Origin of the sequence: Sporosarcina trichiuri, assembly GCF_030406775.1 — a bacterium.
GTDB classification, from domain to species: Bacteria; Bacillota; Bacilli; order Bacillales_A; family Planococcaceae; genus Sporosarcina; species Sporosarcina trichiuri.
In genome coordinates this window covers 446,219-502,724 of sequence record NZ_CP129119.1, presented here as the reverse complement: position 1 = coordinate 502,724, position 56,506 = coordinate 446,219, and the positions used below count along the sequence as shown (strand labels likewise).

General features: G+C 53.4%; 60 protein-coding genes, 1 pseudogene and 1 other annotated feature (2 of these 62 cut by a window edge). Of the genes and pseudogenes, 21 read left to right on the top strand and 40 right to left on the bottom strand.

The annotated features are described in order from the left end of the window. From ytpR to QWT68_RS02860, 4 genes are all read right to left on the bottom strand, one after another. A protein-coding gene (gene ytpR, locus QWT68_RS02875) for a YtpR family tRNA-binding protein (protein WP_040286162.1) crosses the window boundary here: on the bottom strand, positions 1–78 show its 5' portion. Its footprint begins 528 nt before the window's first position; 78 of the gene's 606 nt are visible here — the first part of the coding sequence; it begins with the start codon at positions 76–78; its stop codon lies beyond the left edge, outside the window. Continuing rightward, the gene (locus tag QWT68_RS02870; RefSeq protein ID WP_040286161.1) at positions 75–893 is read right to left on the bottom strand and encodes a DUF1444 family protein; all 819 of its coding nucleotides are present in this window, start codon (positions 891–893) and stop codon (positions 75–77) included. The genes ytpR and QWT68_RS02870 overlap by 4 nt, the downstream gene beginning before the upstream one ends. Before the next feature lie 25 nt (positions 894–918). Beyond that, a complete protein-coding gene (locus QWT68_RS02865) occupies positions 919–1,437 on the bottom strand; it encodes a hypothetical protein (RefSeq protein WP_040286160.1) in 519 nt (172 codons plus the stop codon). A 147-nt stretch (positions 1,438–1,584) separates the two neighbouring features. Continuing rightward, entirely contained in the window at positions 1,585–2,658 is a 1,074-nt protein-coding gene (locus QWT68_RS02860; RefSeq protein ID WP_290149417.1) for a M42 family metallopeptidase, read from the bottom strand. Positions 2,659–2,866: 208 nt separating this feature from the next. Here QWT68_RS02860 and QWT68_RS02855 point away from each other — a divergent pair, with 208 nt between their 5' ends. Then, complete coding sequence (locus QWT68_RS02855) at positions 2,867–3,181, top strand: PepSY domain-containing protein (protein ID WP_040286158.1); 315 nt, start codon at positions 2,867–2,869, stop codon at positions 3,179–3,181. A 91-nt stretch (positions 3,182–3,272) separates the two neighbouring features. On the opposite strand, the gene QWT68_RS02850 is transcribed toward QWT68_RS02855, so the two are convergent. Genes QWT68_RS02850 through dat form a run of 4 tightly spaced genes read right to left on the bottom strand, consistent with a single transcriptional unit; the run spans position 3,273 to position 6,700 of the window. Next, positions 3,273–4,124, bottom strand: coding sequence for a YtnP family quorum-quenching lactonase (locus QWT68_RS02850; protein WP_040287169.1), 852 nt, complete (start codon positions 4,122–4,124; stop codon positions 3,273–3,275). Between the two features lie 23 nt (positions 4,125–4,147). After that, positions 4,148–4,798, bottom strand: coding sequence for a tRNA (guanosine(46)-N7)-methyltransferase TrmB (gene trmB / locus QWT68_RS02845; protein ID WP_040286157.1), 651 nt, complete (start codon positions 4,796–4,798; stop codon positions 4,148–4,150). 38 nt (positions 4,799–4,836) lie between these two features. Continuing rightward, on the bottom strand, positions 4,837–5,817 hold the full coding sequence (locus QWT68_RS02840) for a nuclease-related domain-containing protein (protein WP_290149413.1): 981 nt from the start codon (positions 5,815–5,817) through the stop codon (positions 4,837–4,839). Positions 5,818–5,842: 25 nt separating this feature from the next. Beyond that, complete coding sequence (gene dat / locus QWT68_RS02835) at positions 5,843–6,700, bottom strand: D-amino-acid transaminase (protein WP_290149410.1); 858 nt, start codon at positions 6,698–6,700, stop codon at positions 5,843–5,845. A gap of 347 nt (positions 6,701–7,047) precedes the next feature. On the opposite strand from dat, the gene QWT68_RS02830 reads away from it, so the two are divergent. Then, complete coding sequence (locus QWT68_RS02830) at positions 7,048–7,269, top strand: DeoR family transcriptional regulator (protein ID WP_040286154.1); 222 nt, start codon at positions 7,048–7,050, stop codon at positions 7,267–7,269. Positions 7,270–7,323: 54 nt separating this feature from the next. Here the strand turns inward: QWT68_RS02830 and QWT68_RS02825 are convergent, their stop codons facing one another. Continuing rightward, positions 7,324–8,043, bottom strand: coding sequence for a pseudouridine synthase (locus QWT68_RS02825; protein ID WP_290149407.1), 720 nt, complete (start codon positions 8,041–8,043; stop codon positions 7,324–7,326). Further along, a complete protein-coding gene (locus tag QWT68_RS02820) occupies positions 8,044–9,663 on the bottom strand; it encodes a putative polysaccharide biosynthesis protein (protein WP_290149405.1) in 1,620 nt (539 codons plus the stop codon). A 117-nt stretch (positions 9,664–9,780) separates the two neighbouring features. Between QWT68_RS02820 and QWT68_RS02815 the strand changes: the two genes are divergently transcribed. Continuing rightward, on the top strand, positions 9,781–11,055 hold the full coding sequence (locus QWT68_RS02815) for a BaiN/RdsA family NAD(P)/FAD-dependent oxidoreductase (protein ID WP_290149404.1): 1,275 nt from the start codon (positions 9,781–9,783) through the stop codon (positions 11,053–11,055). Between the two features lie 229 nt (positions 11,056–11,284). Here QWT68_RS02815 and leuS read toward each other — a convergent pair whose 3' ends face one another. From leuS to QWT68_RS02795, 4 genes are all read right to left on the bottom strand, one after another. After that, entirely contained in the window at positions 11,285–13,702 is a 2,418-nt protein-coding gene (gene leuS / locus QWT68_RS02810; protein ID WP_290149402.1) for a leucine--tRNA ligase, read from the bottom strand. Between the two features lie 53 nt (positions 13,703–13,755). Further along, positions 13,756–13,969: a binding site (T-box leader), on the bottom strand. Positions 13,970–14,028: 59 nt separating this feature from the next. Beyond that, positions 14,029–14,676 carry a 3-oxoacid CoA-transferase subunit B gene (locus QWT68_RS02805; RefSeq protein WP_040286149.1) on the bottom strand — a complete coding sequence of 216 codons (648 nt, stop codon included), beginning with the start codon at positions 14,674–14,676 and terminating at the stop codon, positions 14,029–14,031. A 17-nt stretch (positions 14,677–14,693) separates the two neighbouring features. Beyond that, positions 14,694–15,380 carry a CoA transferase subunit A gene (locus QWT68_RS02800; RefSeq protein ID WP_040286148.1) on the bottom strand — a complete coding sequence of 229 codons (687 nt, stop codon included), beginning with the start codon at positions 15,378–15,380 and terminating at the stop codon, positions 14,694–14,696. Positions 15,381–15,483: 103 nt separating this feature from the next. Next, positions 15,484–16,668: an MDR family MFS transporter gene (locus tag QWT68_RS02795; RefSeq protein ID WP_290149401.1), complete on the bottom strand. Its 1,185-nt coding sequence runs from the start codon at positions 16,666–16,668 to the stop codon at positions 15,484–15,486. A 144-nt stretch (positions 16,669–16,812) separates the two neighbouring features. Here QWT68_RS02795 and mnmL point away from each other — a divergent pair, with 144 nt between their 5' ends. Next, positions 16,813–17,772 (top strand): tRNA modification radical SAM protein MnmL/YtqA, encoded by a 960-nt coding sequence (gene mnmL / locus QWT68_RS02790; protein ID WP_040286146.1) that lies wholly within the window; start codon positions 16,813–16,815, stop codon positions 17,770–17,772. Then, positions 17,769–18,347, top strand: a complete 579-nt coding sequence (mnmM, locus tag QWT68_RS02785) for a tRNA 5-(aminomethyl)-2-thiouridylate-methyltransferase MnmM (RefSeq protein ID WP_040286145.1) — start codon at positions 17,769–17,771, stop codon at positions 18,345–18,347. Before mnmL ends, mnmM begins: the two co-directional genes overlap by 4 nt. A 56-nt stretch (positions 18,348–18,403) precedes the next feature. On the opposite strand, the gene QWT68_RS02780 is transcribed toward mnmM, so the two are convergent. Both QWT68_RS02780 and QWT68_RS02775 read right to left on the bottom strand, forming a co-directional pair. Beyond that, entirely contained in the window at positions 18,404–19,120 is a 717-nt protein-coding gene (locus QWT68_RS02780) for an SDR family NAD(P)-dependent oxidoreductase (RefSeq protein WP_290149399.1), read from the bottom strand. A gap of 86 nt (positions 19,121–19,206) precedes the next feature. Continuing rightward, on the bottom strand, positions 19,207–19,791 hold the full coding sequence (locus QWT68_RS02775; protein WP_040286143.1) for a 3D domain-containing protein: 585 nt from the start codon (positions 19,789–19,791) through the stop codon (positions 19,207–19,209). Between the two features lie 196 nt (positions 19,792–19,987). Between QWT68_RS02775 and QWT68_RS02770 the strand changes: the two genes are divergently transcribed. After that, positions 19,988–20,647, top strand: coding sequence for a GntR family transcriptional regulator (locus QWT68_RS02770; RefSeq protein ID WP_040286142.1), 660 nt, complete (start codon positions 19,988–19,990; stop codon positions 20,645–20,647). Positions 20,648–20,728: 81 nt separating this feature from the next. Here QWT68_RS02770 and brnQ read toward each other — a convergent pair whose 3' ends face one another. The 3 genes from brnQ to QWT68_RS02755 form a co-directional block, all read right to left on the bottom strand. Beyond that, positions 20,729–22,114 carry a branched-chain amino acid transport system II carrier protein gene (brnQ, locus tag QWT68_RS02765; protein ID WP_290149398.1) on the bottom strand — a complete coding sequence of 462 codons (1,386 nt, stop codon included), beginning with the start codon at positions 22,112–22,114 and terminating at the stop codon, positions 20,729–20,731. 107 nt (positions 22,115–22,221) lie between these two features. Continuing rightward, positions 22,222–25,299 (bottom strand): AAA family ATPase, encoded by a 3,078-nt coding sequence (locus QWT68_RS02760; protein WP_290149397.1) that lies wholly within the window; start codon positions 25,297–25,299, stop codon positions 22,222–22,224. Continuing rightward, positions 25,296–26,456 (bottom strand): exonuclease SbcCD subunit D, encoded by a 1,161-nt coding sequence (locus QWT68_RS02755; RefSeq protein WP_040286139.1) that lies wholly within the window; start codon positions 26,454–26,456, stop codon positions 25,296–25,298. Before QWT68_RS02755 ends, QWT68_RS02760 begins: the two co-directional genes overlap by 4 nt. A gap of 360 nt (positions 26,457–26,816) precedes the next feature. On the opposite strand from QWT68_RS02755, the gene QWT68_RS02750 reads away from it, so the two are divergent. The 5 genes from QWT68_RS02750 (at position 26,817) to QWT68_RS02730 (ending at position 30,998) form a co-directional block, all read left to right on the top strand. Then, a complete protein-coding gene (locus QWT68_RS02750) occupies positions 26,817–27,560 on the top strand; it encodes a metal ABC transporter ATP-binding protein (RefSeq protein ID WP_040286138.1) in 744 nt (247 codons plus the stop codon). Then, positions 27,560–28,417, top strand: coding sequence for a metal ABC transporter permease (locus tag QWT68_RS02745; protein WP_040286137.1), 858 nt, complete (start codon positions 27,560–27,562; stop codon positions 28,415–28,417). The genes QWT68_RS02750 and QWT68_RS02745 overlap by 1 nt, the downstream gene beginning before the upstream one ends. A gap of 78 nt (positions 28,418–28,495) precedes the next feature. After that, positions 28,496–29,458, top strand: coding sequence for a metal ABC transporter solute-binding protein, Zn/Mn family (locus tag QWT68_RS02740; protein ID WP_040286136.1), 963 nt, complete (start codon positions 28,496–28,498; stop codon positions 29,456–29,458). Between the two features lie 104 nt (positions 29,459–29,562). Further along, positions 29,563–30,177 carry a DUF3298 and DUF4163 domain-containing protein gene (locus QWT68_RS02735; RefSeq protein ID WP_290149393.1) on the top strand — a complete coding sequence of 205 codons (615 nt, stop codon included), beginning with the start codon at positions 29,563–29,565 and terminating at the stop codon, positions 30,175–30,177. A gap of 80 nt (positions 30,178–30,257) precedes the next feature. Beyond that, positions 30,258–30,998, top strand: a complete 741-nt coding sequence (locus QWT68_RS02730) for a metallophosphoesterase family protein (RefSeq protein WP_052461727.1) — start codon at positions 30,258–30,260, stop codon at positions 30,996–30,998. Between the two features lie 32 nt (positions 30,999–31,030). Here the strand turns inward: QWT68_RS02730 and QWT68_RS02725 are convergent, their stop codons facing one another. After that, complete coding sequence (locus QWT68_RS02725; RefSeq protein WP_040286135.1) at positions 31,031–32,596, bottom strand: BCCT family transporter; 1,566 nt, start codon at positions 32,594–32,596, stop codon at positions 31,031–31,033. Between the two features lie 148 nt (positions 32,597–32,744). Here QWT68_RS02725 and QWT68_RS02720 point away from each other — a divergent pair, with 148 nt between their 5' ends. Next, positions 32,745–33,110 carry a hypothetical protein gene (locus QWT68_RS02720; protein WP_290149390.1) on the top strand — a complete coding sequence of 122 codons (366 nt, stop codon included), beginning with the start codon at positions 32,745–32,747 and terminating at the stop codon, positions 33,108–33,110. On the opposite strand, the gene QWT68_RS02715 is transcribed toward QWT68_RS02720, so the two are convergent. The 4 genes from QWT68_RS02715 to QWT68_RS02700 all read right to left on the bottom strand — a co-directional run bounded on the left by QWT68_RS02715 (position 33,089) and on the right by QWT68_RS02700 (position 36,031). After that, positions 33,089–33,715 (bottom strand): YitT family protein, encoded by a 627-nt coding sequence (locus QWT68_RS02715; RefSeq protein WP_052461726.1) that lies wholly within the window; start codon positions 33,713–33,715, stop codon positions 33,089–33,091. The genes QWT68_RS02720 and QWT68_RS02715 overlap by 22 nt on opposite strands. Before the next feature lie 131 nt (positions 33,716–33,846). Then, complete coding sequence (locus QWT68_RS02710; RefSeq protein WP_290150445.1) at positions 33,847–35,067, bottom strand: dicarboxylate/amino acid:cation symporter; 1,221 nt, start codon at positions 35,065–35,067, stop codon at positions 33,847–33,849. Positions 35,068–35,210: 143 nt separating this feature from the next. Further along, positions 35,211–35,516 (bottom strand): DUF4870 domain-containing protein, encoded by a 306-nt coding sequence (locus tag QWT68_RS02705; protein WP_040286132.1) that lies wholly within the window; start codon positions 35,514–35,516, stop codon positions 35,211–35,213. A 65-nt stretch (positions 35,517–35,581) separates the two neighbouring features. After that, a complete protein-coding gene (locus QWT68_RS02700) occupies positions 35,582–36,031 on the bottom strand; it encodes a PaaI family thioesterase (RefSeq protein WP_431312218.1) in 450 nt (149 codons plus the stop codon). Between the two features lie 191 nt (positions 36,032–36,222). On the opposite strand from QWT68_RS02700, the gene QWT68_RS02695 reads away from it, so the two are divergent. Continuing rightward, entirely contained in the window at positions 36,223–36,675 is a 453-nt protein-coding gene (locus tag QWT68_RS02695; RefSeq protein ID WP_040286130.1) for a hypothetical protein, read from the top strand. A gap of 84 nt (positions 36,676–36,759) precedes the next feature. Next, a complete protein-coding gene (gene pepF / locus QWT68_RS02690) occupies positions 36,760–38,583 on the top strand; it encodes an oligoendopeptidase F (protein WP_290149386.1) in 1,824 nt (607 codons plus the stop codon). A 60-nt stretch (positions 38,584–38,643) separates the two neighbouring features. On the opposite strand, the gene QWT68_RS02685 is transcribed toward pepF, so the two are convergent. The 3 genes from QWT68_RS02685 to QWT68_RS02675 form a co-directional block, all read right to left on the bottom strand. Further along, positions 38,644–39,084: a hypothetical protein gene (locus tag QWT68_RS02685; protein WP_290149385.1), complete on the bottom strand. Its 441-nt coding sequence runs from the start codon at positions 39,082–39,084 to the stop codon at positions 38,644–38,646. Between the two features lie 10 nt (positions 39,085–39,094). Then, positions 39,095–39,424: an ASCH domain-containing protein gene (locus QWT68_RS02680; RefSeq protein WP_244898684.1), complete on the bottom strand. Its 330-nt coding sequence runs from the start codon at positions 39,422–39,424 to the stop codon at positions 39,095–39,097. A gap of 69 nt (positions 39,425–39,493) precedes the next feature. Then, complete coding sequence (locus QWT68_RS02675) at positions 39,494–40,273, bottom strand: FixH family protein (RefSeq protein WP_290149384.1); 780 nt, start codon at positions 40,271–40,273, stop codon at positions 39,494–39,496. Between the two features lie 174 nt (positions 40,274–40,447). On the opposite strand from QWT68_RS02675, the gene QWT68_RS02670 reads away from it, so the two are divergent. From QWT68_RS02670 to QWT68_RS02645, 6 genes are all read left to right on the top strand, one after another. Beyond that, on the top strand, positions 40,448–41,119 hold the full coding sequence (locus tag QWT68_RS02670; protein WP_040286125.1) for a response regulator transcription factor: 672 nt from the start codon (positions 40,448–40,450) through the stop codon (positions 41,117–41,119). Between the two features lie 10 nt (positions 41,120–41,129). Further along, the gene (locus tag QWT68_RS02665) at positions 41,130–42,530 is read left to right on the top strand and encodes a sensor histidine kinase (protein WP_040287165.1); all 1,401 of its coding nucleotides are present in this window, start codon (positions 41,130–41,132) and stop codon (positions 42,528–42,530) included. After that, a complete protein-coding gene (locus QWT68_RS02660; RefSeq protein WP_040286124.1) occupies positions 42,527–43,096 on the top strand; it encodes an SCO family protein in 570 nt (189 codons plus the stop codon). The genes QWT68_RS02665 and QWT68_RS02660 overlap by 4 nt, the downstream gene beginning before the upstream one ends. Positions 43,097–43,115: 19 nt before the next feature. Then, positions 43,116–43,412, top strand: coding sequence for a hypothetical protein (locus QWT68_RS02655; RefSeq protein ID WP_040286123.1), 297 nt, complete (start codon positions 43,116–43,118; stop codon positions 43,410–43,412). A gap of 129 nt (positions 43,413–43,541) precedes the next feature. Continuing rightward, positions 43,542–43,862, top strand: coding sequence for a YflT domain-containing protein (locus QWT68_RS02650; RefSeq protein WP_040286122.1), 321 nt, complete (start codon positions 43,542–43,544; stop codon positions 43,860–43,862). Between the two features lie 99 nt (positions 43,863–43,961). Further along, entirely contained in the window at positions 43,962–44,327 is a 366-nt protein-coding gene (locus QWT68_RS02645; RefSeq protein WP_040286121.1) for a hypothetical protein, read from the top strand. 40 nt (positions 44,328–44,367) lie between these two features. Here QWT68_RS02645 and rlmN read toward each other — a convergent pair whose 3' ends face one another. The 11 genes and pseudogenes from rlmN to QWT68_RS02590 all read right to left on the bottom strand — a co-directional run bounded on the left by rlmN (position 44,368) and on the right by QWT68_RS02590 (position 52,797). Beyond that, complete coding sequence (gene rlmN, locus QWT68_RS02640; protein ID WP_290149381.1) at positions 44,368–45,432, bottom strand: dual-specificity RNA methyltransferase RlmN; 1,065 nt, start codon at positions 45,430–45,432, stop codon at positions 44,368–44,370. Positions 45,433–45,549: 117 nt separating this feature from the next. Beyond that, positions 45,550–45,738 carry a hypothetical protein gene (locus tag QWT68_RS02635; RefSeq protein WP_290149380.1) on the bottom strand — a complete coding sequence of 63 codons (189 nt, stop codon included), beginning with the start codon at positions 45,736–45,738 and terminating at the stop codon, positions 45,550–45,552. 2 nt (positions 45,739–45,740) lie between these two features. Further along, the gene (locus QWT68_RS02630; protein WP_290149379.1) at positions 45,741–46,079 is read right to left on the bottom strand and encodes a zinc ribbon domain-containing protein YjdM; all 339 of its coding nucleotides are present in this window, start codon (positions 46,077–46,079) and stop codon (positions 45,741–45,743) included. 87 nt (positions 46,080–46,166) lie between these two features. Then, entirely contained in the window at positions 46,167–47,240 is a 1,074-nt protein-coding gene (gene hisC / locus QWT68_RS02625) for a histidinol-phosphate transaminase (protein ID WP_290149378.1), read from the bottom strand. Positions 47,241–47,246: 6 nt separating this feature from the next. Further along, complete coding sequence (gene hisIE, locus QWT68_RS02620) at positions 47,247–47,903, bottom strand: bifunctional phosphoribosyl-AMP cyclohydrolase/phosphoribosyl-ATP diphosphatase HisIE (protein WP_276327493.1); 657 nt, start codon at positions 47,901–47,903, stop codon at positions 47,247–47,249. Between the two features lie 6 nt (positions 47,904–47,909). After that, a pseudogene (hisF, locus tag QWT68_RS02615) lies at positions 47,910–48,602 on the bottom strand (imidazole glycerol phosphate synthase subunit HisF); the annotation flags it as partial. Then, complete coding sequence (hisA, locus tag QWT68_RS02610; RefSeq protein ID WP_290149376.1) at positions 48,599–49,312, bottom strand: 1-(5-phosphoribosyl)-5-[(5-phosphoribosylamino)methylideneamino]imidazole-4-carboxamide isomerase; 714 nt, start codon at positions 49,310–49,312, stop codon at positions 48,599–48,601. The gene hisA and the pseudogene hisF, both read right to left, overlap by 4 nt. 23 nt (positions 49,313–49,335) lie before the next feature. Beyond that, positions 49,336–49,917 carry an imidazoleglycerol-phosphate dehydratase HisB gene (gene hisB / locus QWT68_RS02605; RefSeq protein ID WP_040286115.1) on the bottom strand — a complete coding sequence of 194 codons (582 nt, stop codon included), beginning with the start codon at positions 49,915–49,917 and terminating at the stop codon, positions 49,336–49,338. Then, complete coding sequence (gene hisD, locus QWT68_RS02600; protein WP_290149372.1) at positions 49,914–51,191, bottom strand: histidinol dehydrogenase; 1,278 nt, start codon at positions 51,189–51,191, stop codon at positions 49,914–49,916. The genes hisB and hisD overlap by 4 nt, the downstream gene beginning before the upstream one ends. After that, on the bottom strand, positions 51,160–51,822 hold the full coding sequence (gene hisG, locus QWT68_RS02595; RefSeq protein WP_290149369.1) for an ATP phosphoribosyltransferase: 663 nt from the start codon (positions 51,820–51,822) through the stop codon (positions 51,160–51,162). Before hisG ends, hisD begins: the two co-directional genes overlap by 32 nt. 33 nt (positions 51,823–51,855) lie before the next feature. After that, positions 51,856–52,797, bottom strand: a complete 942-nt coding sequence (locus QWT68_RS02590; protein WP_290149366.1) for an ATP phosphoribosyltransferase regulatory subunit — start codon at positions 52,795–52,797, stop codon at positions 51,856–51,858. A gap of 98 nt (positions 52,798–52,895) precedes the next feature. On the opposite strand from QWT68_RS02590, the gene QWT68_RS02585 reads away from it, so the two are divergent. Continuing rightward, a complete protein-coding gene (locus tag QWT68_RS02585) occupies positions 52,896–53,696 on the top strand; it encodes a histidinol-phosphatase HisJ family protein (protein WP_290149363.1) in 801 nt (266 codons plus the stop codon). A gap of 284 nt (positions 53,697–53,980) precedes the next feature. Here the strand turns inward: QWT68_RS02585 and QWT68_RS02580 are convergent, their stop codons facing one another. Continuing rightward, the gene (locus QWT68_RS02580; RefSeq protein ID WP_290149362.1) at positions 53,981–55,192 is read right to left on the bottom strand and encodes an argininosuccinate synthase; all 1,212 of its coding nucleotides are present in this window, start codon (positions 55,190–55,192) and stop codon (positions 53,981–53,983) included. 137 nt (positions 55,193–55,329) lie between these two features. Next, a protein-coding gene (gene gdhA / locus QWT68_RS02575) for an NADP-specific glutamate dehydrogenase (protein WP_040286109.1) crosses the window boundary here: on the bottom strand, positions 55,330–56,506 show its 3' portion. 206 nt of this gene lie beyond the right edge of the window; the window shows 1,177 of its 1,383 coding nt (coding positions 207–1,383); its start codon lies beyond the right edge, outside the window; it ends in the stop codon at positions 55,330–55,332.

Genomic DNA, 56,506 nt, shown 5'->3' with positions numbered 1-56,506 from the left:
TGTCTGTTCCGGACGGTCTGTCGTCAGCTGCACCATCAATACATCGCCGACACCGTTTCTGTTCATGAATACATTCATTTCTTTCTCTCTCCTTTAGTAGCAGGACGATTCTTCGCCATGATGAAAATAGGTTCCAGCTGTCCTTCTGAGCAGAGGAAGGACAGGGACGTGATCGGAACGGCGCCGACCGTGAAGAAATGCATTGTCATCTGGGCCAGCACGTCGTATCCGGTGTCGTTCCGTATGTCGCCGATGATCAGCACATCCTGGTGAGGGACGGAGACGGTCATCTGCCCTTCGATCCGCTCCTCCATCCCTTTCAGGAATGCGGCGTTCAGGATCCGGCTTGCGTCGTAGCCATCGTTCCGGTTCAGGAAATAATACCTGTTCCCCGCGACCTCGTCCATTTTGACGTCAGTCGCCAGTTTACGGACGTTGAACAGGGCGGTTTCGGCAACTTCCTGTTCAGTCTTGCCGATTCCCCTCAGGATGTCCTCATCGATGAGGCGGTACGTCGTCCCCTGATCGAGCGCATAGTAGACCGCGGTCTCTGCCGTGTGCGGGCGGACTACGAACGGACTGCCCGCCTTCGACTCTTTTGGAAACGATGTGGAACGGATGACCGGCAGGATTTCCGCATCTGCACTGAATCCTTGACGCGACTCCGCTTCCATTGCCCGGAATGTCTCCCTGATCGTGTAGACGACTTCCTCGACCGCCGCTTCTTGTTTCTGTTCATACTTTGCGATGATTTCAGGGAGCGAAATATCCATTCCCCTCTTCAGTTCCGTATGCACCAAACGCACCTTATCCGCCTTCCGGTCGAATTGCCAATCGAAATCCAGCGAATCTAGCTGTTTTTTCAGTCTTTCCACGAGCTCTTCAGATTTCAAAGTATCCACCCCTTGCTGGTTCGTCTCATTCAAAAATCTGCACAGAACGTGCGATCTTCATCATCTGTTCCGCCGCTGTTTCCACGTCGTGCAGACCGACAATCGCTTTCACTTGTGCCTGGCCGGTGCCTGCAGTGATTTCTGCCAGCTGGTCCCCCCGCTTATTGATGGAGATGAAGCCGAAAGCGCCGGCATCCGAGAAGGTCTCTTCTCTCAGGACCGCTGTCTGCCCGTCCGCCTTAAGCAGATCATAGTACGAGCGGGATTCCGGTTTGGCGTTCGGATCGTATTGCATTGTCAGTGTGCGTTTGCCCTTTGTCAGGAATACCATATGCTCATTCTCATGGATATCCGCCTTCCATCCGGCAGGTATATAGAAACCGGAATCCGCTGTTTTTTCTGTCGTTTTTCCAGCATTCATTTCAAATGCATCTCTTGCATTCGATACAGCTGTGTCCGCCTCATCTTCGACAGTTTGTCCGCATCCTGCGAGCAGCAGTCCCGCAAGCGCAGCTGAGATGAAGAATTTGTTTTTGCTGATCACATTTCTTCCTCCATTTCCATGCAGTACGTTTAGTTTATCTGTCCGCCGCCATCTCTGCAACCATCTGGTCCGTATGCAATGATGGCGCTCAAGAAGAAAAGGCAGCCACCTGCTGGTGACTGCCACTGCCTGATCGATGACTGTCCGTCAGACGTTCTGCCGGATCGTTTCCATTGTAGTCCTGTCGCATGTTTTCACAAGTTTGACGAGCAGTTCTTTTGCTGCCGCATAATCGTCCGTATGGATGATCGACGAGGACGTGTGGATATAGCGTGAGCAGATCCCGATGACGGCACTCGGCACCCCCTCATTCGAGAGATGGACCTTCCCCGCATCCGTGCCGCCCTGGGATATGAAATACTGGTACGGAATGTTGTTTGTTTCCGCTGTATCCAGGATGAATTCACGGAGGCCCCGGTGGGTGATCATCGTCCGGTCGAGAATCCGGAGCAGGGTCCCCTGTCCAAGCTGGCCGAACTCCTTTTTACTCCCTGACATGTCGTTGGCAGGACTGGCATCCAGTGCGAAGAACAAGTCGGGATCGATCATATTCGCCGCCACCTGGGCACCGCGCAGGCCGACTTCTTCCATGACATTCGCGCCGGAATACAGACGGTTCGGCAGTTCCTCACCGTGCACTTCCTTCAGCAGCTCGAGTGCAAGACCGCAGCCGTACCGGTTATCCCATGCTTTTGCCATGATCTTCTTTTCGTTCGCCATCGGTGTGAACGGACAGACCGGCACGGCTGCCTGGCCGGGGCGGATGCCGATCCGTTTTGCATCGTCTTCGTCATCGGCGCCGATGTCGATGAGCATATTTTTCACATCCATCGGTTTCGCACGCTGCTCATCGGTCAGCAGGTGCGGCGGAATTGAACCGATGACTCCCGGCACGACTCCGTCCGCAGTCATGATCTCCACGCGCTGTGCCAGCATGACCTGGTTCCACCAGCCGCCGAGCGTCTGGAACCGCAGCATTCCGTTGTCCGTGATCCCTGTGATCATGAAGCCGACTTCATCCATGTGGCCGGCCACCATGATCTTCGGACCGTCTTCCGGCCCTTTTTTCACACCGAAAATACCGCCGAGATTATCCTGGATGATTTCGTCCGAATACTTCCCGAGTTCCTCACGCATATAGCGCCGTACCGCTGATTCATTGCCGGGTGCTCCCGGAAGTTCCGTCAGCGTCTTGAACATCTGTAATGTTTCGTTATTCATCTCTTCACCAGCTCCTGTTTGTCAGTATGTACATCCTGTATTGTAGAACAATTCAGTCGCAATTGCCAACAGTATAGTTAGGGTCCCGAACTATTTATCTGCAAACCAGACAATCTTACCGACCGGAGCAAAAGGCTGTGTCTCGCTTCTACAGATCGGGAATGATATGATACACTTATCAAAATGACTAACAAGGGGTGTTGTCAGTATGAAGTTCAAGGAATTTGCAGCGGGCGTGCTAACTGGGGCGGCCGCCGGACTGGTCGTCAAGGAAGCGATCGACCGTTCGAACTCAGCGGTCCCGGCTGAACAAGTGTTGAAGACGGTCAAAGATGCGTTCAAGAAAGAAGGTCCGATCGACGGGTCCTGGATTGTCATGAAGACCGAGCCGTTCACGAACAACGTTATTTCGATGAATGTCTACCGCGGCGGAATCTCCCGTATCAAGAACGGGGTCCTGGAACAATACGAATTTGCAGCGGATGCCAAAACCGGCACGGTTGTCGAATTGGTCAAGAACTGAAGCAGCAGCGCTGAAAGGCTGTCCCGCTCCTCCGCATGAAGGAGGAATGGGACAGCCTTTTCAGTTTGATGCACACAGAGCGCCTGCCGGATCATTCGTCCCGCGTCCGTCCCATCGATTCGATCACATTCCGTCCGGTATCGTCGAAACGCACGACCCGGTAGACTGCATCGTGATAGAAGAAGAACCGGTGCCCCTTGTCTTTCGCTTCGTTCATCAGCCGTTCTTTCGCGAATATGGAGTCCATCGGATAATCGTCGAACGCCAGCACCCACAGCGGATTGCTGTGGGCATGGGTCGGCATGATGTCCGCCATGTGGATCATCGTTTCGCCGCCCTGCTCCAGCCGGATGATGCTGTGCCCATCGCTGTGACCGCCCGTATGCTCCATCGTGATGCCTGGCATCGGCGAGAATTCCTTTTCGAATGGTTTCACCTGATCCTGCACCGCTTCCCAGTTCTCTTTGAAATACGTATTGCGGGACCGGATATTCGGATTTCTCATTTCATCCCACTCAATCTGGGAAACGAAGATATCAGCATTCGGAAACACCGATACGAGCCGTCCGTCCCGCCATTCCGTGAGGCCTGCGGCATGGTCGTTATGCAGATGCGTCATAAGCACCATGTCGATATCCGACGGTGTCAGACCGAGTTTCCCAAGACTCTCAGCCACACGTGTCTCTGCACGGATCCCCAGATTGCGCATTTTCTTTTCATCCAGCTTGCCTTTCCCGATGCCGGAATCGACAAGCAGATTTTTCCCCATATACCGGATCAGGATGGGATCGGTCCGGAGCTCGATCAGATTCCCGTCAGCGGGCGGGTATTTCTTTGACCACATCGCTTTTGGCACGACGCCGAACATCGTCCCTCCGTCCAGGTAATTCACCCCTCCGTCCAGCCATGTCAGTTCCATGTCATGAAACGTGTATGTATCCATTCCTTCATCCCCTTCCGCTGTTTTCAGGACCTGCCCGGAAACCAAGCTTCCAAGCGGTAGATCGGCTGTCCTTTCGCCGAGAATTTCTCTTCATACTCTGTCATCACATTATCTTCCGGCATTTCCGCATGCAGGTCGAGTGAGACACTGACCAGTTCCATGCCGTACTGCGACATCGAAACGAGTGAATACTCGAACAGCCCCCGGTTATCCGTCTTGAAATGGATCTGGCCTTCCGGTGTCATCACCTGCTCATAGAGCTGCAGGAAATCTTTGTACGTCAGTCTGCGCTTTGCGTGTTTCGACTTCGGCCACGGATCCGAGAAATTCAAATAGACCCTGGAAACTTCCCCTTCAGCAAAGATGTCTGTCAGTTCCTTGCCGTTCGCCCGCAGCAGCCTCAGATTATGCGGTATACCGGCGTCCACCGTCTTCTCAACTGCAGACACGAGGATACTGTCGAAATGCTCGATCCCTACATAGTTCACGTCCGGATTGGCCTTGGCCATCCCTACTACGAACTGCCCCTTGCCTGTTCCGACTTCCACGCAGATCGGATTCGAATTGCCGAACAGCTGCGCCCACTTGCCTTTTTTCGTCTGCGGTTCCTTGATGACAATGCCCGCATTTTCTTCCAAGTACTCTTTCGCCCACGGTTTGTGACGTAATCTCATCTTCTATACACTCTCTTCTTCGTTAATAGTCCGACCGGTCATGGCTGTTCCCCGCCTTGCTGACGGGGATCGAACAGCCTGCTTGCCGCAGTTGTCTGGCAGACCGATAATATGGTCTGCGCCGCTTTGAATTGTTTGGATTTCATCGGGACGCTGACTGCCTTCAGCTTCTCTGTCCATTTGTCGAAGTTCCGCCGGTCCACCTGTACGATATCATGTGCGGCTGATGTGAAATCGAGGTAACTGTCTTTCGTCAGCAGCACTTTCCGTATCGGGAAATCAAGTTCCGCCGCCGAAAACAGGCTGGCGATGATCTTCGTCATCCGGTTCAGCGAAATCATCGGATTCAGCAGCCTGGACTCCTTGTCACCGATCTTTTCCGCCCAGAACCGGTCTCCGCTTCCCGTGAAGACAGAGCCGTTCTTCCCGGTCATCACAGTAATGCATAGGCACTCGACCGGTGTCAGCATGATCACTTCCAGCTCCACAGGCGCTTTCTTAAGTTTCAGGACCGGATAATAGAACACGAGGAAACTGTCAGGCAGCCGGCCGAGCAGTTCTTTGAGCAGCCTGTCCCTCAAATAGCCGCCATCGACATTGGACCACTCAGTCAAAGTCGAGCTGGCCCACTTCACCTGGAAGTGGAACAGCTGATCGACATACAGTTTGCGGAGCTGCTGCACAGAGCGCGGCTGCTGGATAAGATTCGGGACGAATTCCAGCTCCTCCTCATGGGCAGGAAACCGGGCTTCCTCTTCCGGAGTCTCTTCTTTCCGGAAAGGAAGCAGCCGGGATAACGTGAAAAAGCGCTTTTTCGGCTGCGTCCCTTCCGCAGCTGCCGCGGCTTCTTCTGTCCCCTCGTCTGTCTGCTGCCAGGCTGCCAGGTCGACTCCGTTGTCCCACTGCCTCTTCATGCGTTCCCATTGTGACCGTTTCAGGCGGATGAACTGTGCCGTATAACGGGAGAGATCCTGTTCATAACGCGAGACGTAATCGAGCATTTTGACAAGCTGTGCCATCCCCCATTCACCTGCGCTTTCCGTTTCAGTTGGTTTTCTGCTGCACCTGTCCGATCGTACTCTCGAATACTGCCTGCAGCCGTGCCGTCAAGGGGCCCGGCTTGCCGTCTCCGACCTGCTCACCGTCGATCGACGTGATCGGTGTGATTTCCGAGGTCGTCGAAGTGAGGAATACTTCATCCATGGCGCGTAATTCGTCCAGCGAAAACGTTTCTTCCATGACACCGATGCTTTCCTGTGCGCAGCATTTCAGCACGACACGGCGGGTGATGCCGTTCAGGATCAGATTGGTTGCCGGATGCGTATAAAGGATCCCGTCTTTCACACCGAAAATGTTGGAAGACGAGCCTTCCGTCACAATACCATCGCGGATGAAGACGGCTTCCGCACAGCCCGCTTCCACAGCTTCCTGTTTCGCCATGACATTCGCCAGCAGATTCAGACTTTTGATATCACAGCGGAGCCAGCGGATATCGTCGACCGTCTTGACCGCAACACCCGATTCGAGTTTTGCGAGCGGACGTGGGTTTTCGATTGCATAGCCCGTGATCATCGGCTCGGTCTCCTCTCCCGGGAAGTTGTGGATACGGGGCGCGACACCGCGAGTTGCCTGGATATACACATGCCCTTCCGTGATCCCGTTATCTTCCGCTAATCTCTCTGCGATCTCTGTGAATTCCGCGACCGTGTACGGCAGAGGCATCCTGATCTTTTCTGCACTCGACAGGAACCGTGTGAAGTGCTCTTCTGCTGTATAAAGACTGCCCCCGTATACTTTAATCACTTCATAGACGCCATCCCCGAAGTAGTACCCTCTGTCGTCGATGGATACGGTCACTTCATCCTTCTGTGTATACTTACCATTCTTGAAATACAAAGTCATGTCTGATCTCCTCTCAAGCAAAAATTGCTTTCGTCTTTCCCTCTAGTGTATGCGCCGGCGGGAGACTCGGCGAACCCGTGCTGAATCCGCCCATCCTATTCATTTTCCCATGTTACCGCCGGAAAATAAAGAACAAAACCTCCTATCTGGCGGATTCAGGCGCTTAAGCAGCTTGCCCTTACTTTTTCAAGCAAATACGTTATACTAGTATTGTCAGAACAAATAGTCTGACAGAATCCAATGGAGAGGAAGTGCGGAGCCAAGGCGATTTCAAATAAGCTAACGTAACATTTCCACGTCTCAAGCCCAACTTATTTGGAAATTGATGATGAAGGAGTGGTTCACCGTTGAATCCTGCTACAGACCGAATGCTGACCCGTATCAAAGATGTCTATTTGTATATCTATGGTAACGGAACTGTCACCACAGAGAATGTAGTTGAAGAATTTAGCATCACGCCGCGCACCGCACAACGGGACTTGAACGTCCTCGAGTACAATGATCTCATCACGAGTCCGGTCCGCGGCCAATGGACAACGACAGCAAGGAAAGTGAAATTGCCTTCTTAACGCAACCCCTCAATTGCAGGAGCTCAGAAAAAGGACTGAATCGCAATATGCCATTCAGCCCTTTTTTCTTGGATCCAGTTCAGCCAGTTCCGCGTCCGACAGCGGCCGGAACGCACCCGGTTCGAGAGATGCATCCAGCCGAAGCGTCCCCATCGACAGACGTTTCAGGAACACCACTCTCTTCCCGACCGCCTCGAACATCCTCTTCACCTGATGGAATTTCCCTTCCGTGATCGTCAGCTCAATCTCCGACCGATCCCCGGCTTCCAGGATTTTCAGGATTCCCGGCTTCGTATGGAAGCCGTCCTCCAGTATCACACCTTCAGAGAATGCATGGATGTCCGTTTCCGTCACCAGGCCGTCGATGACGGCAAAATACGTTTTTGGGACATCTTTCTTAGGCGACAGCAGTTCATGTGCCAGTTTTCCGTCATTCGTCAGGACGAGCAGCCCTTCCGTATCCTTATCGAGCCGCCCGACCGGAAACGGCTCGTACCGCTGTTCCTCAGGCGACAGCAGATCGACGACAGTCCGGTCCCGGCTGTCTTCCGTCGCGGAAATGACGCCTTGCGGTTTGTTCATCATCAGATAGATGAATTCCTGATGGATGACCGGTTCGCCGAGCAGGGTGACCGTGTCTGTTTCAGGATCTATGTGGGCGCCTGGATCTTTCTCCGTGGTGCCATTCACTTTGACAGTCCCTTTGCGGATCAGCTGTTTCACGTCTTTCCGGGTGCCGAATCCATTGTTGCCGAGCAGTTTATCGAGTCTCATTCACGATCGTCCCATCTTCAATTTGTTGGTGATCCGGGTGATCCGGCTGCCGAGCAGTTTCTGTGCAAGCCCGCTCCGGAGTGACAGGAAGCCATAGACGGCTGCTCCGACGCCGCTGCAGATCAATACATACAGCAGTGCCTGCAGCTTGCCGGACGGCACATGGATGGCATAGAGGCCGGTGCGCACGAGCAGGACGGCAGCCAGCATGACCGCATTGAATGCCAGGATCAGGATGATGCGCCGGATGACGATGTGCGACTTATAATTCATCTCCCTGCGGATGACATACAGGTTGACTCCTACCGCAATTGTATAGCCGATGATCGTTGCCGCTATCGCGCCATTCACTTCGAACAGCCGGATGAGCGGGATATTGAGGATCATCTTGAACAGCAGGCCGAGCAGTGATGTGAAAACGATCCATTTGTGACGGTCGATCCCCTGCATGATAGCAGCAGTGACCGTATACATGCCGAACAGGATGGCAGCGGGTGCGTAATGCTCCAGGACGCTTGCGCCCATGCTGCTTTTCGAGTACAGGAACTGGTACGTTTCACCCGAAAGCGCCATGAGCCCGACGACCATGGGGATGGTCACGAAGAGCATGATCTGGTAGGTCTGATCGAGCGACCGGGTGATCCCTTTCTGATCCCCCTTCGAATAGTAATCGGTGATGACCGGGATGATCGCCATGGAGAATCCTGTCGCGACCATTACGGGGATCATGACGACTTTATGGGTCAGGAAGTTGAGCATTGTCAAATAGGTATCGGTCACTGATGCAAGGCCGATCGATGACATCGTTCCGTTGAAGGTGATCATGTCGACAAACTGGTAGAGCGGGTTGATGACACCTACAAGGACGAACGGCAGAATGTATTTGATGATCTCTTTGTAGATCGCCGACACCGGCAATTCCCCTGCCGGCGGACTGTTCTCGAGAAGGCGGTTCATCTCCGGAGAGTATTTGCGCCAATACAGGCCGAGCACTCCAAGACTTGCGATCGCACCGACAAAAGCGGCAAAGACAGCGAACTTGACAGCTGTTTTCGGTGAGCCGCCGAAGACATCGACCACAAGATAAGCGCCGATCAGCACGACGGCAATCCGGACAATCTGTTCGACGAGCTGTGAGACGGATGTCGGTTCGAATTTCTGATAGCCCTGCAGGAAGCCCCGCATGACACTCATGATCGGGACAGCAAGCAGCGCGTAGCTGACCCAGCGGATGACAGAGGTGATGTCCTGGATGGTGAATACTTGTTCATCATCTTTGATGACCAGATGGGCGATCGGTTCCGCCATGAAGTACAGGGCAAGAAATGACAGGACTCCGGTCACAGCCATGATGCCGACGCTCGACTTCAGCAATTTCCTGCCGGTTGCGTAGTCACCGAGCGCGTTGTATTTGGAGACAAATTTCGAAATGGCGAGCGGTGCCCCTGATATGGCGATAGACAGCGCAATGTTGTAAGGTATGTAGGCGTATTGGTAAAGGGCAATGTTTTTGTCCCCTACAATACTGTAAAACGGAATAACATAGATCAGTCCGAGGGCTTTGGATAAAAAGAGGCCGATCGTCAAAATCGCCGTGCCTTTAAGAAGATTGGATCCCATGATTTTTTTCCTTCCATTCATTGAGCTAGTATACAGTGTACTCTCAGGCGGCAGTTTTCACAATGTTTTCTGCCCGATCTGTTGTATACTGGAGAAAAACCGAAAGTGTGATTGACTATGTATGATGTAATTATAATCGGCGGCGGGCCGTCGGGTCTGATGGCGTCCATCGCAGCAGCGGAGCCGGGCAGCCGTGTGCTCCTGCTGGACAAGGGAAGGAAACTCGGCAATAAGCTCGCCATTTCAGGAGGCGGCCGGTGCAACGTGACGAACCGCCTGTCTGCGGAGGAAATCGTGAAGCACATTCCCGGCAACGGCCGGTTCCTGTATGGCCCCTTCTCCGTCTTCAACAACGAAGACATTATCGCATTCTTCGAAGGGCTCGGTGTTCCGCTGAAGGAAGAGGATCACGGCCGGATGTTCCCGGTTTCAAATAAAGCGAAAGACGTCGTCAATGCGCTCCTGTCCGAAATGGACAGACTCGGTGTCGAGATCAGGACGGAAACGAAAGTCAAAAAGTTGCTCATGGATGAATCGCAGGTGCTCGGCGTCCGTCTCACCGACGGAGAGGAGCTTCGGGCGAAGTCCGTCGTCGTGGCGGTCGGCGGCAAAGCCGTCCCGCATACCGGCAGCACCGGGGACGGCTATCCGTGGGCGGAACAGGCTGGCCATACGGTGACCGAACTGTACCCTACAGAAGTTCCGCTCCTGTCCGATGAGCCGTTCATCCGGTCGAAAGAACTGCAGGGACTCGCACTGCGTGATGCAGCGGTCTCCGTGCTGAATGCAAAAGGCAAGACGCTCGTCACCCATCGGATGGACATGCTGTTCACCCATTTCGGGCTGAGTGGACCTGCGATACTACGCTGCAGTCAGTACGTCGTCAAGGAACGCATGAAAAACGGCAATCAGCCGGTCACTGTCAAAATCGATGTACTGCCGGATGTGAATGAAGAGCAGGCGTTCCAGCAGCTGACGGCCAATTTGAAGGATGATCCGAAGAAAGCGCTCAAAAACGCCCTGAAAGGTGTCGCGCCAGAGCGCTGGCTGCTGTTCCTGTTCGAGCAGCTCGGCATGGATGCGAACGAGACGGCGAATACGTTCGCAGCTGATAAAATCCGTAAACTGGCGTCCTGCCTGAAAGCGTTCCAGATGACCGTAAACGGTACGCAGCCGATCGAAAAAGCGTTCGTTACCGGCGGCGGTGTTTCCGTGAAAGAGATTGAGCCGAAGACGATGGCGTCCCGGAAAAAAGAGGGGTTGTACTTCTGCGGGGAAATCCTCGATATCCACGGCTATACCGGCGGCTACAATATCACGTCGGCTCTCGTTACAGGCCGTCTCGCCGGAAAGAATGCGAGTGAGTATGCTGCTGCGGAATCGATTGATTAAAAAGTGATTAGCCCGGATTGTCCCTCGATAAGAGGGGCTGTCCGGGCTTTTTTCGTGCGAACGGCTGGACTTCGCGGGTTTTTTGATGGGAACGGGCCGGTCTGCCGCCGTAACGGGCGGGTTCCCTGCCAGAACGGGCGGGTCCACCGCCGAAACGGGCCGGTTTGCCGACGCCCTCACAGCCAAAAAAAGCCAGACGGAAGTTCCCGTCTGGCTTTCCTTTATCGAGTTACCCGACTGCCACAATATTGACAAGGCGTCCCGGAATTGCGATGACTTTCTTCAGTTCTTTGCCGTCAATCCATTTACGGACTTCTTCATTGGCAAGTGCCTCTTTTTCCAGCTCTTCTTTCGTGATGTCTTTGGCGACCATGATCTTCGCACGCACTTTGCCGTTGATCTGCACAGCGATTTCCACTGTGTCGTCTACAAGTTTATCCTCATCGTATTCAGGCCATGCGACGTACGTGATCGATCCGTCATGTCCGAGTTTCTGCCATAGTTCTTCAGCGAAGTGAGGAGCGATCGGCGACAGCAGTAAAACAAATCCTTCTGCATATTCAGTCGGCACGCGATCCGCTTTATAGCATTCATTGATGAACACCATCATTTGTGAGATCGCGGTGTTGTTATGCATGTGCTCAAAGTCGTCGGTCACTTTCTTCACGGTCTGGTTATACACTTTCTCAAGCGGACCGCCCGCTTCCCCGCCGATTTTGCTTCCGAGCGTTCCGTCTTCGTTCACGAACAGGCGCCAGATCCGGTCGAGGAATTTGCGTGCACCATCGAGACCGTTCGTCGACCATTCTTTCGATGCATCGAGAGGCCCCATGAACATTTCATAGACGCGCAGCGTATCGGCCCCATGCGAGTGGACGATATCATCCGGGTTGATGACGTTGCCGAGGGATTTCGACATCTTGACGTTGCCTTCCCCGAGGATCATCCCCTGGTTGAACAGTTTCTGGAACGGTTCTTTCGTCTGGACGACACCGATATCGTACAGCACTTTGTGCCAGAAGCGGGCATACAGCAAGTGGAGTACGGCATGTTCCGCACCGCCGACATAGATATCGACCGGCAGCCAGCGTTCCGCAAGTTTCGGATCGATGAGCGTCTCACTGTTTTTCGGATCGATGTAGCGCAAGTAGTACCAGCAGCTGCCTGCCCATTGCGGCATCGTGTTCGTCTCCCGGCGTCCTTTCATGCCGGTTTCAGGGTCGACGACATTGACCCACTCATCGATATTGGCGAGCGGGGATTCACCGGTCCCGCTCGGACGGATATTCGTCGTTTTCGGCAATTCAAGCGGCAGCTCGGATTCATCCACCGTTGTCATCGTGCCGTCTTCCCAATGGATGACCGGGATCGGCTCACCCCAGTAGCGCTGACGGGAGAACAGCCAGTCACGGAGACGGTATGTCACCTTCTTCTCGCCCTTGCCAGCACCCTCAAGCCACTCGATCGATTTCGTAATCGCTTCGTCTTTTCCAAGACCGTCGAGGAAGCCGGAATTCACGTGATCTCCGTCGCCCGTGTATGCCTCGTTGCTGACATCTCCGCCCGCCACCACTTCGCGGATCGGCAGGTTGAACTCCTGCGCGAACTCATAATCGCGCTCGTCGTGGGCCGGCACTGCCATGATGGCGCCTGTACCGTACGAGACGAGTACGTAGTCCGCAATCCAGATCGGCATTTTTTCGCCGCTTGCCGGGTTCACGGCATACGCACCGGTGAACACGCCGGTCTTCTCTTTTGCAAGATCGGTCCGTTCCAGGTCACTCTTCAGCTTGACTTTATCCAGATATGCCTGAACCGCTTCTTTCTGGCTGTCTGATGTAATCTTTTCGACAAGCTTATGCTCTGGTGCAAGTACGGCATACGTCGCTCCAAAAATCGTGTCAGGACGCGTGGTGAACACATCGAATGACTGATCACTTCCCTCGATATCGAACGTCACCTGCGCACCTTCCGACCGGCCGATCCAGTTGCGCTGCATATCTTTCAAACTGTCAGGCCAGTCGAGATCGTCGAGATCCTCCAGCAGACGATCCGCATATTCCGTGATCCGCAGCACCCATTGGCGCATCGGACGGCGCTCCACCGGGTGTCCGCCGCGCTCCGACTTCCCATCGATGACCTCTTCGTTCGCAAGGACCGTTCCCAGTGCCGGACACCAGTTGACCGCGACTTCATCGATGTAGGCAAGACCGCGCTTATACAGCTGAATGAAGATCCACTGTGTCCACTTGTAATACTGAGGGTCCGTCGTGTTGATCTCCCGGCTCCAGTCGTAGGAGAAGCCGAGTTCGTTCATCTGACGTTTGAATGTCGCGATATTTTTCGCGGTGAATTCAGCCGGATCATTCCCCGTGTCGAGTGCGTACTGCTCCGCAGGCAGACCGAACGCATCCCATCCCATCGGATGAAGGACGTTGTAGCCCTGCTTCCGCTTGAACTGGCTCAGGATATCCGTTGCGATGTACCCGAGCGGATGGCCGACGTGCAGGCCGGCGCCTGACGGATACGGAAACATATCCAAAGCGTAGAACTTCGGTTTCGACGGGTCATCCGTCATTTTGAAGGTTTCGTGTTCATCCCAATAATGCTGCCACTTCTTCTCGATTTCCTGGTGATTGTAGCTCATACTCGTGTTCCTCCTAAGTTGAAAAAAATAAAAAACTCCCGTCCCCACTGTAAAATAGGGACGAGAGTGAAGACAGGTTCCCGCGGTACCACCCAAATTGACGGCCATGGCCGCCCAACTTGACTCCTTAACGCGGATTATACGGCACAATACGTTCTGCTGTGCGGACTCGGAAGCGAGTTCACCGGGGCCTCCTGCTGACTCACACCGTCCGTCAGCTCTCTGTAAAGAGGCGATCCGCCTACTGATCTCCGTCGGCGTCCTTGCTATTGAAACTTATTCTACCGGAATGGCCGCCGTTTGACAAGCGGCGGCCGAACGAGCGCTCACTCTTTTACATCGATCGTCAGTTCCGCTTCAGTTGCATCCAGTATGTCCTGGACAGTATACCCCTCGAACACTTCTTTCAGTACAAGTCCGTCCGGCGTCACTTCGATCAGTCCGCGCTCTGTGATGATCTTATCGACGACCTGCTTGCCTGTCAACGGGAGGTCGCACGTCTTTTTGATCTTCGGTTCGCCTTTTTTCGAGACGTGGTCCATGATGACGATGATCTTCTTTGCGCCGTGCACGAGGTCCATTGCACCGCCCATCCCTTTGATCACTTTGCCGGGGATCATCCAGTTTGCGAGATCCCCTTTTTCCGACACTTCCATTCCGCCTAGGATGGCGACGTCGATATGCCCGCCGCGGATCATCGCGAACGATTCAGCGCTGTCGAAATACGCAGCACCCGTACTTGCGGTCACGGTTTCCTTGCCGGCATTGATGAGATCCGGGTCAACTTCCGATTCCTTCGGGTATGGCCCGATGCCGAGAAGTCCGTTTTCCGACTGGAGGACGACCGTCTTGTCCGGTGAAATATAATTTGCGACGAGCGTCGGCATGCCGATACCGAGATTTACATAATCTCCGTCCGCAATCTCCTTTTCCGCCCGCCGAGCGATCAGTTCCCGTGAATTTGCTGTTGCCATACTGTCCATCCCCTTCCTTATCGTGTCGTCAGGCGTTCGATCCGTTTCTCCTGGTCTGCCTGCAGCAGTCCCTGTACATAGATGCTCGGTGTATGGATGCAGGCCGGGTCCAGGCTTCCGGCTTCCGTGATCTCTTCCGCTTCCGCGATGGTGACCCGGCCTGCAGCCGCCATCATCGGATTGAAGTTCATCGCCGTCTTATTGTAGATGAGGTTGCCGAATGTATCCGCTTTCAAGGCGCGCACCAATGAAAAGTCCGCTGTCAGCGATTCTTCGAGGACATATTCCTTGCCATTGAATTCACGGATTTCCTTGCCTTCCGCAATTTCCGTCCCCACGCCGGCCGGGGTGAAGAATGCAGGGATCCCGGCCCCGCCTGCCCGGATCTTTTCAGCGAGTGTCCCCTGCGGCGTAAGCTCGACTTCCAGCTCACCGGACAGCGCCTGCCGTTCGAATTCCTTGTTCTCCCCTACATACGAAGCGATCATCTTCTTGATCTGCTTCTCTTTCAGCAGCAAGCCGAGACCCCAGTCATCGATACCGCAGTTGTTGGAAATGATCGTCAAGTCCTTGACGCCCTTCTCGACCAGTGCCAGAATCAGCTGCTCGGGGATCCCGACAAGGCCGAAACCGCCTACCATCAGCGTCATGCCATCCTGAATCGGCTCCACCGCTTCGCGTGCGGATGAATAGATTGTTTTCATCGGACCTACCTCCAGTAGTTCAGCATAGTTAGTTCTGTACTCATCTATAAGTTAATCAGACTGTTTCGTATTTTGCAATGAAACGAAAAGAAAACCGAAAAGCTTAATAGCTTTTCGGCTTGTAGTCCGTGCGTTTCAGCTGGATGTCGTAAAACAGAGTCGGGAAGACGGACAGACTCATGAGACCTGTCAGCACCCACAGGGCGATCTGGACGCCATAGATGTCGGCGAGGATCCCCCCTGCCATCGGTCCGATCATCTTGCCAATTGTTCCGGCCGAGTTCACGATACCCTGATAGAACCCTTCCTTCCCGCGGGGCGCCAGCTGATCGGCCAGTGCCGGAAATGCCGGCCAGGCGATCATCTCCCCGAATGTCAGAATGATCATCGCAATGACGAATACGTTGAAGACATTGGCGAAACTGACAACGATGAATGAGATGAGCATGATGCCGAGTCCGAGGAGGATCTGCAGCTTCACCCGGTTCTCGATCCGCTTGATGAGCGGCTTGATGAGCGGTTGTCCCAGGACGATGAGCAATCCGTTGATCGTCCAGATCAGACTGTATTGTGTCAGCGTGACACCTACGGACGTGGCATGGGTGGAGATCGTCGTCGACCATTGCGAATAGACGAGCTGCGTCAGCAGATAGCCGATCATGACGATAAGCAGCGCGATGAACGGCACCTTCTTCTTGATGCCCGTGTTCTCTTTCAAGATCGATGTATGCACTTCAGGTGCGATACTCATCTTCTTATAGAAGAAGAAGGCGATGAAGAAGAAAATGATATAGAACAGCAAGTTCGCCGCGAAGATGTAATTGATGTTGACGGAAGCCACGAGACCTGCGAGTGCCGGTCCGATTGCAACACCGACGTTCTGTGACAGATAGATCGAGTTGAACGACCGGCGCCCGCCTTCCGGCCAGACCGTGCCGACCATCGCGTAGAAACTCGGGAAAATGATGCCTCCGCTGAAACCGAGCACTGTCAGCAGGACAACGTAGGGCCCCCACGAGTGATTGACAACGAGAACAGCCAGCGCACCAGATGAAATGAGGATCCCCATCATCATCGATTTGTAGCCGCCGATCTTATCAAAGAAAAATCCGCCAAGCAAGTTGCCAACGACACCCGCCCCAGCGTTCGCCATCAGCACAAGACCCGCAACGGACAAGGACTTCCCTAAATAATCATGCATATATATTGTATTCAGCGGCCACAGAAATGAGTTGCCGATAACATTCACGAACATCCCGATGATCAGGAGCCAAACTTTTTTAGGCAATATGACTGCCTCCCCTCCAGCAATTCCAGTATACGATTGTATGCCTTTATTCCCTGATTGACAAGAGGAAAACGGTTATTTTGCCGCGAAAGGATTCGTTTCTCCGGAAAAGGTGGTACACTGTCTTTTTAAGGAGTGGTATCAATGGAAAACAACAACTATCCGTTCCCATCGGACGGAATGCGCTATCATACATGGTCACGGCATCTGAAAGACCGGTTCGGCTTCAAAGTGTTCAAAGTTGCGCTCGACGCAGGATTCGACTGCCCGAACCGGGACGGCACCGTCGCCTATGGCGGCTGTACGTTCTGCAGTGCTGCAGGCTCCGGGGATTTCGCCGGCGACCGGGTCGATCCGATCGATGTCCAATTCGCTGAGATCCGCGACCGCATGCATAAGAAATGGAAGAATGGAAAATACATGGCCTACTTCCAGGCGTATACGAATACGCATGCGCCTCTCGACAAACTGAAAGAGAAATTCGAGGCGGCTCTCGCCCAGGAAGGGGTCGTCGCCCTGTCCATCGCAACGCGCCCGGACTGTCTGCCGGATGACGTTGTCGAGTACTTGGCGGAACTGAACGAACGCACCTACCTGTGGGTGGAGCTGGGACTGCAGACGGTGCATGAAAAGACGGCGAAGCTCATCAATCGCGCGCACGATTTCACGCTTTATAAGGAAGGTGTCCAGAAGCTCCGTGACCGCAACATCCGGGTCTGCACCCATATCATCAACGGCCTGCCGGGCGAAGATCTGGACATGATGAAAGAGACGGCACGGGAAGTTGCAAATCTCGATGTGCAGGGCATCAAAATCCATCTGCTGCACCTCCTGAAAGGGACGCCGATGGTGAAACAGTACGAGAAGGGGCTTCTTGACTTCCTCGATCAGGAGACGTATGTAAGCCTCGTCGTCGACCAGCTCGAGATGCTGCCGCCTGAGATGATCGTCCACCGGATCACCGGGGACGGACCGATCGATCTTCTGATCGGCCCGATGTGGAGCGTGACGAAATGGGATGTCCTGAATGACATTACGCAAGAGCTGGAGCGCCGGGACAGCTGGCAGGGGAAGTATTACATGAAAGAGCCGATTGTACAGTGAAGACTCCTCGTTTCCGGACAGAACGGGTGCTGTCCTATGCAAAAACAGCGCTGAGAGGTGTCCTTCAGGAAGGTGACACCGCTGTCGACGCCACAATGGGTACTGGCCAGGATACCGAGTTCCTGGCAGAAACGGTCGGGAGTTCAGGTACCGTATTTGCATTCGATGTCCAGCCCGCTGCTGTCGATACGACCAGGGAACGGCTCGGCGTTCTCACAGATCGTACCCGGCTGATCCTCGACAGTCACGCAAATATGGCTCAGTACGTGACGGCGGGTGTATCAGCTGTCATGTTCAACCTCGGCTTCCTCCCGAATGGTGAGGACCGCTCCATCATCACAGCAGCGGAATCGACCGTCCCTGCGATCCGCACTGCACTCCGCCTGCTGAAACCAGGCGGCATGGTATCGGTCGCTGTCTACGACGGACATCCCGGCGGCGCGGCGGAACGGGATGCAGTCCTGGAACTGGTACAAGCACTGGATTCGAAAGAATTCCAGGTGATCCGGTATGAGACCGTCAACACCCGGCAGCGGCCCCCGTTTCTTCTGCTGATAGAAAAATCCGCACGCTGATTCAAGGAAGCCAAACGAAAGACCGCTGCCCGGCAACTTGCGGGCAGCGGTCTTCTTCAATTCAAGCGGCTGATGACTTCCGTCTCTGTCAGATCGGAACGGGTAATCCAGTTCAGAAGACGTTCTGCCGTGTCTTCGGGACTGCTCAGCTGGCCGGACTCTTTGTAGTCGATGAATTTTCCGAGCAGCGGGAACCCTTCCTGTTCACTGGACCGGATCGTCTTCTGCATGTCCGTGTCAATGATGCCCGGCGCAATGGATACGATGCCTGCCGGGAATTCCGCGCGCTTCTGTTCCAGGCGGACGACCTCGGAAAACCGGTCGAGTCCCGCCTTCGTTGTACAGTAGACTCCCCATCCTTCCATTGCACTGCGGCCCGCTCCGGATGAAATATTGACAATCCGCTTCTTTGCATCTGTGCGTGCCAGCACTTCGATGAACTCATTGCACAGTTCGATCGGTGCAGACAGGTTCAGCTCGATCGCCTGGCGGATACCATCAGCTGAGAGGGCGCCCACCTTTCCAACCGGCTCCACTGTTCCCGCATTGTTGATGAGTGTGAATGATTCGGCCTCATGCAAGTAAGGCGACAGGAGCCGTTCAATGGCACCCTGCCGCTGGCTGCGTTCTGTCAGATCGATTTCTTCAAAATGCTCATGACCGCCCGGGTTGCTGCGGGCGATGCCGATTGCGGTCTTCCCCTGTTGCTGTAATACTTCCATACAGGCTGCACCAATCCCTTTCGATGCGCCTGTAACGATGTAGAGTTCCATACAATCCCTCCTTATATGATTATCAGTGTACCTTTACGGGTAAAAAAAGACCAACTGCAGGTTCGCAGCTGGCCTCATTCATTTATTCAGTTCAGTACCTTCACCCGTACATTCTTGCGTCCCCACTGGATCGCCTGGCTGTGTGTCGGTACAAAGACATCGATACGGTTGCCTTTGATAGCGCCGCCGATGTCGCCGGCGACTGCATATCCATAGCCTTCCACATATACTTTCGAACCGAGCGGGATGACGTTCGGATCGACTGCAATCACTTTAAGTGAAGGATTTTTCTTAAGATTCAAGCCTGTTTTCGTGATGCCAGAGCATCCGCGGCAAGAAGCCGTATAGGCTGATGCATTGGCGATGAATTCTTTTGTCACTGTATCATCATTTGAACGTGACGGTGTTTTCGCAGGTTTCTTAGCAGGTGCTTTCGCTGCTGACGCAGTACCGCCGCTTACGACCCGTAAATTCTGATTCGGATAGATAACAGTCGATTTGAGACCGTTCCATTTCATGATATTGCCTACTGAAACGTTATACGTCCGTGAAATTTTGTATAGGGTATCTCCCTTTTTTACCTTGTAGGACGACGCTGCCGCCGAACTTTCATGTGATCCGCTGACTAATAGTGCCGTAGCTAAGATGAATGTGAAAATAAGTTTCTTCAAAAGCTCCGCTCCCTTTTTTAAGTCTGGGTATAGATTAACAGCCCAATATTACAGCGATGTTACAGGTAACCTCCATTCCGGTTACAAAAACAAACCGAATGTTACAAGCGTCAGAAACATTTGCCGATGACTGTTCAAACCGGTGTCAAAATACGGTATACTGTAGAATGAATGTCAGATCAGGATGGTGAATTCAATGCCAATACCACAAGACCATAAAAAGCCTGCAAGACAGACGGCAAAAGAAAGCGCCTTCAATCAGCTGCAGCAATGGATCATCGACGGCACGCTGAAATCTGGGGAAAAGCTCGTCGATAGTGAACTCGCCCAAGCACTCGGCGTCAGCCGCACGCCGATCCGTGAATCGCTGCAGCTGCTGGAAGTGCAGGGATTCGTCAAAATGTATCCGGGAAAGGCGACCCAAGTGACGGACGTCGAAAAGGACTCCATCACCGAGCTGCTGCCGCCGCTGGCCGCCCTTCAGGCACTTGCCGCGGAGCTCGCAGCCCCGGTCATATCGGATCAAATGATCCAAGACCTCAAACGTCTGAACAGCGAATTCGCTGAATCCGTCCGCAACGAGGATTATTTCAACGCACTGAAAATCGATGAATCATTCCACCAGCTTATCGTCGATGCAGCAGCGAATTCGTATATCTCATCGATCACAGAATCGCTGCAGGCCCATGTCCGCAGACTGTTTTTCCATAATTCGATCATCCTTACGGAAAAGTCGATCGAAGAGCATGAGACAATCATCTCCATGCTGGAGAATAAACAAGCCGAGCAGGCTTCCGCCTATATGCGCGGAAACTGGCTGCGGGCGATCAACGAATTCAAATCTTTGAAAGTCTAGTTTCCGAAGACATCAATAAACCGCATGGTCCCGATATTTATCGGGTCCATGCGGTTTGTTTGCTGTTGAATTCTTTGCCGATCAGCTTGCGGTATTCGTCTTCTCATTATTTGTATGACCGGATGTCCCGCCTGCCGCTTTGGCGATGACACCAAAAATGACGATGGCTGCGATGGAAGGGACGAGCCAGCCGAGACCGTCATTGTAAAACGGCAGGACATCGCTGTAGAAGCGGACAACGGGGGCAGTGATGGACTCGAGACGGCCACCCGGCAAAGTGTCCGCGAGTGCTGCCAGACCGTCCACGATACTGACCAGCATGGCAACAGCCGTTACTGCCACGTATACGATCCTTGCATGCCCGAACAGCGGGGATACAAACGTCAGCAGCATCAGTGTTATCGCGAGCGGATACAAGAACATCAGCACCGGTACGGAGTAGGTGATGATATTGGCCAGCCCGATATTCGAGATCACAAAGCAGAACGTTGTGAACACTGTAACGATCGTTTTGTAGGACATCCGCGGAATAAGCGTATGGAAATACTCGCCGCAAGCCGTCATAAGACCGATACTTGTCGTCAGGCACGCGAGCAGGATGACAACAGCCAGGAGTACGAGGCCGGCCTGTCCGAAATAGTGAACAGCCACTTCGGTGAGCACAGCCCCTCCTGTCTCAAGTACGCCGAGTGATGAGACACTGCTGGCTCCGAGGAATGCGATGCCCAAATAGAGGACTCCGAGACATGAAGCTGCCACGAATCCGGTTTTCATAGTGGCACCCATGAACCCCTTTTTCGACTTAACACCCATGGAACGGACAACTGTGATGACAATGATCCCGAACACGAGTGAAGCGAGCGCGTCCATCGTATTATACCCTTCCGTGAATCCGGTGCCGAACGCACCGGAAGCATACGCTTCACCCGGCTGCTGGAACGAGCCCATCGGCTTCCACAAGGCAGCCGCCAGCAGGAAGAGCAGCAGGACGATGATCGCCGGTGAGAGGAACTTGCCGACTCGATCGGCGATCTTCTGCGGATTCAGAGACAGCCAGATTGTCAGACCGAAGAAAACGGCGGTGAACAGCAGTCTTGGGACGAACGGATCCGACCTGCCTAAAAATGGCACAACCCCTATATCGAAAGCTACTGCGCCCGTCCGGGGGGCCGCAAAGAACGGACCGATCGTCAGGTACAGCGCTGAAGTGAAGATGACCGCATAGACAGGATGGATGCGGCTTGCCAGCTCCTGCAGATTGGCGCTTCCTGAAAATCCGATCGCCAGGATCCCGAGCAGCGGAAGTCCTACACCGGTGATCAGAAAGCCGATGACTGCGGGCCAGAAGCTGGTGCCCGCCTCCTGGCCAAGCTGAGCAGGGAAAATCAGGTTCCCTGCTCCGAAAAATAATGCGAACAGCATGGTTCCAATGACAATAAGCGATGACAGCGGTAATTTACGATCCATATGGAACTCCTTCCAACGATGACTGATAGTTGTATGCGATATATTGCAGGTCTACATCATAAACCGCGGCCTGCTAAAAAGCAAGCCGCGGTTTAAATTTACAATGCTCATTGGATAATAATTTCAGTATGACTGTGCCCTTCGACACTCTTCTGCACGCGGAGCACTGCCGGAAATGCCTCTTTCAGTTCTGCGACATGCGAAATGACGCCGATCATCCTGCCGTCTTTCTGGAGATTGACAAGTGTGTCGATCGCTTTCTGCAGTGATTCCTCATCCAGCGAACCGAATCCTTCGTCAATGAACATTGTTTCCACGGAAATGGACCCTTGGAAACTTTGAATGACATCCGCCATGCCGAGTGCAAGACTGAGTGATGCATTGAATTTTTCCCCGCCGGACAGCGTCTTGACATCACGATGCTGGCCTGTGTATCCGTCATAGACATCGATTCCGAGTCCGCTCTGCCTGCCTCTGCTTTCCTGCCGGTCGCTGTGCATGAGCTGGAACTGGCCGTTCGACAAACTATCCAGCCTGCCGTTTGCTGCACTCAGGATACGCTCCAAGTATTCCGTCTGCAAATAGCGTTCGAACGACAGCTTGCGGTCATTCTGCCCTCTTACCAAATCGTGCAGTTCCGCTGTGCGGCCATGCCGTTGCTCGAGGCTGCCCTGTTCCTCGAGGAGAGCTGCCAGTTTCGTCCTGGCCTCCTCTGCTGATTTTGCAAGATGGCTGTCGGAAAGGGACTGCGCATAGGCTTGCTCGTACAACAGCTTGTGCTGCTTGATCCGCTCTTCCATCTGCTCCGTATCCGCCCGCTGCTTTCCGTCCAATCTCTGTTCCAATTCGGTGACTGCACCGTTTACGGTCCGCCATGCCACTTCAAAGTCCTGGATTGCTGAAGCGAGCTTATCACGCTGCGCAGCGGTGCGCTTGCTGTTCCGATAATCCGTTTCACTCTCAAAAATCGATGTGCTGAGCGACTCTGCGAACCGGCCGGCCGCTTGCTGCTGCTTAAGTATCGACTCCTCAGACGCCTGCTCGGTGTATTGGAATGCCGACCGGGCGGAGGACAGCGCCTCAGCCGCCGACTGCCGCTCGGCTTGAGCTTTTTCCCATGCTTGCTCCAGCCGCTTCTTCAGCTCCTGCTGAGCAGTGATTTCCTGTTCAAGAGTTTCAACGCTGCGGAAGTCTTGGGGGACATTGTGGATGGTCGCCTCTAATACCGATCTTGCTTTCTCCAGATCAGCGGCGACTGCCGCAGCCTGCTTCTCCTTATCAGCGGCAGCGGTTTGGAGGGCAGCGAGCGAGCTGCTTTCGTTTTCGTATTTAATTCGTACGGCTTGCAAACTCCCTCTCGCCTGCTTTTTCTTTTCGAGGCGGGCTTCCGTTTTCTGTACAGTTTCCAAAGCTCCCTGCGCCCAGCCGTCATCCGGCTTTGCACCTAACTGCACTTCTGCTTCAGCCAACTCAGCCCGCCCGTTCTCAAGCCGTACTTTCACAGTCTGGAACTGTTCATATGCAGCAGCTGTCTGCTGTTTCGTCTGTTCGAGCACTTCCCGTGTCACTTCATGAGTCGCTCCGCTTTCCTGCACTGCAGGATGATGGGCGCTGCCGCACACAGGGCACGGCTGTCCGTCTTCGAGAGAAGCAGCGAGCAGTGCCGCCTGATCGGACAGCCATTCCGACTCCAAAGTGTCCTGTTTCAGCTTCAGCTCCCTGTAGGTCTTTTCAAAGTCTGCTGCCTGCTGTGAAACTTTGCTGACCGTGTGTTGGAGAGCTATATAATCGCTGATTTGTTTGTGGCTCTCCCTGGCATGATTCAGCTGCTCAAGCAGAATTTCATATCCTTCTGCGGACTGTTCCAATTGCTGCATGCTATTCTTCAGTTCTGCGGTTCCAGCAGCTGCACGCTGCAGATCGGCGGCCATCTTCATCGCGCGCTGCTGTTCTTCAGCAGCCTGCTTCTCAAGACGGATGATCTCCGACTTCCGCTGTTCCAGCTCCCGGACCGCCGGCATGTATGACTGCAGTGTGAGGAGCTGTTTCCCTGCTTCGTCGCGCTGGGGAGTTTTCAGCTGTTCTCTTTTCCAGCGATCCTCCGCTTCAGATGCAGCAAGCTGTGCAATCGTAAGCTTTTCTTCGGCCAGTCTGAGCTCTTCTTTCCGCTTTTTCATCTCGGCAGCGGTTTCGGCTGCCCGCTGTTCTGCCGTTTCGAGGATGGCGGCATGTTCCGCCTTTTTCAACTGCAGCCGTGCTGCCTGCACTGCTTCCTCCTGCCCCTGCAGCCGAAGCCGCTCCGCTCTGTTCTTTTCCAGATTGTCGAATTGGCTGTTCAGCGAAGCGGCTGAAGAGAATTCCTGCTGGGCTTTCCCGTGGGCTTCATACTCACGCTTATAGCGGTCACTGTTCTGTTTCGACTGCTCCCTGTAATGATCCGCCTCCTCCTGCAGTGCATCGAGCAGACGGTGATAATGGATGGATGCCGACTTCAGTTCGGTGTGCAGCCGCGATTCCCGTTCCGGAAAGGCACCCGGCAGATGTGCCGCCAGCTGTTCCATCGTGAGACGTGACGAACGTAATTCATTGTCCAGGGCGTCTTTCCTCACCTTCAGTTTATCTGCAAGGTTCCGGTACCGTTCCGTCTTGAAGATCTTCCGCAAAATCATCTCTTTGTTTTCCGTATCCGATGTCAGGAACTTTCGGAACTCCCCTTGCGGCAGCATGACGATCTGGCTGAACTGGGCTAAGGTGAAGCCGATCAGCTCCTCGACCTTCCTGTTCACTTCTGAGACGATCTGACGGTCGACAGCCGGCAGTTCCCCCTGGTCGGTCAGTTCGTAAAACTCGACCTTACCGCCCGTTTCGCTCTTGTTGCCTTCCTTCGTATAGGGAACTTGCCGGAATACACGGAACCGGCGGGATTGCAGTGAAAATACCAATTCCACTGTTGTCTGCACATCGTTTCTTGCAAAATCGCTGCGAAGTGCGCGGATATCGGTCCGATCCTCTCCGCTTGCCTGTCCGTACAATGCAAAACAGATCGCATCGAAGATTGTCGTCTTGCCTGCGCCTGTGGCACCCGAAACGGCGAACAGCCCATATTCCTTAAGCTTGGTGAAATCCACTGTCTCCGTATCACGGTACGGTCCGAATGCTGTCATCGTCAACTGGTCGGGTCTCATCCGTTCCGCTCCTCTCCATCCAGCAGTTCCTGGAATACTTCATCAAGTATTTTTTCTGTTTCTTCATCTGGCTGCCTGCCGGTCATTTCTCCATAGAACGACCGGAACAGCGATCGGTCATCGAGGCGTTCGATATCGGAAACACGCGAGACTCCCCCATCAGGGAGCGGCCGGTTCACAACCCGTTCCACATGCATGGCATTCGCAAAGACCGACCGCACTTTTTCCATTGGGGAGAGCACCGGCGCCGTGTCGAGAAGTTTGACGAAAACATAATCATCACTCCGTTCAAATTTCAGCAGGTCTTCCATCAGCGCCTTCACCGTACGGATATCCCGATTCTGATACAGCTCTCGTTTCTCCACTTCCGTGTTGCCATCCCCGTCAATCGTCACAACTAAAAACCCTTTTCTATGATGTTCTTCCGAGATGGAATATTTCATCGGCGATCCTGCGTACCGGACCGTTTCGTCTCCCGCAAAATGGGCCTGATGCAGATGACCGAGCGCTGTGTAATGGAATCTCCTGAACAGATCGGCTGCGACATACTCTGCCCCCCCGATTGCGAGCGGCCGTTCCGAATCACTCGTATTCTCCTCCGCCTTCCCGCCGGGTGTCACGAAAGCATGGGCGACAGCTACGTGGCGCGCATTGCCATCCAGCTCACCGATTTTCTGTATAACTTTCTCCATCGCGCTGTGATGGCTGTCCACTGTGCCGTCCCCCGTCAAATTGCGGATGACCGATGGATCGGCGAATGGGATCAAATGGAAGACGACGGGGCCGCTTTCATCCGCCATCTCAACCGTCATGCAGCCGCCATCGCTTTCGGGTTTCCCTGCTATGTAAAGGCCTGTCCGCTTCATCAGCCGGCTGCCGAACTGGAGCCGCGCCGGACTGTCGTGGTTGCCTGCTACCGCAAGAACCGGTGTTTCAAGGTCGACAGTCAGTGTCCAAAGCACTTCATCAAGTAGGTTGACAGCATCTGCAGGGGGGACGGACCGGTCGTACAGATCTCCGGCGATAATGACAGCGTCCGGTTTTTCCTGTCGTACCGCTTCGATGAACTGCTCCAGGACGAAGCGCTGTTCTGCGAGCAGTGAGACCCCCTGCAGCACTTTGCCGAGATGCCAGTCCGCTGTATGGAAGATTTTCATGTGGATGCCTCTTTTCCTATAAGTCTCCTTCCAGTTTATCCGATTTCCGGTGTTTCGCAAACAGGTACAGCCACTCCTCCCCTACGCTGCAGGACGTTACACAGAAAAGCAACCATTCTAAAAATTTTTACTTTCCGCTTTACATGTGAAATCCGATGTTTTATACTGTTGAAAGTTGCACAGAGGAAACTTAAAGTTGCGCAAAGGAAACTGTTTGCAGTATGCTGGATGATGAACAATTCGGCACAATCGTGCATACGATGAAAAACTACGTGCTGCCCTTCACATTCCAACAAAGGGCGAACATTTGCTAAAAAGTTGCACGAAGGAAAAATATATTGATCAACAGGAGGAACAAAGATGACTGAACCCATAACGGCAAATCATATTTCCGTCTCTTATTCAGGCAAACAAGTCGTGCAGGATGTGTCCTTCACTTTCGCGCCCGGCAGCCTGATCGGCGTTCTCGGTCCGAATGGCGCCGGAAAGTCGACGTTAATGAAAGCGATGCTCGGCCTCATCAAAAAAGACAATGGAACTGTCCAGATCGGCAGTGAACCGATCGAACGGAAACGGAAAATTATCGCATATGTACCGCAGCGGTCCAACATCGACTGGAACTTCCCGATCGTCGTGAAGGATACCGTGTTGCTTGGCACCTATCCGAAACTCGGATTGTTCCGCAGACCCAGCAAGCAAGACAAAGCATGGGCAATGGATTGCCTGAAGCAGGTCGGCATGCAGGACTTCGCGGACCGGCAGATCGGGGAACTGTCAGGCGGTCAGCAGCAGCGGGTCTTTCTCGCTCGGGCACTTGCACAGAAAGCCGACTACTTTTTCCTGGATGAACCGTTCGTCGGTATCGACGTATCCAGTGAGGAAGTGATCATCAATATCCTCAGGAAACTGAAGGAGCAGGGCAAGACCGTCTTCGTCGTCCACCATGACCTATCCAAAGTGAAAAGTTACTTCGATGAACTGATCCTCATGAATCGGGAACTGATCGGCGCTGGTCCTGTCGACCAGGTGTTCCAGGAGAGAAATATGACACGGGCATATAACCGCCCGATGACAATGTTCGACGATGTGGAGGTTCAGGTGTAATGGAGTTCATACATGATCTGTTCAATTATGCATTTCTGCAAAAGGCGTTCATCACATCCGTCATGGTCGGGATCATCTGCGGAGTGATCGGCAGTTTCATCGTCCTGCGGGGCATGGCGCTGATGGGGGATGCCATTTCACACGCCGTCCTGCCGGGTGTGGCCATCTCTTACATGCTGAGCATCAACTACTTCTATGGTGCAGTCCTGACCGGCGTGCTGACCGCATTCGGAATCGGCGCAATCAGCCAGAACAGCCGCATCAAAAGCGACTCTGCGATCGGTATCGTGTTTTCCGCCTTCTTCGCGCTCGGTATCATTTTGATTACGAAGGCGAAAAGTGCGACAGACTTGACGCAGATCCTGTTCGGAAACGTTCTGTCCGTCCGTGATTCGGATATGTGGATCACCCTCGTGATCGGCGTCATCATCATCGTCACCGTATTCCTGTTCTTCAAAGAATTGAAAGTGTCGAGCTTCGACGAAACAATGGCGGCAGCCTACGGGCTGAACGTACGATTCATCCACTATGCGATCATGTTCATGCTGACATTGGTGACAGTCGCTTCACTCCAGACGGTAGGTGTCATTCTCGTCGTTTCCATGCTGATCACGCCGGCATCCGCTGCGTATCTGCTGACGAACCGCCTGTCCGCCATGGTTGTGCTGGCGTCATTCTTCGGTGCATTGTCAGCGGTGATCGGCCTGTACTTCAGTTTCTTGTACAACATGCCGTCAGGTCCTGTCATTGCACTGGCAACGACGTCGATCTTCATCCTGGCATTTTTGTTTTCGCCGCAACAGGGACTCATCACTCAGTATTTCCGTTCGAAGAACCCCCGCAAATCTGCGGCGTAAGATAAGGAAGTATGGGCTGTCTGCTTCGGCACACAGCACTTCACTATAATTTCAGACAGAGAAGGGAAAGAAGTATCTATGAAGAAGTTAGCAACATGGCTGGGCCTTTCGCTCATGGCAGTATTCCTGCTTGCCGCTTGCGGAAGCGGTAAAGATGTGTCATCCGCGTCGGGTGACAACAAGGACAGCGGCGGCAAACTGAAAGTCGTCACCTCTTTCACGATCATCGCGGATATGGTCCGTCAGATCGGCGGCGATTATGTGGAAGTGCATAACCTGGTGCCATCCGGAACGGATCCGCACGAATACGAACCGCTTCCGAACGATATCAAAGCAGCTACTGACGCGGACGTCCTCCTCTATAACGGACTGAACCTGGAAGGCGGCGAACACGGCTGGTTCAAAAAACTGACGGACTCCGTCCATCAGAAAGATGAAAACATCTTCAACCTGACAGAGCATGTGGAACCGATGTACTTATCAGGAGCGGACGGACGTGATGAAGAGATGAACCCGCATGCGTTCATCGATCCCGGTGTCGGAGTCAAGATGGCGGAGGATATTACACGCATCCTGAAAGAGAAACATCCGACAGACAGCGACAAAATCGAAAAGACGGGTGAGGAGTATATCGCCCGCCTGAAAGAGATTGATAAGGAATACGAGGACCGCATCAATGACATCCCAGAGGAGAACCGGACACTCGTGACGAGTGAACGGGCATTCCAGTACATGGCGGCCCACTACGGACTGAAGGAAGCGTTCATCTGGGAAATCGACACAGAGGAGAACGGCTCCCCGAAACAGATCAAGGATCTCGTACACTTCATCAAAGAGCATAAGGTTCCTGTCCTGTTCGTTGAGTCGAACGTCGACACTCGTCCGATGGAAACTGTATCGAAAGAGACCGGTGTCCCGATCGCAGACAAACCGATCTATTCGGACGAAATCGGAGATCCCGGCGAGGAAATCGATACGTATGTGAAATACTTGAACTACAACATCGATCTCATGCACGACGAGATGAGCAAAAAACGCTGACACCTGACGAACAGCCGTCCCCAACCCCGGGGCGGCTGTTTTCGTATGAGGTCATGCTGCAAGACCCATCTACATACAATGGAGAATAGAGAAAGGATGATGTCTTGAGGAACAATCCTGTACTGGTCACATCCCGGCCGCTGCCGAATCCGTCCCCTTCCGTTTCAATCGTCTATCCAGAAGTCCTATTGCCCCATCTCCCTGCTGTCCAGCATAGCCTGAACACCCAAATCCGGGATGCGCTGAACCAGCTGCTCATCGACCAGAATTATTATGATCCGAATCTTGTGGAACTGATCGTTTACTATGAAGTGAAGACTAATGAACGCGATATTCTGAGCCTGACGCTGATCGCCTACTCATTTACAGGGGGGGCGCACGGGATGACTGTCGTCAAACCGCTGACATTTGATACAACAACCGGTAAAAAATATTCACTGCATGACCTGTTCGGTTCCCAGGAGTTCGAGAAACCGATCTCGGAGATCGTCCGTAAAAAGATCGACCAATGGGATGTGGACCTGCTCGATCCCCCATTCACCGGTATCCGGCGCGACCAGGATTTCTATTTGGCGGACACCTCACTCGTCGTCTTCTTCCAGCTGTATGAAATCACCCCGTACGTGTGGGGCTTCCCCTACTTCCCAATTGCGCTGAAAGACTTGGAACGTATCATTCCCGAGAACAGTCCGCTGCAGCGGTTCATCCCGTTCCTTTAACGGCCGGACCGTCTGGCATCGTTTGCCACATTCCACACTCTCCTGCTATGCTGATTATATAGAAGGAGAGGTGGAAATCCATGCAGCGGACGTTAGTGATCAGTGATATCCACGGGGAAGCCGGGATGCTGGATGCTCTGCTTGAGAAAGCGGAGTACATCGCGGGGAAGGACCGTCTGATCCTGCTCGGCGATTATATAGACCGCGGGCCGGATTCCAAAGGTGTAGTGGACCGTGTCATCCAGCTCGTCAAAAACGGGGCTGTCGCACTGCAGGGCAATCATGAACACATGATGATCCGGTCATTGACCGAAGGACACGAACGGACTTGGCGCAACTGGACCGGCCGGAACGGCGGCGATGCCACACTGAAAAGCTACGGGTTCGAACCGGAATCCTTTCTGTTCAGAGATGAAGAGGAATTCATCCAGCCTGTCCTGTCGGATGCCGTTCTGGCCAGGCATCTGGCTTTCCTGCAAAGGCTTCCCGTTTACATGGAGGAAGAGGATACGGTCTTTGTCCATGCCGGTGTGAAACCGGACGTGCCGCTGGCGGAAACGGATCCCTATGACCTTGTCTGGATACGCGACGAGTTCCACAGCAAATATGCAGGGCCGAAAACAATCGTCTTCGGCCATACCCCGGTGTCCGGATTGCATGGCGACCCGGATTCCCATCACATTTTTTTCGGTGCCAATTCGATTATCGGCATAGATGGCGGCGCTGTATTCGGCGGCCAGCTGAACTGCCTCGTCCTGCCGGAAAAGAAGGAGATCTCAGTACCTGCAGATCATACACACAAAAAGGGTCCCGCTTCCTGAACAGGAACGGGACCTTTTTTTGCATGAGCCGGTTACTTCTTCTTGCCCTTCTCTTTCCTCTTCCTGTATTCCGCTTCGATGCGCTCGAACCGGCGAACGTCTCTCGGCCTCACCGTGATCGGTTCCTTTTTCAGCATCTTCACCAGCGCGAACAGCATGATGATCAGGAACAGACAGAAGGGCAGCGCCGATACGAGCGAAGCGGACTGCAGGGCCTCGAGACCCCCCGCTTTGAGAAGCACACCTGCGATTGCCGCCATAAGAACGCCCCATGTCAGCTTTACAGCCATCGGCGGCATCAGACTGCCGCGTGTTGTCATACTCCCCAATATATACGTCGCTGAATCCGCAGATGTAATAAGGAAAGTGAAAATAAGAACGAGCGCCAAAATCGTCAGCAATCCGGTGAATGGCATGTGCTGGAATGTCTCGAACAATGCGGACGTTACATCCTGTCCGACCGCCTCCCCGATCTTCGTACCATTCTTCAAGTCACTGTACAGCGCTGTACCGCCCAGCGTCGCAACCCACATGCAGGCGAAGACCGGCGGGATCACCATGACCCCGACGATGAATTCACGGATCGTGCGCCCCTTCGAAACACGGGCGACAAATGCGCCGACGAATGGCGACCAGGCGATCGTCCAGGCCCAATAGAAGATCGTCCACTTCTGGACCCAGGTCCCTTCGCCGTATGGCTGCAGACGCAGGCTGTACTGGATGAAATTCGTAATATAGTCACCGATCGCAAGCGTGAAACTGTCGAGAATGAAAACCTTCGGGCCGACAATGAAGAAAAAGGCCAGCAGGGCGATTGCGAGTCCCAAGTTGAAATTCCCCAAGTATCGGATCCCTTTGTTCAGCCCGCTGGAGGCAGACAGCATGTACGCAGCGAATACGACTGCAATGATGATGAACTGGACGAAGAACGTATTCTTGATGTCGAATGCATACTCCAGCCCGCCGCTCATCTGCAGGACGCCGAGTCCGAGTGATGTGGCAATCCCCATCACTGTCGCAATGACAGCCAGGGAATCGATGCCGCCTTTCAAATATTTGTTGGAACCGACAATCGGTTCAAGGGCTGTGGAAACCAGCCCGTCCCTTTTTTTCCGGAACTGCAGGAACGCGATGACCAGGCCGACCAGGCCGAAAATCGCCCATTGGGAAACACCCCAATGGAAGAACGAATAGCCCATCGCCAGTCTCGCAGCCTCCTCACTGTTCGGCTGCACACCTGACACGGGTGCGCTTATGTAATGGCTCATCGGTTCGGCGACGCCATAGAAGACGAGCCCGACACCGAAACCTGCTGAAAACAGCATCCCGATCCACGTAAAGAACGGATAATCGGGCCGTTCCTCATCACCGCCGAGACGGATCGCTCCGTATTTGCTGATAGCAAGTCCTACTAGGAAGACAATCAGACCGAATACGACGAGCAGATAAAACCAGCCAAAACTCCTTGTCGTGAAATTATAAAGCTTATCGGCGATGACACCGAACTCCTCGGCCCAGATTGCACCTAGCAGGACCAGGATGAAGATGACGGCTGCCGAGATGCCGAATACAGGGTTTTTCCAAAACTTCTTTTCCATTGGCAACGACTCCTAAATAATCAGATACTCATCAGTTACCCTACTTTCGGGGTCTGTAACATCAAAGCGGACTGTCTTGTATTTTTAATCACCCGTATGGTTAACCACCCGTTCTTTTGTCAACAATTTTCTTGAAGGATGTGATTGTATGAGCGAAGCGGATGAACTCGCCCTCTCTTTCTACCTGCCGCTTGTGCTGATTTTGGCAGTGATCGATATTACAGTAGGGGCTTATTGGTCGCTTGAGGGAAAACACTCCAAGAAACTGGCAGCTGTGAACCTCCTCGTGAATATGAGCTGGACATGCACGTTGTTCCCCCTGTTGCTCGACAAGGACCTCTTTTCACGCAGTCTGGAAGCCATTTACGAAGGGACACGGCGTGAAGTCCATCCATTCAGTGAGCCGGGACTGTTCTGGTGTTCCCTTCTGCTTGTCACCTTGCTGCTAATCGTCAATACGGTGGACGTCCACCAGTGTTTCAAGTCGGCAGATCAGCCGGCATCCGACGACTGAAGGATCCGCCGTACTGCTGCCGGCCTGTTCTCCGGGAACCCCCAGACGATCAGGCTGATCATTCCCCCGACAGAGAGGACGGTGGCTGTCGACAGCAGTATGGAAATACCCGGAATGAGCAGACTGCCTGCTGTGACGATACAAAGATCGAACAGCAGGATCACGAAACCTGTATTCAGTCTCATCCAGTTCGCCAGCAGCTGTGCAAGCAGATCCGTCCCGCCGATACTGATTCCTGAACGCAGTAAGATACCGGTGCCCAGGCCGATCAGCAGACCTCCGCAGACTGCACTCGCAGCCGGTCCGATACTGACTGCATCGGAAATAGAGCGTACCGGAGCCAGCAGGTCGATAATCAGCGAGGAGGCGAGCATACCGTGGATTCCGTTATAGAAGAATGGGCGATGCCAAATCCAAGCCATCAGGAAGATAGGAAGACTGATAACCAGAAACATCAAACCGACTTTCATGCCGGATAGGTAATGGATGATAAGACTGATGCCGAGCGCTCCGCCTTCCATCAGGCCGAATGGCACGAGGAACCCGTTGAGTCCCAGCGCGATCAGCATACAGCTGCCGATCTGGATCAGAATACGATATGCCAATTGGATGATCGCACCTCCTGCAAATGTGATACTGCAAGTATATGTCCGAGCACTGCAATACTTTACAGACAGAGCTGAAAAAAGACGCCCCCTCCCCAGATGGGAGAAGAAGCGTCTTCCTTATGATTCAATTACTCGTCTGCCGCGGCCGCCGGGATCAATCCCTTCTCGGAACCGGCAACACAGACAGCTGCGGACGCATCGCCCACAATATTGACAGACGTGCGCATCATATCCAGGACCCGGTCGATTCCGGCGATCAGCGCGATCCCTTCGAGCGGCATATTGACGGAATTGAGTACCATCGCCAGCATGATCATTCCGGCTCCCGGCACGCCGGCAGTACCGATCGAAGCCAGGACGGTCGTCAGCACCACTGTCAGCAGCTGCAGGAACGTAAGCTCAAGATGGAAGAACTGAGCGATGAACACAACTGCGACCCCCTGGTAGATCGCTGTGCCGTCCATATTGATGGTCGCACCGAGCGGCAGTACGAAACTGGCAACCCGTTTCGGCACACCGAGGTTCTCGGTCGTATTTTTGATAGTCACCGGCAGAGTGCCCGCACTGCTCGCTGTGCTGTACGCAACAAGTGCTGCCGGGAAGATCCCTTTGAAGAACGTGACGGGGCTCATCTTGCCGAGCGTCTTCACGGCAAGGGAATAGACGACGAGCGCATGGACAACGCATGCGATATAGACAGCCAGCACCACTTTCAGAAGCGGCATCAGCACCGACAGACCGTACTGTCCGACAACCGGCGCCATGAGTCCGAGTATCCCGATCGGCGCGACACGCATGATGATCCCTGTCACTTTATACATGATTTCCGCAAACCCTTCGAAGAACCGCAGTACCGGCGACGCTTTCTCGCCGATCATCGTAATGGCGATACCGAGGAACAGTGCAAAGAAGATGATCTGCAGGATATTTCCGGTGGCCAGTGCTTCAAACGGATTGGTCGGGACGATATTCAGCAGTGTATCGACGGCGCTCTGCGGTTCAGCAGCAGCCGCTTCCGGCACGGCCGTTTCTCCGGCCGGGATATCGACACCTTTTCCGGGACTCATGAGGAGCGCGACTCCTAATCCGATAATGATCGCCACCGCAGTGGTTCCGAGGTAGTAGATGATCGTCTTTACACCGATCCGTCCGAGCTGTCTCGGATCGGACATGCTTGCGACACCGACAACCAGTGTCGAAAGGATCAGAGGTGCGATGACAAATTTGATGAGACGCAGGAACAGATCCCCCAGCGGCTGCAGGAAATCGATTTTACTGCCGAAAATACTCCCGAGAATAATTGCAAGGACAAACGCCGCAAATATCTGCGTAACCAAATTGAAACGGATCTTCAACATTCTCCCTCCCTTTCTTCTCTTTCCAACACTCTATTTCAAAGCGTCAAATACAATGCAAACGCTTCCAATTATTATAAAAGAAAAACTTCCCGGAGACAAATACAGTCCCGGGAAGTCTTCTGTACATCCGGCCGTCAGAACCAGCGTCCGACGATCGGATAGTTATACGGCTCATCATTGATGGCTTTGACGATAGCGATGATCGGCACGATGAGTGTCATCAGACCGAAGATGACAAGAAACGGCAGTCCGATGAGCACGAACGAAAAGATGATGGATACCGTGATGAGCACCCCCATCACAAGCTGGAACAGCAGCGCCTGTACGGACATCCGTTTCACCTGCAGATCCGGACTGACCAGATAGACGACAAACGGTACGAGGAACGGCGCAAAGAATGCGCTGGCATGCACCAATATTTTAAGTCCTTTTGCTTCCATAGGTATTCACCCTTCCCTTACTCTCTATACTGGATTCTACGGATGAACACACAAAAGGATTCAACTTATTTCGCACCGAACGATGCCGGCATCACGACTGCCGTCACTTCCCCGTTTGCACACAGTTCGCTGTCCGCAAAAACCTCCACAGACACTTTGAACTTCTTAGGATGGATCTCTTCGATAGTTCCGACAGCTTTCAGCCTCCGTCCCTGGGGTGTCGGTTTCAGGAAGTTGACAGAAAGTGAAGCGGTGACAAAGCGTGGCGGCGTCTCGGCGCTTTCCGGCTCGAACCCGTTTTTCCGATGCAGTGCAAGTGACGCAGAGCCAGTACCGTGGCAGTCGACCATGGATGCGATGAGTCCGCCATAGACGAAACCGGGAATTGCCGTCTGATCTGCCTGAGGTTCATAGTATGTGACAGTCTTGTCCCCTTCCCAGCCTGTCCGGAAATGATGCCCCTCCTCATTCAGACGGCCGCATCCGTAACACCACGAAAAGTCATCCGGATACATATCTTGAATTGCGTGTTCTGTAAACTGCTGCAAGAAAATTCCCCCTTTTCATCTGAGTGTCTCCTATTATATCACAATCGTTCTGAGACTTTTCAGGCACCTTTCTGCATATAGTAGTGGCGGAGGACGATATCATCTCGTCGATCTGCTGCGTATAATGCAGTAACCATCGTACCAAGGGGGCTGTGAAGATGAAATTACGGGCCATGCTGTTAGTCTGCCTGCTGATCGGCGGCGCGTATGCCATGTATATATCAATGGTGGAATTCCAAGTGAAAGGGTTCCATGATATTCTCCCGGGACCGGCGAATTCCGTGGAGCAGCTTGTGTTCACGAAACCGCTGCCTGTCAGCTCGGAAGCTACTGCCTGGATTGTCACGGACAAGGAAGAGATCGTCCGTCTGCTGTCTTTCCTCCAGTCGGTCGAGGTGCAGAAAATTGATACCCAGCTCGAGGTCAGCGATCTGGATTTCAACCAGTTCACCATTTCACTGCAGGATACCGACGAAAACCGGATTACCATCCTGACCGAAGACCATCTGATCGTTACTGAAGCAGGTGAACAGTTTACCGTCGTCGGCGACTCTCTGGACATGGACTGGATTCTGCAGTTCATCCTGACGAACCGGCCGGATTCCGGGTAATACAGTCTCGAAATCTTTTTACATTTCAGTCTGCTTGTTTTATACTGGAATTAGTTCAGAATTCGAAATAAAGGAGAGATTCCATTGGTTAAACAATTGCCGCCGCGTTCCGAAGTCCCTGTTCAGGAAACGTGGAATTTAGATGACTTATTCGCTTCCGAGCAGGCGTACAAAGAAGCACTTGAAAAACTGCAGAGGGATGTAAAAGGATTTGCAGAGAAGTATGAGGGGAAGATCCAATCCGCCGATGACGTTATCGATGCAGTGAAAGAATACGAGAGCCTCTACATGCAGATCATCCCGCTCGGCACGTTCACGAATCTGGCAGTCAGCGTCGATCAGACAGACGATGAAACCCAGATGCGGGACAGCCATTTCGGGGCCGTGGCCGCCAAAGTGGGAAGTCAGCTCTCTTTCGTGACGAGTGAACTGCTCGCCCTTCCGGAAGACGTACTGCAGACCGCGATGGAAACATCCGAGGAGTACAGCCACTATTTGAAGGAACTGCTCCGAGAAAAACAGTACCGGCTGCATCCGGAAGCCGAGAAAGTGCTTGCCGCCTACTCCGCTGCCTTCGACGCACCATACGGCCTGTACAACACGACGAAAATGGTCGATATGGATTTTGAAGACTTCACTGTGGACGGGGAAAAGTATCCGCTCAGTTACGTCACGTTCGAAGGCGGCTGGGAAGCTGAACCCGATACACGCAAGCGCCGGGCAGCTTTCGATGCATTCTCGAAGAAACTGCGTGATTATCAGCATACGACAGCCAAGACATATGATGCGCATCTGCAGATTGAGAAGATCACATCCGATCTGCGCGGGTATGACAGCATCACGGATTACCTGCTCTTCAACCAGGAAGTCGACCGTTCCATGTACAACCGTCAGATAGACTTGATCACTGAAGAGCTGGCACCGCATATGCGGAAATATGCGAAGCTGCTGCAGAAGGAATACGGTCTGGACAAGATGACGTTCGCAGATTTGAAGATTCCGCTCGATCCGACCTATGAACCGACCATCACAGTGGAGGAATCCAAGAAGTATATCCATGATTCCCTCGCGATCATGGGAGACGACTACCTGGATATGGTCAAGCGGTCGTACGATGAGCGCTGGACGGATTTCGCCCAGAACAAAGGGAAATCGACCGGTGCATTCTGTTCCAGCCCGTACGGTACACATCCGTACATCCTGATCTCCTGGACAGGCAGCATGGAAGACGTCTTCGTCCTGGCCCACGAGCTTGGACATGCCGGACATTTCTACAATGCCCATAAGCATCAGAACGTCTTCAATTCACGTCCGTCAACGTATTTCATCGAAGCGCCGTCGACGATGAATGAAATGCTCGTGGCCAACCACCTGCTGTCGAATTCGGATGATCCGAAATTCAAGCGCTGGGTCATTTCCTCGATCATTTCCCGGACATACTATCATAACTTTGTCACGCATCTGCTGGAAGCTGCATACCAGCGGAAGGTCTATGAGATCATCGATGAAGGCGGAAGCGTCAATGCTGCGACACTCAACAAGCTGAAACGGAGTGTACTGGAAGAATTCTGGGGTGACACCGTGGATATCAACGAAGGTGCTGAACTGACGTGGATGCGCCAGCCGCACTACTACATGGGTCTCTATCCATATACGTACAGTGCCGGTCTGACGATTTCCACCGAAATGTCGAAACGGGTGCTGAACGAAGGCCAGCCTGCAGTGGAGGATTGGCTGAAAGTCCTGCAGGCAGGCGGAACGAAAACACCTGCGGAATTATCCAAGATGGCGGGTGTCGATATTACGACGGAAGAGCCGCTGAAAAATACGATTGCCTATATCGGCGATTTGGTCGACCAGCTGATTGAGCTGACAGACGAGATCAACGCCCAAACGGCAACCAACTGAAAAAAAGGCTGTCCGGAACGTTTCGCAATCGAAACGCCGGGCAGCCTTATTCATGTGCAATTACCAGAAGGATGGTTTTGCAACCATCAGATAGAGCATGACCAACAGCAGCAGTATGTAACGCCAGGCCGTTTCTTTCAGTGTTCTGAGCAGGCCGTCACGGTTTTCAGGCTCATCCGGGAACCGGCTGAGCACTTTCGAAAAACCGCTCGCAAGGAAAACGATGGACAGCATCATGACGCCGACCGTCACAATCACCCATGATGTATACCATGGCCACGGTCCGAAGATGAGCAGCAGGACACCTGTCACGACGAGCACATGACCCGCGTGCATGACGAACCGTATCGTCCACTTGAACAGCGACAGGAGCATCGATTCTTCCCCCGCCGACGCTGTCCGCATCTTGCGGATGAGCGGAAACAGAACAACCAGCGGACCGACGGACACTACTGCAGAAACGACATGCACGTAGACGATGAGTGTATAGAAGGTACCCATGCCGGGCCCATCAATTCTCTACAGCAGCGAACTCGTGCACCCAGACTTTCATCGCCGGGATCCACTTCATGCCCTCGTGCATCCCCAGTATGGACTGCTTGTATGCATCCAGGCTGTCGAACCCTTCCTGACGGGCATGCTCCTCCGTCACTTCTCCCAAAGACTGTTCGTAGAGGTTTTTCACTTCGAACTCCCTGCCTTCAAGTGTCATGATTTCGCCGGGATACGCATAGACACCGTTTCTTCTCGTCGCAGTTTTCTTGCCTTCCAGCACTTTGCGGACATCCTCTGGTACTGTGACAAGACGTTCCACCGAACATGTTTTTTCAGGGTATTCCATTACGCATTCCTCCATTTCAATATCTCCCTATAGTATACAGGGTTCACAAAGGAATAGCGATCCTGCCGTTCATGGTGCCTGGACGTCCAGTTCATGGGTTTCGTGCTCATGCAGACCGCTGTCGTCTTCCACATGGACAGTGATCTCCGCTTTTCCCGCTGCATCGAATGTCACGTCCCCTGCATATTCGCCGGCTTTCCCTTCTTCAAGCTTCACCCACTGTGCGGCATCTGTTTTCCCGTTCTCTATGATTTCCAGACGGACACGCGCATGTTCAAGAGGCTGATTGTCCTGCTGCAGATGCACCATCATAGCTGCCGGCGTCCCTGCCGCGGCATGGTCCGGCTCCATGAAATGCATGGAGAATCCGGGAGCCGTGTGATGATGCTCATGCCCTTCACCATGGGCACTTGCATGTCCCTCATCAACTGCCGCCCCTTCGCCGATGGTAATGTCTTTCATCGGCATCGTGTGCATATCGCGTGCCGTCACATGCACTTGCACATGGTAGAGTCCGTCAGCATCGAATTCGGTTTCCGCTTCGTAGACACCGTCGCCGGTCTGTTCGGCTTCCACCATACGGCTGTCGTCCTTCTTGCCCTCTTCCCAGATCTCGTAGACGACTTCATCAGCATCCGATACCTTTTCTTCCCCTTGTGTTACGGCCGCTTTCAAAGCGACAGGCTCACCGGCCGTCCCCGTTCCGGGAACTGTCAGATCGACACTGATCGGTACGATTTCAACATCCTCTGTGTCTGTTTCCGCAGCTGTATCTCCATTATCCTGTCCGCACCCTGCCAGCATGAGTGCGATGAGAGCTGCCCCCGCAGCCGGAAATTTCTTTTTCATGAATGATGTCCTCTCCTTATTGCTTAACGGCAAGCCCGCTATAGCGTATGATACTTGTATAGAATCCATTGTACTGTACGTTTTCGAAGTAAGTATGAAGTCACCGCACTTCATGGAATGTTCACGTTATCTTGAGAAACTGGTTTGAAAAGCAAAAGGAAATGAGGCTTATACATGAACCCCTATACAATCATGGTGATTGACGATGAGGCGGAAATGAGGAAAATGATTCGTGCATTCCTGGAGCGGGACGGCTACCAGGTGGTGGAAGCGACTGATGGCGTCCATGCCCTGTCGCTGCTGCACGATGTCCATGTCGACCTGTGCCTGGCCGATGTGATGATGCCGTACATGGACGGCTTCTTGTTCGCCCAGGAAGTGAAACGGACCATCGACCTGCCGATCATCTTCCTGTCTGCAAAAGGCGATGAGCCGGATAAGATCCAGGGGCTGAAACACGGCGATGACTACATCGTCAAACCGTTCATGCCTGGTGAATTGCTGGCACGTGTGGCATCGGTGCTGCGCAGATCCTACCAGCGCAATGATCTGAATAACTCCTTGACGTTCGGTCCTCTGGAAATCGACAAGGAGGCCCACCGCGCCGCCTTGAACGGCAGACCGCTGTCCCTGACGCTGAAAGAATTCGGCATCCTGTACGTGCTGGCAAAGCATACGGGCCGTGTCTATACGCGCGATGAGCTGCTGCAAATCGTCTGGGGCGACGAGCACGAAAGCAGTGTCCGCACTGTCGATACCCATATCAAAACGCTGCGCCTCAAGCTGGGCGACGAAGGGAAGCGGATTGAGACCGTGTGGGGCATCGGCTACAAATTCGAGGTCTGAATCCTTGAAGATGACACTGAGTAAGAAAGTGCTCTCGCTTTTTTTTCTGAGCCTTGCCTGCACGATCCTGTTTTCCTTCTTCTTCATCCACTTCCTCTATTCCAAACTGTATTTGGAAAGTATCGAGGAATCGATCATCTACCAGGGGAAACGTACGGCCGCCCATTACCATTTCGGGGAACTCAGTGAAGACATCATCGAAAAGATCCAATGGTACAACGTTGTCTCGGAATATGAAATTGTCGTTGTGGATCGGCTCGATGAGCTGCCTTCCTATTTCCCTTACAAGGTGGACTATGAAGATCTGATCGATTCCGAAGACCGTCATACTTTGGAAAAAGGGTCATACGTCGTCAAGAAAGGCTACGTATCGGAATTCAACCGGGAAATCCTCGGGGCGGTTTTCCCGATCCGCGGGAAAGACTCCCTGATCGGATTCATCTATATCTATGTGCCTCTCGCAGCTATCCAGGATGTATTCGCCGAGAGCATTCCGCTGCTCGCCGCAGTGGGAATCGGATTCTTCCTCATTCTGTTCCTGCTCATCAACAGGGTATGGGCCTCGCTGTTCAAGCCGCTCCGTAAAATTGAGGATCTCGCTGCAAATGTATCGCATGGTGACTATTCGGGCCGTATCGAAACAAAACGCGATGATGAGATCGGCCAGCTGGCTTCCGCCTTCAACGTGATGAGTTCCTCACTGGAAGCACAAGAAGAGCGGAAGCGGGAATTCACAAGCAACCTCGCCCACGAGATGCGGACGCCTCTGACGTATATCAGCGGCTATACGCATGCACTGAAGCAGCATGCGGACGAGGAGAACACGGAAGCCCGCAGTTATCTTGATACGATCGAGAAAGAGACAGCCCGTCTCAGCAAGCTGATCAGCGACTTGACGGAACTGAACTATCTGCAGCAAGAGCTGTTCACGATCAGTTCGCAGCCGATTGTCGTGGCACAGCTGCTGTTCGATACGATCGACCTGTTCCGCATCCGGATTACGGACCGTGCCATCCGGCTTTCTATTCAGATTGAAGAGGATCTCATCATTTCAGGCGATGCCGACAGGATTCAGCAGGTGTTCTATAATACGATCGACAATGCGGTCAAATACGTCTCCCCGGGTGGTGACATCTCCATCTCCCTATCAGAGCATGGCGGTGATGCCCGATTTACGATCCGCAACACCGGGCTGACAATTTCGAAAGACGATTTAAGCCGGATGGGTGAACGTTTCTTCCGCACCGATAAAGCCCGCACGCGCACGACAGGCGGCACCGGACTCGGCCTGTCCATTGTGAGGGAGATTGTACGGCTGCATGACGGTGCCTTCGTCATGGACAGCGACCCGCAGCTCGGAACTACAGTCACAATTGATTTTCCGCTGCTTACCGAGGAGGATCCGTTATGAACGCTGTCCGTACCATACTTCTGATGACTGCTGTGCTGCTCCTCTCATCTGGGTGCTCTGCCGGACACGGACCGGAGCGCAAGATCTCCACCTTCACGTTTCTGGATCAGCAAGGCAATGCATTCGGCATGAGTCAGCTGAAGGATACCGTGTGGATTGCGGATTTCGTCTTCACCAACTGTGAAACCGTCTGTCCGCCGATGACGTCAGAGATGGCAGCCCTGCGAAGAGAATTCACGGAGGAAGGGCTCGATGTCCAATTCGTTTCATTCACAGTCGATCCTGAAGTGGACACACCTGAGAAACTGATGACATACGCTGAACAATATACGGACGACCAGACGAACTGGCATTTCCTCACCGGGTATTCGTCCAGGGAAATCACTGAGTTCGCGTTCGAGAATTTCCAGACGATCGTCCAGAAGCCAACCACCAGTGATCAGGTGATCCATGGAACGAATTTCTACCTGATCGCCCCGGGCGGTAAGCTTGTCAGTGAATTCAACTATGTGGACGAGGATTATCTCCATGATTTGATGAAAACGGTGAAAAAATATTTGGACTGATTTCGACAGGAGGAATTTTTTGACGAACCAACCATTGATGTCTCTGACCTATATGACCGCTGAAAAAAGAGTCGGCTGGATTGAACAGTCCATTTCCCGGACCGATGGAACACTGGCACTTTATAGAGAAAGCATCCACTCCGCAAACCAGATGTTCCCTCTGCAATCGGTTTTCGACTGTTCTCATAAGCCTTTTTCGGATGGGACTTGCCTGTTTTATCTGCATACCAATCATGGCGTGCGGACATTTCACGTTACGAGTGACCCGGCAGCCTTCGAGAGAACATTCCGCAAGCTGAAAAGCGAGCATGTCTAATATCCTTTCTCCCGGTTTTCCATTGTGACCCATTGCTTCGGTTCTGCGGGATGTTTAGTATCATGCAGACGATGGTATACAAACACTAGAACAAGCAGTACTTACAAAAATCACTTGGAGGGATTCGGAATGGTTGAAAAGTTTTATGTAGAAAATGCAGTGCAGGCGAAAGAGAAAGTAGATGAACTTGTTGGGAAAGGCTATACACATGACGACATCTATGTGTTTGCTCATGATAAAAAGCGCGGATCGGATATCAATGATGCGCTCGATACGGAAGAAGCCGGCATGAAGGAACAGGGCTTCCTCGATTCCATGAAAAACATGTTCAGCTCACGCGGTGACGAACTCCGCAGCAAAATGCACGGGGCTGGTCTTTCGGAAGAGGACGCAGCAGCAGCGGAGAGCGAACTCGACAAAGGCAAGCTCGTCGTCATCGCCAATAAATAATTTCAGTATGCGGCACAGCCCTCACCAGGGGCTGTGTTTTTTGTTGTGCAGCCGCCCTGGTTTTCAGGTATGATGTTGAATGGAAAGCAGGTGCATCTGATGGATCAGCACATACGGAAAATCGGGTTATTCACCGGACTGACGACCCTTGTCCTTTTCATCATCGGTGTCCGGACGATCGGCGGGCACGAACTTGATTGGAAGAATTACCTGGCATTCACCATCTTCAGCCTGACAGTCGGCCTGCTCGCTGTGCTGCTGCTGTTCTATAAACTGAAACTGGCTTTTTGGTTTTTCATGGCAGGCATGGTGATCAGCTTCGAAGAATTCTTCCGCAGTATCTTCATGTATGAAGGTGAACTCGGCCAATCGCTCGGTGTCCTATCGCTGTATATCATTTCCTCATTCAGCCTTGGAATCGGGCTGATCATCCAGTTCATACTCATTTTAGCGAAGAAAAAATAAAAGCAGGCGGGAATGTCTCCCGCCTGCTTTTGGTATACCGTTATACGGCTTTCTCTTTTTTGATCTGCTTGCTTCGTAATTGTCCGCATGCTGCATCGATATCCGTCCCCTGCTCGAGCCGGACGCCGCAGTTGATGCCCCTTTTTTTAAGTGTTTCGTAAAACTTCTTGATGTGCTCGGGTTCGCTTCTTGTATATTGGTCATGCTCATCGACCGGATTGTACGGAATCAGGTTGACGTACGACAGATGCCGTTTGTTATGAAGCAGTTTCGCAAGCTGCTCCGCCTCTTCCGGATGGTCGTTCACATCGTTCAGCAGGATGTATTCGAACGTGATCCGGCGGTTCGTCGTTTCCAGATAATAATCGATCGCATCCATCAGTTTCTCGATCGGGTACGCCCGGTTGATCTTCATGATGCGTGTGCGCAATTCATTGTTCGGTGCGTGAAGGGAAACGGCCAGATTGATCTGGAATTTCTCTTCGGCGAATTCACGGATTTTCGGTGTCAGGCCGCTCGTTGAGACGGTGATGTGGCGTGCGCCGATCATCAGACCCTTCTGATCATTGACCACCCGCAGGAAGTTCATCAGATTCGTGTAGTTATCGAACGGTTCCCCGATGCCCATGACCACGATATGACTGACACGTTCATCTGTGCCTTTCGCATCCAGATGCTGCTGGACTTTCATGATCTGTTCGACGATTTCACCTGCATTAAGATCACGGTTCTTCTTCAGCAGGCCGCTCGCGCAGAAACTGCAGCCGATATTGCAGCCGACTTGAGTCGTGACACAGACGGAGTGGCCATATGGAAATGTCATCAGCACGGTTTCGATCAGGTTTCCGTCCTGCATCTTGAAGAGGAACTTGATCGTCCCGTCGGCTGATTCCTGTTTGACAGTCTGTTCCAGCGTCTGGATTTCGAAATTCTCTTCCAATAATGCAATACAGTCCCCATTGACGTTTTTCATGTCGGCAAATTGCGTGATCCGTTTCTTATAGATCCAGTCCCATACTTGTGCGGCGCGGAATTTCTTTTGGCCATGTTCCGTCAAGAAAGCGGTCAACTGCTCGAACGTCAGGCCATATATGGATTTTTTCATTACATATCCTCATTTCAAAAAATGATGTCATCCGTATATTGTACAGGATATCCGGACGCCGCACAACCGCTGCGCACGAAAAAAGACGCCTTCCGGAACAGGCGTCTCGGACTGCTGCTATTGTTTCGGATTCGTTTTCCTGTCGATATTGAGCTTGATGGCGAACGACAGGAGGTTCAGTGCTGCAATCACCGCAAGGAGGATTGCAATGCTGGTCTGGCCGTCTGCATACCGGTTCCAGGCGAACCAGCCGAGCAGCACGGCAAACAGGATATCCGCAGACTTGGAATTGAAGTATTTCCCCATCGTCAGTTCTTTTTCACGAACTCGGACTTCAGCTGCATGGCGCCGAACCCCGGTATTTTGCAGTCGATGTTATGATCTCCGTCCGAAAGCCGGATCCCCTTCACTTTGGTGCCCATCTTGAGCAGTGCTGAGCTCCCTTTCACTTTCAGGTCCTTGATGATGGTGACCGTGTCTCCGTCCTGCAGCGGGTTGCCGTTCGCATCCTTCACGTCAAGCTGTTCCGTATCGGATACGTCCCCGGCTTCCATAAATTCGTAGCCGCATTCCGGGCAGACGTACTGCAGACCGTCCTCGTATGTGTACGGTGAGCTGCATTGTGGACAATTCGGTAATGTTGCCATCCCTACTCCCCCTCGTTCTCTATCATGCTTCCATGATACCAGATTTCCTTTAGGGACGGTGCTCCATTTCGCGGAGATCCTCCCCCGTCATGTCTGTATCGCTGCAGACAATATGTCCGCCAGTTCGCGGTATAGCTGTGCCATTTCCTCTTCCTTGCCGATCGATACCCTCAGCCAATCCTCGGTCTTCTTTTGTTTGAAGTGGCGTACGAGTATGCCGCGGTCTTTCAGCTCCCGGTACAGCTGTTCTGCCGGCAGGACGGGCGGGCGGACGAACAGGAAGTTTGCAGACGACGGCAGGACATCGAATCCGAGGGACACGAAAGTCTCTTGCGCAGTTTCTCTTGTCCGTTTAATCACGGAGACGGTCTCATTGAAATAGCTTTCATCTTCGATAGCGGCTTGTGCGGCGGCCTGTGCCAGCCGGTCGAGAGGATAGGAATTGAACGAGTTTTTCACGCGGTTCAGTGCTTCGATCATGTCTTCCTGACCGACCGCATAGCCGACCCTCAATCCGGCGAGCGATCGCGATTTCGACAGGGTTCGAACAATGAGAAGATTTTTGAATTCAGCGATGGCGGAAATGGCAGTCTCTCCTCCAAAGTCGATATACGCTTCATCGACGATGACGGGGCGGTCTCCGTTGTTCATGCAAATATCTCTTACTGCCGACAGTGGCAGTACTATGCCGGTCGGCGCATTCGGATTCGGGAAGATGACACCGCCTTCCGATCCGAAAAAACGGGCTTCATCGATCGTGAAATCCTCCCGGAGAGCCGTTTTTTCGTATGGGATGCCGAACAGCTGTGCATAGGCCGGGTAGAATGAGTAGGTCACTTCCGGAAAGCGGATGGTTCTGTCCGTACGGAAGAAAGCCATGAATGCAAACCCGAGCACTTCGTCGGATCCGTTCCCGGCGAAAACCTGGTTCTCGTTCACACCATGGAGCCGGGCGATAGCCTGACGCAAGGTTGATGAATTGGGATCCGGATATGTGCGCAGGCTGCTGCCAAGGCATGATTCCAGTGCTTTGAAGACGGGAGGACATGGCGGATACGGATTTTCATTTGTATTGAGCTTGACGGTTCCCGGACGGAGGGATTGTTCGCCTGCCTCATACGGTTTGGCGCGTTTTGCCATTTCACTCCATAGGTCGGACATGGCTGATCACTCCTTTTCCGTTTTTCGTCCTTTCAAGATATCTGTCACGTTTTTAGCTGGCAGGCCGAGTTCCGCCATCAAAACCAATACGTGGTATGCCAGGTCCGCGATTTCATTTGCTGTTTCATTCAGATTGCCGTTTTTCGCACCGATGACCACCTCTGTCGCTTCTTCCCCGACTTTCTTCAGTATCTTATCCAGCCCTTCCCGAAACAGATAGGATGTGTAGGAACCATCCGCCGGGGCCGCTTGTCGTGCCGCAATCCGGTCAGCAAGATCCTGCAGGACAGTCTCTGCCTGCGACTTGGCGCCGGGCGCTTCCCCGCTGAAGCATGAAGCCGAACCGGTATGACATGCCGGCCCCATCGGATCGACCAGCAGCAGGACCGCATCCCTGTCACAGTCGTACCGGATCTCCCTGACAGTCTGCCGGTTGCCGGATGTCTTGCCTTTGTGCCATAATTCCTGCCGGGACCTGCTGAACAGCCATGTCTCTTTCGTTTTGATCGTCTTCTCGAGTGCCTCGTCATTCATATAGGCAAGTGTCAGCACATCTTTCGTTTGTGCATCCTGTAGGATAGCAGGCACCAGACCGTTTTCATCCCACTTGACGGCAGAAGATCCGGCGCTTCGTTTTGCCTCCTGCAGCTCCTGAAGGGTCACTTGGCCATAGTGCAGGATCGAGGCTGCAAGAGCACCTTGTGCGGACGTGCGCTCGAACAGCTCTGTAATGTGTTGGGGACGGCCTGCCCCTCCGCTGGCAATGACGGGTATGGAAACGGATTGCGCGATTTTCTCAGTGAGCTCCAGATTGTAACCGTTCTGCATCCCATCTTCATCGATGCAGTTGACGACAAGCCCGCCTGCGCCGAGAAGTTCCCCTTCTGCTGCCCATTCCAAGGCATTCTGTCCGGTGTCTTCCCTGCCCGCCTTCGCGTACACGTTCCACTGCCCTTCTGATGACCGGCTCACGTCCATGGAGAGGAGCAGTTTCTCAGCACCGTACCGTTCGGATATCCGGCGCAACAGTTCCGGATCTCTGAGCGCTCCGCTGTTGACGGATACCCGGTCAGCCCCCGCTTCGAAAGCGAGTTCCGCGTCAGACAGCGTCTGGATCCCTCCGCCGACGATGAACGGGATTGTGAGTTCATCGGCGATCGTCCTGATAAGGTCCAGAAACATGCCGCGTCTGTCGACGGATGCCGATATATCGTAGAATACGAGTTCATCGGCGCCCTCAGCTTCATATTTCCTTGCGAGTTCCACGGGATCTGCAAGCTCTTTCACATCTTCGAATTTCTTCCCTTTCACCACACGGCGGTTATCGATGTCCAGACATGCTAGTATTGTTCGCTTTTTCATGAAAGTCCTCCCATCATTTCTTCAAAACGGCCTTCGTTCTCGTAAATGGCTTTGCCGGCGATTGCCCCATGAAACCCATCTTCCTTCAGCCGGCGGACATCCTCCGCAGTCGTGACACCGCCGGATGCGATGATATTGAGCGTGCTGTTCTGCCGCAGCCGGTTCAGGTCGCTGAAGTTGGGTCCTGAAAGCATGCCGTCTTTACCGATATCCGTGTATATGACCGTCTGGATACCGGTCCCAATGAGACGCTGCAGTAATTCCTCAAGCGACACAGCAGCCGTCCCTGTCCAGCCTGCGGTCGTCGGTATTCCGTTTTTCGTATCGATCGAAACGGCGATCCGGTTTCCGTAGTTTTCAACGGCACGCTCCAGCAGACGAGGATCCTCGATGGCTGCTGTCCCAAGGATGACACGCTCGATGCCAGCAGCCAGATACTCATCGATTGTCTTGATAGAACGGATGCCTCCGCCCAGCTGGATCGGTATGCCGATCTTTTCCGCAAGGGACAGAACCAGTTCCCGGTTCACGGACCGGCCGGATTCCGCGCCATCCAGATCGACGACATGAAGCCACTCCGCCCCCTTTCCGGCCCAGTTCCATGCCATCTCAAGCGGCGAATCATGATAGACGGTCTGCCGCCCGAAATCTCCCTGCACAAGCCTGACACACTTTCCCTGCCGGATATCGATTGCCGGCAACAGTATCATTTTCCCAACTCCTTTCAGTCCGTTTATAGTAGACCTTTCGTGGACGGCACCCCTTCGGTTGACGTCCGGGCCGATGCGGTGCGCAGCGCCCTCCCGAACGCTTTGAACACCGCTTCGAGCATATGGTGGCTGTTTTTTCCATAGTGCAGGCTGATGTGCAGTGTGACATCTGCATGACGTGTGAATGCAAGGAAAAACTCCTCGGCAAGTTCCGTATCGAAGTCGCCGATCTTATCCTTGAGACCGGGCACGTTGTAGACGAGCAGTGACCTTCCGCTGATGTCGAGTGACACAGTCGCAAGCGACTCGTCCATCGGAATTGTGACGGATGCATATCGTTCGATCCCTTCCTTCGTGCCGAGGCACTGGCGGAACGCCTGCCCGAGAACGATACCGACGTCTTCCGCACTGTGATGCTGATCCGTTTCCAGGTCACCGGTGCAGGCGGCACCCAGATCGAGACGGCCGTGCATCGCGGTAAGTGTCAGCATGTGATCGAGAAATCCAATGCCTGTACGGATATCGCTGGTTCCTTCAGCGTCCAGTTTCAGGGAAAGGCTGATGTCCGTCTCCGCGGTCTTCCGGTCTATCGCTGCCTGTCTCATAATCCTGCCTCCTTAGTTCTGATGGCAATCGAACCGGCGTGACCGCCAAGCTGTTCAGTCCGTGCCAGTGTGATGATTTCATCCGCGACGGAACGGAGTGCCTGCTCCTCATACCGGATGATACTTGTCCGTTTCGTAAAGTCGTACACGCCAAGCGGCGAGGAGAATTTCGCGGTCCCATTCGTCGGCAGCGTATGGTTCGGCCCTGCCATATAATCACCGAGCGCTTCCGGAGAATAAGGACCGATGAATATCGCTCCCGCATTGCGGATATCCTCCAGCCGCTTTTCAGGTTCGGCAGTCATGATTTCCAGATGCTCAGGAGCCAGCCGGTTGATCAGGCGGATGGCATCATCCTCTGCCGAAAGGACGGCGATCCATCCGTGTTCCGCTATGGCTCTGCCTGCGATGTCCTTCCGGTCAAGCACTTCCAGCTGCCTTCCGATCTCACGGATGACCGCCTGGCCGAAAGCTTCGGTCTCCACGATGCAGCAGGCCGTCGCCTGTTCGTCATGCTCCGCCTGTGCGAGGAGATCTGCGGCGATGAACGCGGGATCGGCCTGTTCATCCGCCCAGATGCATACTTCGCTGGGACCGGCGATCATATCGATTCCGACGTCACCCTGGACGAGTTTCTTCGCACACGCGACATATGCATTGCCCGGCCCAGTGATCTTTTCAACCGGGCCGATCGTTTCCGTGCCGTATGCCAGGGCGGCGATTGCCTGCGCGCCCCCGACTTTGTAGATCTCCGTGATTCCGCACAGATCGGCCGCCGCCAACACGGCAGGGTGAACGCGGCCTTCGGAATCCGGCGGCGTGACCATGACAATCCGTTCCACGCCTGCAATCTTCGCGGGCAGCACATTCATCAGCACAGTTGATGGGTACGCGGCTTTTCCGCCCGGTATGTAGATGCCTGCCGCTTCCACTGGCCGGATGAGCTGGCCGAGACGCACGCCAGGTTCCGGCCGGAAATCCCAGCTCTCTTCCTTCTGCTGATCGTGAAAGCGCTGGATACGCATTTTTGCTGCTGTAAGGGACTTCATCAGACCGTCGGGCACATCCCGGACGGCTTCTGTGATCTCCTGTAGGGTGACCTGCAGGTTTTCGAGATCCGCACCATCATATTGTCTGGCAAGCGCCAGCAGTTCTGTATCGCCGTACTGCCTGACACGTGCGATGATCGCGCGCACAGTGTCTTCGACGGTGTGCCCGGATATCCTTCGCTCCAGCTGCTGTTCAATCTGCTGCCAATCCGTCAGTAGCCTCATGCTGCTTCCCCACTCCTTTCTCAAGCAGTTGCAGGCATTGCCTTACGTCGTCTGTGCGGGTCGCGAAACTCGCTTTGTTGACGATGACACGCGCACTCACCTGAGCGATTTCCCGAAGGACCACAAGGCCGTTCTCCCGAAGTGTCGCGCCGGTTTCCACAATATCCACGATGACATCCGCAAGACCTGCAAGGGGGGCGAGCTCAATGGAGCCATGCAGTTTACTGATCTCTGCGCGGATGCCTTCCTGCACAAAATAAGAGCCGGCGATATTCGGATACTTGGTTGCGACTTTCAAGGTTTGTACAGCGTCCGGCGTGCTGTCCGGAAATCCGGCAACGACCATCCTGCATCCGCCGATCCCGAGATCGAGCACTTCGTATACGTCTTTGCATTCTTCCAAAATGGTATCTTTCCCTGCGATTCCCAGATCGGCAGCCCCCTGCTCGACATATGTCGGGACATCTGCCGGTTTGACCAGCAGCAGCTGGTGCGTCCCGCTGCTGCTCGTGATGATCAGTTTCCGTTCATCCGGGAGGACATCCGGGAATCCGATGCCTCCCTCCGTCAGCAATTCCCTTGCCGTATCCGCTATCCTTCCTTTTGCGACAGCAATTTTCAGCGGTGCCATGCTCTTACACCCCTTTCTTTATCAATTGGCCCGTTATGATTTACCTGCAATCAGAGCATCCACAAAGCAGGCAAAACCGACAGCAGGCAGGTCCGCTCCGAATTTGCGGCTGACGTTATCATACCGGCCGCCCATCAAAACCGGCTTTCCATATGAGCTGCTGAATCCCTGGAACTGGATGCCTGAGTAGTAGTCCATGTCATTGACCATCCCCAGGTCGATGGTGAGACAGTGTCCGTATCCCTGATCTGCCACCAGTCCGATGACGGCTTTCAAGTGGGTGAAGATCTTGTCTGTCCGGCTGTTCATGGAAGATTGTCCGAGTCGTGTGGACACATTTGCCGCGCTGCCGTATGTGCCGATAAGATATTTCAGAAAAGAGCCGGTTGCCTCATCCACTCCGTTTTCGGCGATGAACCCTGCCATCTCCCCGCTGTTCTTCTGCTGGAGCAGTGCCGCAGCCTGCCTTGTTTTGTTTTCGTCCAGCTTCATCCGCTGAGCGGCTTCATCCAGTATGCCGGCATGGCCAATCTCCAGCTTGAAATCCGTCACTCCTGCTTCCATCATCACCTTGCAGGCCAGCAAGATGGCTTCCGCATCCCGCCCGACCGTCTCCTCCCCGAACAGCTCAATGCCCGCCTGCCTTCTTTCGGAGGGGCCAGCCTTATCCTCCTCCTGCCTGAACACGGGCTGCATATACCAGCAGCGCAGATCACGCGCATCAGCTGAGGCACCTGCCGCCAGTTCTTTCATGAGGGCAATCGTCATGTCGGGCCGCAGCACGCGGATGGCACCGTCCCTGCTGATCAGTTTCAGCAGCCGGTTCCGCTCCTGTGTGGTTTGAATGGTTTCATAGGTTTCATAGGATTCCAGCATCGGCAGTTTCACTTCCCGGTACCCTTTTGGTACAGCAGTCCGCAGGAAGACGTTCCGGATCGCCTGCTCTGCTGCTGCTGTTTCGAACAAATCAGTCAAAACATCACTCCTTCTCTTTATCACTTTACTAGGATGAAGTTATCTAGTACTATAAATAGACAGTTTCGAAAAGTCAACAAAAAAGGGAGAGAACTTTCATGTTCGATTATCATATGCACACATATCATTCGGCGGACTGCCGGGCGGAACCAGGACAGATGGCGGAAGCGGCGGTTGCGAAGGGGCTCACGGAGATCTGTTTCACTGACCACGTCGATTATGACTATCCTGATCCGGCGTTCGTCTTCGATTTTGACAAAACGGCGTACCGGAACGAAATTGAGGTGCTGTCCGAACGCTTCAAGGGCGTCTGTAAAGTGAAACGGGGAGTGGAAATCGGTGTCCAGCCGCACTTGCTGGGACAGTATGAACAGCTCGTGCAGGAAGAGCAGTTCGACTTCATCATTTGCTCTGTGCATACCGTGCGCAGGAGTGATCTGCACTCCCGGGCGATTTTCGGGGAACTGGGTGCTGAGGATGCGTTCGAGGCGTATTATTCCGATCTGTACAAGTGTGTGAAGGAGTTTTCGGCATACAGTGTGCTCGGTCATGCGGACCTGATCAAGCGGTATGCGGATCGTGTGCCGAATGCCGATTATCGCGGCATCCTGCAGGATATATTCAAGACGATCGTCCCGAAAGGCAAAGGGATTGAAATCAATACATCCGGCACCCGGTATGGACTCCCTTCTGCAATGCCGAGCCCTGATATTCTGAAACTTTATAAGCAATGCGGCGGTGAGGTGCTTACGATCGGTTCCGATGCACACCGCCCGGAGGATGTCGGTTATGAAGTGAAAAAGAGTCTGGAGCTTGCCCGTGACATCGGCTTCCGGTACGTCGCGGCTTTCCAAGCCGGCGAACCGGAATTCCACCCGATCAGCCGGCTGCTCGGGTGAATGGATGGCTTGGTTCTTCCTGCCGGCCGGGGTGCTGATAGGAGATTGTGAAGTTATGAGCGCGTTGGATGGGTTTATGATCGCTCTTCTTGGCTTATGATCACTTTCTCGGGTTTATGATCACTTTTCTCTTTTTATGATCACTTTCCCGGGTTTATGATCACTTTTCATGTTTTATGATCATTTTCCGGGATTTATGATCATTGTCCCCGGTTTTCACAAGCAGTCCCCGCTGTTCCTCCGAACACAACAAAACGCCCGGAAATGTCCCGGGCGTTTGGCATTCATTTCACCGATATGAGCTGTTTGTTGACGGTGGCGTGCACTTCTGTCGGCAGACCCCACAATTGGATGAACCCGACGGCCGCCTCCTGGTTGAAGGCGTCTTCTTTCGTGTAGGTCGCAAGTTTTTCGTCGTACAGCGAGTTGTCGGATTTGCGTCCTTCGACGATGGCGTGCCCTTTGAAGAGCTTGACGCGCACAGTGCCATTGACCGTCTGCTGCGTCTCTTTGATGAACGCTTCCAGTGCTGTGCGGAGCGGGGAGAACCACAGGCCGTTGTAGATGAGCTCGCTCAGCTTCTGGGAAACGAGCGGTTTGAAATGGGCCGTTTCCTTGACCAGCGTGATATCCTCCAGCTCCTTATGCGCTTTGATGAGTGTCATCGCACCCGGGCATTCATACACTTCACGGGACTTGATGCCGACGAGTCGGTTTTCGACGTGGTCGATGCGTCCGATCCCATGTTTCCCCGCAAGATCGTTCAGCTTGAGGATCAGTTCATCCAGCTCGTACGCCGTTCCGTCGATGCTCACCGGCACCCCTTTGTCGAATGAAATCTCGATCGTATCCGGCTGATCCGGTGCGTCCTCTATGGAAGACGTCAGGCCGTATGCATCCTCCGGAGGTGCTGCCCACGGGTTCTCGAGGATGCCGCATTCGTTGCTGCGGCCCCAGAGGTTCTGATCGATGGAGTACGGACTGTCCAGCACGATAGGTATCGGGATATTGTGTTCCTTCGCATACTCGATCTCCTCTTCACGCGACCAGCTCCATTCGCGGACAGGGGCGATCACTTCAAGGGTTGGGTCGAGCGCCTTGATGCCGACTTCGAAGCGGACTTGGTCGTTCCCTTTTCCGGTGCAGCCATGCGCCACTGCGACAGCTCCCTCCTTGTGCGCCACTTCAACCAGCTTTTTGGCGATCAGCGGACGGGACAGCGCTGAGATGAGCGGATACTTCTCTTCATACAGCGTACGCGCCTGAAGCGCGAGCAGCGCGTATTCTTGCGCAAATTCCTTTTTCGCATCGATGACATAGCTTTCGACTGCACCGACCTGGAGTGCTTTCTGCTGGATGAATTCCAGATCTTTCCCTTCGCCGACATCAAGACAGCACGCGACAACAGCGTATCCCTGCTCCGTCAGCCACTGGACAGCGACCGATGTATCAAGTCCTCCTGAATATGCCAATACCACTTTTTGCTTTATCATCATGCATTCCCCTTTCGCCTTTTGTATCTTTATACATTATAAAGTATATTTATAATAACATGCATTCACTGAAATGCAATCGAAAACTTCATTTTCCACAAAAGAAAACACACCTTTTCAGATGTGTTCGGTGGTTCTGTTCAGCTGAGTCCGTGTGCCGCCATTGCGTCCGCCACTCGGAGAAACCCGGCGATATTGGCACCCATGACGAGATTCCCCGGCTTCCCGAATCGGCTTGCGGCATCTGTGCAGCTGTCATAGATGGAGCGCATGACGACATGCAGCCGTTCATCCACTTCCTCGGCCGTCCAGCGAAGCCGCATGCTGTTCTGGGACATCTCCATGGCAGAAACCGCCACTCCGCCGGCATTGGCAGCTTTTGCAGGTGCGAACAGCACACCATGATCCTGGAACCGGGTGATCGCTTCTGTCGTACACGGCATGTTGGCCCCTTCGCCGACCGCTTTCACGCCCTGACGGATCAGCATGACGGCATCCTCTTCCGTCAGTTCGTTCTGGGTGGCGCATGGGAGTGCAATGTCGCACGGTACGGACCAGATACCGCTGCAGTCATCGAAATACTCAGCATCCGGATGGGTCTTGATGTATTCCTGTATCCGTTTGTTCTCCACTTCCTTCAGCTGTTTGACACATGCCAGATCGATACCAGCCGGGTCCTTGATATATCCTGATGAATCACTGCATGCAATGACGGTCGCGCCGAGCTGCTGCGCTTTTTCCATCGCATAGATGGAGACATTTCCAGAACCCGATACGATGACTGTCTTCCCTTTGAAAGACAGGCCGTACTCTTTCAGCATCTCCTCCGTAAAATAGACCGTGCCGTATCCGGTCGCCTCCTTCCGGCCGAGACTGCCGCCGTGACCGGGGTCCTTGCCGGTCAGCACACCCGCTTCATAGCCGCCTTTCAGTCGTTTATACTGCCCGAACAAGTAGCCGATCTCCCGTTTGCCGACACCGATATCGCCAGCAGGCACATCGATATCCGGTCCGATATGACGGCTGAGTTCCGTCATGAAACTTTGACAGAAGCGCATGATCTCCCGGTCGGATTTACCCTTGGGATCGAAATCAGCCCCGCCTTTCCCAGCACCGATCGGCTGGCCTGTGAGCGCATTCTTGAAAATCTGCTCGAATGCCAGGAATTTCATGATGCTGCTGTTCACGGACGGATGGAACCGCAGACCGCCTTTGTACGGACCGAGCTCACTGCTGAATTGCACCCGGAATCCCCGGTTGACCTGGACTTTACCGGTATCATCCTCCCAGGCGACACGGAACGTGACAATCCGCTCC

What these genes read in the sequence shown, in the direction of transcription:
- QWT68_RS02860 (WP_290149417.1), bottom strand. Translation starts at nt 2,658, where the DNA reads ATGAATAACGAAACATTACAGATGTTCAAGACGCTGACGGAACTTCCG.
- QWT68_RS02855 (WP_040286158.1), top strand. Translation starts at nt 2,867, where the DNA reads ATGAAGTTCAAGGAATTTGCAGCGGGCGTGCTAACTGGGGCGGCCGCC.
- QWT68_RS02850 (WP_040287169.1), bottom strand. Translation starts at nt 4,124, where the DNA reads ATGGATACATACACGTTTCATGACATGGAACTGACATGGCTGGACGGA.
- trmB (WP_040286157.1), bottom strand. Translation starts at nt 4,798, where the DNA reads ATGAGATTACGTCACAAACCGTGGGCGAAAGAGTACTTGGAAGAAAAT.
- QWT68_RS02840 (WP_290149413.1), bottom strand. Translation starts at nt 5,817, where the DNA reads ATGGCACAGCTTGTCAAAATGCTCGATTACGTCTCGCGTTATGAACAG.
- dat (WP_290149410.1), bottom strand. Translation starts at nt 6,700, where the DNA reads ATGACTTTGTATTTCAAGAATGGTAAGTATACACAGAAGGATGAAGTG.
- QWT68_RS02825 (WP_290149407.1), bottom strand. Translation starts at nt 8,043, where the DNA reads ATGAGACTCGATAAACTGCTCGGCAACAATGGATTCGGCACCCGGAAA.
- QWT68_RS02820 (WP_290149405.1), bottom strand. Translation starts at nt 9,663, where the DNA reads ATGGGATCCAATCTTCTTAAAGGCACGGCGATTTTGACGATCGGCCTC.
- QWT68_RS02815 (WP_290149404.1), top strand. Translation starts at nt 9,781, where the DNA reads ATGTATGATGTAATTATAATCGGCGGCGGGCCGTCGGGTCTGATGGCG.
- leuS (WP_290149402.1), bottom strand. Translation starts at nt 13,702, where the DNA reads ATGAGCTACAATCACCAGGAAATCGAGAAGAAGTGGCAGCATTATTGG.
- QWT68_RS02805 (WP_040286149.1), bottom strand. Translation starts at nt 14,676, where the DNA reads ATGGCAACAGCAAATTCACGGGAACTGATCGCTCGGCGGGCGGAAAAG.
- QWT68_RS02800 (WP_040286148.1), bottom strand. Translation starts at nt 15,380, where the DNA reads ATGAAAACAATCTATTCATCCGCACGCGAAGCGGTGGAGCCGATTCAG.
- mnmL (WP_040286146.1), top strand. Translation starts at nt 16,813, where the DNA reads ATGGAAAACAACAACTATCCGTTCCCATCGGACGGAATGCGCTATCAT.
- QWT68_RS02780 (WP_290149399.1), bottom strand. Translation starts at nt 19,120, where the DNA reads ATGGAACTCTACATCGTTACAGGCGCATCGAAAGGGATTGGTGCAGCC.
- QWT68_RS02770 (WP_040286142.1), top strand. Translation starts at nt 19,988, where the DNA reads ATGCCAATACCACAAGACCATAAAAAGCCTGCAAGACAGACGGCAAAA.
- brnQ (WP_290149398.1), bottom strand. Translation starts at nt 22,114, where the DNA reads ATGGATCGTAAATTACCGCTGTCATCGCTTATTGTCATTGGAACCATG.
- QWT68_RS02760 (WP_290149397.1), bottom strand. Translation starts at nt 25,299, where the DNA reads ATGAGACCCGACCAGTTGACGATGACAGCATTCGGACCGTACCGTGAT.
- QWT68_RS02755 (WP_040286139.1), bottom strand. Translation starts at nt 26,456, where the DNA reads ATGAAAATCTTCCATACAGCGGACTGGCATCTCGGCAAAGTGCTGCAG.
- QWT68_RS02750 (WP_040286138.1), top strand. Translation starts at nt 26,817, where the DNA reads ATGACTGAACCCATAACGGCAAATCATATTTCCGTCTCTTATTCAGGC.
- QWT68_RS02745 (WP_040286137.1), top strand. Translation starts at nt 27,560, where the DNA reads ATGGAGTTCATACATGATCTGTTCAATTATGCATTTCTGCAAAAGGCG.
- QWT68_RS02740 (WP_040286136.1), top strand. Translation starts at nt 28,496, where the DNA reads ATGAAGAAGTTAGCAACATGGCTGGGCCTTTCGCTCATGGCAGTATTC.
- QWT68_RS02730 (WP_052461727.1), top strand. Translation starts at nt 30,258, where the DNA reads ATGCAGCGGACGTTAGTGATCAGTGATATCCACGGGGAAGCCGGGATG.
- QWT68_RS02725 (WP_040286135.1), bottom strand. Translation starts at nt 32,596, where the DNA reads ATGGAAAAGAAGTTTTGGAAAAACCCTGTATTCGGCATCTCGGCAGCC.
- QWT68_RS02720 (WP_290149390.1), top strand. Translation starts at nt 32,745, where the DNA reads ATGAGCGAAGCGGATGAACTCGCCCTCTCTTTCTACCTGCCGCTTGTG.
- QWT68_RS02705 (WP_040286132.1), bottom strand. Translation starts at nt 35,516, where the DNA reads ATGGAAGCAAAAGGACTTAAAATATTGGTGCATGCCAGCGCATTCTTT.
- QWT68_RS02700 (WP_431312218.1), bottom strand. Translation starts at nt 36,031, where the DNA reads ATGTATCCGGATGACTTTTCGTGGTGTTACGGATGCGGCCGTCTGAAT.
- QWT68_RS02695 (WP_040286130.1), top strand. Translation starts at nt 36,223, where the DNA reads ATGAAATTACGGGCCATGCTGTTAGTCTGCCTGCTGATCGGCGGCGCG.
- QWT68_RS02685 (WP_290149385.1), bottom strand. Translation starts at nt 39,084, where the DNA reads ATGGGTACCTTCTATACACTCATCGTCTACGTGCATGTCGTTTCTGCA.
- QWT68_RS02680 (WP_244898684.1), bottom strand. Translation starts at nt 39,424, where the DNA reads ATGGAATACCCTGAAAAAACATGTTCGGTGGAACGTCTTGTCACAGTA.
- QWT68_RS02675 (WP_290149384.1), bottom strand. Translation starts at nt 40,273, where the DNA reads ATGAAAAAGAAATTTCCGGCTGCGGGGGCAGCTCTCATCGCACTCATG.
- QWT68_RS02670 (WP_040286125.1), top strand. Translation starts at nt 40,448, where the DNA reads ATGAACCCCTATACAATCATGGTGATTGACGATGAGGCGGAAATGAGG.
- QWT68_RS02665 (WP_040287165.1), top strand. Translation starts at nt 41,130, where the DNA reads ATGACACTGAGTAAGAAAGTGCTCTCGCTTTTTTTTCTGAGCCTTGCC.
- QWT68_RS02660 (WP_040286124.1), top strand. Translation starts at nt 42,527, where the DNA reads ATGAACGCTGTCCGTACCATACTTCTGATGACTGCTGTGCTGCTCCTC.
- QWT68_RS02650 (WP_040286122.1), top strand. Translation starts at nt 43,542, where the DNA reads ATGGTTGAAAAGTTTTATGTAGAAAATGCAGTGCAGGCGAAAGAGAAA.
- QWT68_RS02645 (WP_040286121.1), top strand. Translation starts at nt 43,962, where the DNA reads ATGGATCAGCACATACGGAAAATCGGGTTATTCACCGGACTGACGACC.
- rlmN (WP_290149381.1), bottom strand. Translation starts at nt 45,432, where the DNA reads ATGAAAAAATCCATATATGGCCTGACGTTCGAGCAGTTGACCGCTTTC.
- QWT68_RS02635 (WP_290149380.1), bottom strand. Translation starts at nt 45,738, where the DNA reads ATGGGGAAATACTTCAATTCCAAGTCTGCGGATATCCTGTTTGCCGTG.
- QWT68_RS02630 (WP_290149379.1), bottom strand. Translation starts at nt 46,079, where the DNA reads ATGGCAACATTACCGAATTGTCCACAATGCAGCTCACCGTACACATAC.
- hisC (WP_290149378.1), bottom strand. Translation starts at nt 47,240, where the DNA reads ATGTCCGACCTATGGAGTGAAATGGCAAAACGCGCCAAACCGTATGAG.
- hisA (WP_290149376.1), bottom strand. Translation starts at nt 49,312, where the DNA reads ATGATACTGTTGCCGGCAATCGATATCCGGCAGGGAAAGTGTGTCAGG.
- hisB (WP_040286115.1), bottom strand. Translation starts at nt 49,917, where the DNA reads ATGAGACAGGCAGCGATAGACCGGAAGACCGCGGAGACGGACATCAGC.
- hisD (WP_290149372.1), bottom strand. Translation starts at nt 51,191, where the DNA reads ATGAGGCTACTGACGGATTGGCAGCAGATTGAACAGCAGCTGGAGCGA.
- hisG (WP_290149369.1), bottom strand. Translation starts at nt 51,822, where the DNA reads ATGGCACCGCTGAAAATTGCTGTCGCAAAAGGAAGGATAGCGGATACG.
- QWT68_RS02585 (WP_290149363.1), top strand. Translation starts at nt 52,896, where the DNA reads ATGTTCGATTATCATATGCACACATATCATTCGGCGGACTGCCGGGCG.
- QWT68_RS02580 (WP_290149362.1), bottom strand. Translation starts at nt 55,192, where the DNA reads ATGATGATAAAGCAAAAAGTGGTATTGGCATATTCAGGAGGACTTGAT.